General features: G+C 43.9%; 48 protein-coding genes and 3 pseudogenes (2 of these 51 running past the window's edge). 12 read left to right on the top strand and 39 right to left on the bottom strand.

The window, feature by feature from the left end:
* From AC4G47_RS15480 to AC4G47_RS15505, 6 genes are all read right to left on the bottom strand, one after another.
* Nucleotides 1-795, bottom strand: the start of a protein-coding gene (locus AC4G47_RS15480) for a stalk domain-containing protein (RefSeq protein ID WP_491101699.1). 1,446 nt of this gene lie to the left of the window's left edge; 795 of the gene's 2,241 nt are visible here — the first part of the coding sequence; the start codon lies at nt 793-795; the stop codon falls past the left edge of the window.
* 206 nt (nt 796-1,001) lie between these two features.
* Nucleotides 1,002-1,343 (bottom strand): YxeA family protein, encoded by a 342-nt coding sequence (locus AC4G47_RS15485; RefSeq protein ID WP_491101701.1) that lies wholly within the window; start codon nt 1,341-1,343, stop codon nt 1,002-1,004.
* Between the two features lie 23 nt (nt 1,344-1,366).
* Complete coding sequence (locus AC4G47_RS15490) at nt 1,367-3,313, bottom strand: FtsX-like permease family protein (protein WP_491101702.1); 1,947 nt, start codon at nt 3,311-3,313, stop codon at nt 1,367-1,369.
* Entirely contained in the window at nt 3,300-4,085 is a 786-nt protein-coding gene (locus AC4G47_RS15495; RefSeq protein ID WP_491101703.1) for an ABC transporter ATP-binding protein, read from the bottom strand. Before AC4G47_RS15495 ends, AC4G47_RS15490 begins: the two co-directional genes overlap by 14 nt.
* A 141-nt stretch (nt 4,086-4,226) precedes the next feature.
* On the bottom strand, nt 4,227-5,273 hold the full coding sequence (locus AC4G47_RS15500) for a sensor histidine kinase (protein ID WP_491101704.1): 1,047 nt from the start codon (nt 5,271-5,273) through the stop codon (nt 4,227-4,229).
* A 13-nt stretch (nt 5,274-5,286) separates the two neighbouring features.
* Entirely contained in the window at nt 5,287-5,970 is a 684-nt protein-coding gene (locus tag AC4G47_RS15505) for a response regulator transcription factor (RefSeq protein ID WP_491101705.1), read from the bottom strand.
* A 218-nt stretch (nt 5,971-6,188) separates the two neighbouring features.
* On the opposite strand from AC4G47_RS15505, the gene AC4G47_RS15510 reads away from it, so the two are divergent.
* The gene (locus AC4G47_RS15510; RefSeq protein WP_145325494.1) at nt 6,189-6,368 is read left to right on the top strand and encodes an H-type small acid-soluble spore protein; all 180 of its coding nucleotides are present in this window, start codon (nt 6,189-6,191) and stop codon (nt 6,366-6,368) included.
* Nucleotides 6,369-6,423: 55 nt separating this feature from the next.
* Here the strand turns inward: AC4G47_RS15510 and AC4G47_RS15515 are convergent, their stop codons facing one another.
* Complete coding sequence (locus AC4G47_RS15515; RefSeq protein ID WP_491101707.1) at nt 6,424-7,050, bottom strand: spore coat protein; 627 nt, start codon at nt 7,048-7,050, stop codon at nt 6,424-6,426.
* Nucleotides 7,051-7,293: 243 nt separating this feature from the next.
* On the opposite strand from AC4G47_RS15515, the gene AC4G47_RS15520 reads away from it, so the two are divergent.
* The gene (locus AC4G47_RS15520; RefSeq protein WP_491106715.1) at nt 7,294-7,740 is read left to right on the top strand and encodes a spore coat protein; all 447 of its coding nucleotides are present in this window, start codon (nt 7,294-7,296) and stop codon (nt 7,738-7,740) included.
* Nucleotides 7,741-7,847: 107 nt separating this feature from the next.
* Here the strand turns inward: AC4G47_RS15520 and AC4G47_RS15525 are convergent, their stop codons facing one another.
* The 8 genes from AC4G47_RS15525 to AC4G47_RS15560 all read right to left on the bottom strand — a co-directional run bounded on the left by AC4G47_RS15525 (nt 7,848) and on the right by AC4G47_RS15560 (nt 16,574).
* Entirely contained in the window at nt 7,848-9,074 is a 1,227-nt protein-coding gene (locus AC4G47_RS15525) for a multidrug effflux MFS transporter (RefSeq protein WP_491101708.1), read from the bottom strand.
* Nucleotides 9,075-9,330: 256 nt separating this feature from the next.
* Nucleotides 9,331-11,007 carry a glucuronoarabinoxylan endo-1,4-beta-xylanase XynC gene (gene xynC, locus AC4G47_RS15530; RefSeq protein WP_491106716.1) on the bottom strand — a complete coding sequence of 559 codons (1,677 nt, stop codon included), beginning with the start codon at nt 11,005-11,007 and terminating at the stop codon, nt 9,331-9,333.
* Between the two features lie 346 nt (nt 11,008-11,353).
* Nucleotides 11,354-12,562, bottom strand: a complete 1,209-nt coding sequence (locus tag AC4G47_RS15535; RefSeq protein WP_491101709.1) for a macrolide family glycosyltransferase — start codon at nt 12,560-12,562, stop codon at nt 11,354-11,356.
* A gap of 70 nt (nt 12,563-12,632) precedes the next feature.
* On the bottom strand, nt 12,633-13,997 hold the full coding sequence (locus AC4G47_RS15540) for an MFS transporter (RefSeq protein ID WP_491101710.1): 1,365 nt from the start codon (nt 13,995-13,997) through the stop codon (nt 12,633-12,635).
* A gap of 196 nt (nt 13,998-14,193) precedes the next feature.
* Nucleotides 14,194-14,481: a hypothetical protein gene (locus tag AC4G47_RS15545; protein ID WP_491101711.1), complete on the bottom strand. Its 288-nt coding sequence runs from the start codon at nt 14,479-14,481 to the stop codon at nt 14,194-14,196.
* 23 nt (nt 14,482-14,504) lie between these two features.
* Nucleotides 14,505-14,864, bottom strand: a complete 360-nt coding sequence (locus AC4G47_RS15550; protein ID WP_145325500.1) for a HesB/IscA family protein — start codon at nt 14,862-14,864, stop codon at nt 14,505-14,507.
* A gap of 21 nt (nt 14,865-14,885) precedes the next feature.
* A complete protein-coding gene (locus AC4G47_RS15555; protein ID WP_491101713.1) occupies nt 14,886-15,203 on the bottom strand; it encodes a winged helix-turn-helix transcriptional regulator in 318 nt (105 codons plus the stop codon).
* A gap of 12 nt (nt 15,204-15,215) precedes the next feature.
* Complete coding sequence (locus AC4G47_RS15560) at nt 15,216-16,574, bottom strand: MFS transporter (RefSeq protein ID WP_491101714.1); 1,359 nt, start codon at nt 16,572-16,574, stop codon at nt 15,216-15,218.
* Nucleotides 16,575-16,740: 166 nt separating this feature from the next.
* Here AC4G47_RS15560 and AC4G47_RS15565 point away from each other — a divergent pair, with 166 nt between their 5' ends.
* Nucleotides 16,741-17,400: a helix-turn-helix transcriptional regulator gene (locus tag AC4G47_RS15565; RefSeq protein WP_491101715.1), complete on the top strand. Its 660-nt coding sequence runs from the start codon at nt 16,741-16,743 to the stop codon at nt 17,398-17,400.
* A gap of 74 nt (nt 17,401-17,474) precedes the next feature.
* Here AC4G47_RS15565 and AC4G47_RS15570 read toward each other — a convergent pair whose 3' ends face one another.
* The 3 genes and pseudogenes from AC4G47_RS15570 to AC4G47_RS15580 form a co-directional block, all read right to left on the bottom strand.
* A complete protein-coding gene (locus AC4G47_RS15570; protein WP_491101716.1) occupies nt 17,475-18,500 on the bottom strand; it encodes a leucine-rich repeat domain-containing protein in 1,026 nt (341 codons plus the stop codon).
* A gap of 204 nt (nt 18,501-18,704) precedes the next feature.
* Nucleotides 18,705-19,876: pseudogene (locus AC4G47_RS15575) on the bottom strand (MFS transporter).
* Nucleotides 19,866-20,030 carry a hypothetical protein gene (locus tag AC4G47_RS15580; RefSeq protein WP_491101717.1) on the bottom strand — a complete coding sequence of 55 codons (165 nt, stop codon included), beginning with the start codon at nt 20,028-20,030 and terminating at the stop codon, nt 19,866-19,868. The pseudogene AC4G47_RS15575 and the gene AC4G47_RS15580 overlap by 11 nt, the downstream one beginning before the upstream one ends.
* 157 nt (nt 20,031-20,187) lie before the next feature.
* On the opposite strand from AC4G47_RS15580, the pseudogene AC4G47_RS15585 reads away from it, so the two are divergent.
* Nucleotides 20,188-21,076: pseudogene (locus AC4G47_RS15585) on the top strand (LysR family transcriptional regulator).
* Between the two features lie 46 nt (nt 21,077-21,122).
* Here AC4G47_RS15585 and AC4G47_RS15590 read toward each other — a convergent pair.
* Complete coding sequence (locus AC4G47_RS15590; protein ID WP_491101718.1) at nt 21,123-21,806, bottom strand: TetR/AcrR family transcriptional regulator C-terminal domain-containing protein; 684 nt, start codon at nt 21,804-21,806, stop codon at nt 21,123-21,125.
* A gap of 136 nt (nt 21,807-21,942) precedes the next feature.
* Here AC4G47_RS15590 and AC4G47_RS15595 point away from each other — a divergent pair, with 136 nt between their 5' ends.
* Complete coding sequence (locus AC4G47_RS15595; protein WP_491101719.1) at nt 21,943-23,295, top strand: MATE family efflux transporter; 1,353 nt, start codon at nt 21,943-21,945, stop codon at nt 23,293-23,295.
* Between the two features lie 68 nt (nt 23,296-23,363).
* Here the strand turns inward: AC4G47_RS15595 and AC4G47_RS15600 are convergent, their stop codons facing one another.
* The 7 genes from AC4G47_RS15600 to AC4G47_RS15630 all read right to left on the bottom strand — a co-directional run bounded on the left by AC4G47_RS15600 (nt 23,364) and on the right by AC4G47_RS15630 (nt 31,243).
* Nucleotides 23,364-24,341: an alpha/beta hydrolase gene (locus AC4G47_RS15600; protein WP_491101720.1), complete on the bottom strand. Its 978-nt coding sequence runs from the start codon at nt 24,339-24,341 to the stop codon at nt 23,364-23,366.
* A 165-nt stretch (nt 24,342-24,506) separates the two neighbouring features.
* On the bottom strand, nt 24,507-25,805 hold the full coding sequence (locus AC4G47_RS15605; RefSeq protein ID WP_491101721.1) for an NCS2 family permease: 1,299 nt from the start codon (nt 25,803-25,805) through the stop codon (nt 24,507-24,509).
* A gap of 362 nt (nt 25,806-26,167) precedes the next feature.
* Nucleotides 26,168-26,296: a DUF6254 family protein gene (locus AC4G47_RS15610; RefSeq protein WP_219845137.1), complete on the bottom strand. Its 129-nt coding sequence runs from the start codon at nt 26,294-26,296 to the stop codon at nt 26,168-26,170.
* 435 nt (nt 26,297-26,731) lie between these two features.
* A complete protein-coding gene (locus AC4G47_RS15615; RefSeq protein ID WP_491101722.1) occupies nt 26,732-27,436 on the bottom strand; it encodes an ankyrin repeat domain-containing protein in 705 nt (234 codons plus the stop codon).
* A gap of 10 nt (nt 27,437-27,446) precedes the next feature.
* Nucleotides 27,447-28,955: an S-layer homology domain-containing protein gene (locus AC4G47_RS15620; protein ID WP_491101723.1), complete on the bottom strand. Its 1,509-nt coding sequence runs from the start codon at nt 28,953-28,955 to the stop codon at nt 27,447-27,449.
* Between the two features lie 119 nt (nt 28,956-29,074).
* The gene (locus tag AC4G47_RS15625; RefSeq protein WP_145325518.1) at nt 29,075-29,767 is read right to left on the bottom strand and encodes a response regulator transcription factor; all 693 of its coding nucleotides are present in this window, start codon (nt 29,765-29,767) and stop codon (nt 29,075-29,077) included.
* Nucleotides 29,768-29,773: 6 nt separating this feature from the next.
* The gene (locus AC4G47_RS15630) at nt 29,774-31,243 is read right to left on the bottom strand and encodes a sensor histidine kinase (protein WP_491101724.1); all 1,470 of its coding nucleotides are present in this window, start codon (nt 31,241-31,243) and stop codon (nt 29,774-29,776) included.
* A gap of 273 nt (nt 31,244-31,516) precedes the next feature.
* Between AC4G47_RS15630 and AC4G47_RS15635 the strand changes: the two genes are divergently transcribed.
* Nucleotides 31,517-32,344 (top strand): helix-turn-helix transcriptional regulator, encoded by an 828-nt coding sequence (locus AC4G47_RS15635; protein WP_491101725.1) that lies wholly within the window; start codon nt 31,517-31,519, stop codon nt 32,342-32,344.
* A gap of 79 nt (nt 32,345-32,423) precedes the next feature.
* A complete protein-coding gene (locus AC4G47_RS15640) occupies nt 32,424-32,762 on the top strand; it encodes a cupin domain-containing protein (RefSeq protein ID WP_491101726.1) in 339 nt (112 codons plus the stop codon).
* A gap of 136 nt (nt 32,763-32,898) precedes the next feature.
* Here the strand turns inward: AC4G47_RS15640 and AC4G47_RS15645 are convergent, their stop codons facing one another.
* The 8 genes and pseudogenes from AC4G47_RS15645 to pdxS all read right to left on the bottom strand — a co-directional run bounded on the left by AC4G47_RS15645 (nt 32,899) and on the right by pdxS (nt 43,569).
* A complete protein-coding gene (locus AC4G47_RS15645) occupies nt 32,899-34,035 on the bottom strand; it encodes an alpha/beta hydrolase (protein WP_491101727.1) in 1,137 nt (378 codons plus the stop codon).
* The gene (locus AC4G47_RS15650; protein WP_491101728.1) at nt 34,032-34,691 is read right to left on the bottom strand and encodes a TetR/AcrR family transcriptional regulator; all 660 of its coding nucleotides are present in this window, start codon (nt 34,689-34,691) and stop codon (nt 34,032-34,034) included. Before AC4G47_RS15650 ends, AC4G47_RS15645 begins: the two co-directional genes overlap by 4 nt.
* Before the next feature lie 171 nt (nt 34,692-34,862).
* Complete coding sequence (locus tag AC4G47_RS15655) at nt 34,863-35,945, bottom strand: ABC transporter substrate-binding protein (protein WP_491101729.1); 1,083 nt, start codon at nt 35,943-35,945, stop codon at nt 34,863-34,865.
* A gap of 191 nt (nt 35,946-36,136) precedes the next feature.
* Nucleotides 36,137-36,226, bottom strand: a pseudogene (locus tag AC4G47_RS15660) (cupin domain-containing protein); the annotation flags it as partial.
* A 68-nt stretch (nt 36,227-36,294) separates the two neighbouring features.
* Nucleotides 36,295-38,568 (bottom strand): beta-glucosidase family protein, encoded by a 2,274-nt coding sequence (locus AC4G47_RS15665; protein ID WP_336757949.1) that lies wholly within the window; start codon nt 38,566-38,568, stop codon nt 36,295-36,297.
* A 19-nt stretch (nt 38,569-38,587) separates the two neighbouring features.
* Nucleotides 38,588-39,820 carry a PTS sugar transporter subunit IIC gene (locus tag AC4G47_RS15670; protein WP_336757948.1) on the bottom strand — a complete coding sequence of 411 codons (1,233 nt, stop codon included), beginning with the start codon at nt 39,818-39,820 and terminating at the stop codon, nt 38,588-38,590.
* Between the two features lie 202 nt (nt 39,821-40,022).
* Complete coding sequence (locus tag AC4G47_RS15675; protein WP_491101730.1) at nt 40,023-42,536, bottom strand: GH39 family glycosyl hydrolase; 2,514 nt, start codon at nt 42,534-42,536, stop codon at nt 40,023-40,025.
* Nucleotides 42,537-42,687: 151 nt separating this feature from the next.
* Nucleotides 42,688-43,569: a pyridoxal 5'-phosphate synthase lyase subunit PdxS gene (gene pdxS, locus AC4G47_RS15680; protein WP_036671277.1), complete on the bottom strand. Its 882-nt coding sequence runs from the start codon at nt 43,567-43,569 to the stop codon at nt 42,688-42,690.
* A 149-nt stretch (nt 43,570-43,718) separates the two neighbouring features.
* Here pdxS and pdxR point away from each other — a divergent pair, with 149 nt between their 5' ends.
* The 3 genes from pdxR (at nt 43,719) to AC4G47_RS15695 (ending at nt 48,131) form a co-directional block, all read left to right on the top strand.
* Complete coding sequence (pdxR, locus tag AC4G47_RS15685; protein ID WP_491101731.1) at nt 43,719-45,209, top strand: MocR-like pyridoxine biosynthesis transcription factor PdxR; 1,491 nt, start codon at nt 43,719-43,721, stop codon at nt 45,207-45,209.
* Nucleotides 45,210-45,430: 221 nt separating this feature from the next.
* The gene (locus tag AC4G47_RS15690; RefSeq protein WP_491101732.1) at nt 45,431-47,452 is read left to right on the top strand and encodes an ATP-dependent DNA helicase; all 2,022 of its coding nucleotides are present in this window, start codon (nt 45,431-45,433) and stop codon (nt 47,450-47,452) included.
* 151 nt (nt 47,453-47,603) lie between these two features.
* Nucleotides 47,604-48,131, top strand: coding sequence for a DinB family protein (locus tag AC4G47_RS15695; RefSeq protein ID WP_491101733.1), 528 nt, complete (start codon nt 47,604-47,606; stop codon nt 48,129-48,131).
* A 66-nt stretch (nt 48,132-48,197) separates the two neighbouring features.
* On the opposite strand, the gene AC4G47_RS15700 is transcribed toward AC4G47_RS15695, so the two are convergent.
* The 5 genes from AC4G47_RS15700 to AC4G47_RS15720 form a co-directional block, all read right to left on the bottom strand.
* A complete protein-coding gene (locus AC4G47_RS15700) occupies nt 48,198-49,142 on the bottom strand; it encodes a family 43 glycosylhydrolase (RefSeq protein ID WP_491106717.1) in 945 nt (314 codons plus the stop codon).
* The gene (locus AC4G47_RS15705; RefSeq protein WP_491101734.1) at nt 49,132-50,850 is read right to left on the bottom strand and encodes a discoidin domain-containing protein; all 1,719 of its coding nucleotides are present in this window, start codon (nt 50,848-50,850) and stop codon (nt 49,132-49,134) included. Before AC4G47_RS15705 ends, AC4G47_RS15700 begins: the two co-directional genes overlap by 11 nt.
* A gap of 71 nt (nt 50,851-50,921) precedes the next feature.
* Nucleotides 50,922-52,607 carry a type 2 periplasmic-binding domain-containing protein gene (locus tag AC4G47_RS15710; protein ID WP_491101735.1) on the bottom strand — a complete coding sequence of 562 codons (1,686 nt, stop codon included), beginning with the start codon at nt 52,605-52,607 and terminating at the stop codon, nt 50,922-50,924.
* Nucleotides 52,608-52,669: 62 nt separating this feature from the next.
* On the bottom strand, nt 52,670-53,539 hold the full coding sequence (locus AC4G47_RS15715) for a carbohydrate ABC transporter permease (protein WP_491101736.1): 870 nt from the start codon (nt 53,537-53,539) through the stop codon (nt 52,670-52,672).
* Between the two features lie 18 nt (nt 53,540-53,557).
* A complete protein-coding gene (locus tag AC4G47_RS15720; protein WP_491106718.1) occupies nt 53,558-54,442 on the bottom strand; it encodes an ABC transporter permease in 885 nt (294 codons plus the stop codon).
* 316 nt (nt 54,443-54,758) lie between these two features.
* Here AC4G47_RS15720 and AC4G47_RS15725 point away from each other — a divergent pair, with 316 nt between their 5' ends.
* Together AC4G47_RS15725 and AC4G47_RS15730 are read left to right on the top strand one after the other, a co-directional pair.
* Nucleotides 54,759-56,480 (top strand): sensor histidine kinase, encoded by a 1,722-nt coding sequence (locus AC4G47_RS15725; RefSeq protein WP_491101737.1) that lies wholly within the window; start codon nt 54,759-54,761, stop codon nt 56,478-56,480.
* A protein-coding gene (locus AC4G47_RS15730; RefSeq protein WP_491101738.1) for a response regulator transcription factor crosses the window boundary here: on the top strand, nt 56,468-57,671 show its 5' portion. The gene runs 146 nt beyond the window's last position; 1,204 of the gene's 1,350 nt are visible here — the first part of the coding sequence; its start codon is at nt 56,468-56,470; its stop codon lies beyond the right edge, outside the window. Before AC4G47_RS15725 ends, AC4G47_RS15730 begins: the two co-directional genes overlap by 13 nt.

Raw genomic sequence — 57,671 nt, forward strand, 5'->3', positions numbered from 1 at the left:
ATCGCCTGCAAAAATTTCCTTTTGGGAAATGGTAAAGCTTGCAACAGGTTTCGTATTTAGATTCAGCACAACCGTCTTAGCTGGCTGATTCACTTTATAGGTGATGTTCAGAGCTTGAGTAATGGAAGTTAACGGCACCATGAACGTATTTTTTTGCTGATAAGCAGGGCCTTTCATCGTTCTGGTCTCTCCATTTACGGTATAGACTGTGCTGTTGGTTGTGAATCGAAGCTCTTGATCACCACTGATGATGATGGTTTCTTTGGTTTTGTTATCGTATTTGACCCCGTATCCCACACGGTCTACCAATGCACGGATCGCAACATAGGATACGCCGTTTTTTACAGTCATTGGCTGGCCGGCAAGATATGTGTTCCCATCCTGCTCCATTTTGTTGCTATTCATGTACAACGTCAGATTTCCGCCTGATCCTACTGGAGACTTCCCATCAATGGACGGTTGCTCTACTTGAGCAGGCGTAGCTGGTGTTTCAACCTCCTCAGAGGTTCCCTCTTGGACCACAGGTTTTGTACTCGTTTCGTCTGCAGTGGTCTCTTTCCCATCCATCGCAGGTTTCTCGATATCTGTTTTAGGTGTTGCCTCAGTGCTCTCCTTTTTCACTTCACGTTCTGCAATCGGCTGCTCTTCTTTTAGCACCTCAACCGATTCTACGTTAGCCGTGTTTACAGACGCTGTGTCATTTTGCGGTGCTGACTGCGCACTCACGGAACCGACTGCAAATGCTTGAAAAACAGCTAAAGCGGTAAAAATGGATAATTTCTTCTTCATATTCATGCTTTGTCTTTGGCTCCTTCTAATCTCTAGTCATTTTTATCCCCTCAAAAAGTCATATAATTAGACGCTAGATTTAGGAAAAAGTTTCTAGTTGAATTGTAAATTATGGATGGTGCAGCAATTTTGAATGATATAACTAAAGTTACGTACAGTAAAAAGTCGCCAAAGAGGCGACTTCGAATACAACTATTCTAACAAAACCTTATTCAATGAAAGAGATTACTTGGCATCTCTTCCTTTTGTATTAATGTCCATTGTTTCGTATAGGCTCCCTTGGCAAGTACTTTCACATATGTGTCCTGTTCCAATTCTTCACTTGACGAGAAAGTGATCTTTGTTTCCTCCCCTTGTGCTGTGTAACCGGTCAGATTATACCTGTACCGGATCCATTCATCTTTACCTTCCTTCTCGGCTGGTTTATTAATTAAGGCATAAACATATTGCTCCTTATACAATGGGTTGAATTGATCAAACTCACGTTTGAATGCTACATATAGGCCTGAGCAAACTACTACAACAATTAATATAAAAACAACTTTTTTCTTCATACATGCACCTCCTGAAAATAGTCCTACAACATCGCATGTTTAACAATTTTCCGATAGTAACCCAGTGTGAAGAGAGCAAATAGAAAATAGATGGATGCATACGCTCCTATCGAAATAATTGTTGGAACAGTAATATCCGAAATTATGATGATTGAAGCCGCTTTTACTGCGAAGATTGAATGCAGTACACCAATAAATAACGGGAGAAGAAACACAACCATCTGCTTTCGTACGATGCCCTTCATAATCATCTTCTCTTCAAATCCGAGCTGCCTCAGTGTCTTGAAGCTCTGTTTCTCCTGCTCGGCCTCAGTCATTTGTTTGAAATATAGGATGCTTCCGGTAGAGGCCAGAAAGGCGAGCCCGAGAAAGGCAGCGATAAAAATTAATAGTCCGGAAATCTCAAGTGACTGTCTATATCGTGAATAGAAATCGGTCGTAAAATGTTCGTCAGGATTATATTTCTGGTAAATGGAGGAAGCTAAAGCAAGCTCTCCTTTGTCTGGAATACGGTACGTATCTATCTGTACTCGTTCATAACCGGCAGTATTGGACAGGCTATCCTCAATTTCTCTTAACGTTTTTTCAGAAACCAAAATCTGATTTCCAGATATATCGGAATTCACAAGATTCTCCACAACTAGTTCTTTCAACGGATAGCTAACCGTCTGTCCCTTGGATATCAGTTCAATTTTCGTTGGGTATCGCTTTGAAAAATCACTGTCGTCAAATGCAGTCTGTGCAGATACACTATATTCTACAGCTTCACCGTGTGAAGGCACGGACAGCTTTTTATCTGCCCTTTGAAGCTGTTCGGCTGGAAGCCACAACAGGTTTCTCTCCTCGATATGACTGGATTCATCAAGTGGATTAAGAATAACACCCTTAGTCCGGACGGCCTCGATGGGCAGGTAGCTGAAGTTAATTCTTTCCCGCTCAAGCTCGGTTACGAATGATTGTGCATCTGGCTGCCTGTTCTCAAATGAAAAATCATAAGGAATCTCCATTCGGACCGTATTCTCGGTGGAGTAATATACAGAATAAGCCATGGTAACCAGAGTTATGGTTAAAGCCGACAACACTGTAATCAAGGTGAGCGAGTTGGCATTACCTTTCATCCGGTGCATCAGCGGAGCAAGTGACAAGCTATTATACAAGCCAAGATGACCATTTTTTCGTTTGCGAATCCATGAGAACCACCATTTGATCGTCACACGAAACAATATATATGTTCCTGTAATCGTAGATAAAAGCACCAGGAATGCATTTAATATTAATTGTTCATCTACCATCCGACCCGATAATTCATAGCCATAGCCAAGAAGTACAATACCAAGCACGGCATAAATAGCCGTAAGAATAGATGCAAGGATAGTTGGAGGCTGGCTGGATAAGTCAGGCTGCTGATCTGCTTGAAATAAATGTAACAGTGTACTGCGATATATCATGAATATCATTTGTAAGGAAGTAATAACAACGACGAGAACAAAGACTTTTACCGTATCAAAGGCTGCGAGTAATGAAAAGTCAATGGCAGGCATCCCATCCAAACGGAGCAATTTCATTAGAATGAGGACAAATAAACGTGATACCAATGCTCCACAGATAATTCCAGCGATGAGTGCACCTAAGCCGAGTAGTACATTCTCAATGATTAAATAGCGGGCAACCCAGCCCTTGGATAGACCGATGAGCTGATATAATCCGATCTCACGGCTGCGCCGGCGTAGAAAAATTTGGTTAGACGATATAGTAAAGATTACAATAATCCCGATGAGCAGAATTGCTGCAGACTGAAAAGCAATCAGAAATTTGTCGCTTGATTCCAACATGGACTGAACTTGCTGATCGTGTAACAAGGAAGCGAAGACAAAGAACAGACTCATACTGAAAATCAATGCGAAGAAATACAAGTAGTAATGTTTCACATTTTGCCGCATGCTGCGAAGTGCTAATTCAAATACTGTCAATGTGGTCGCCCCCTAAAACAGCCTGCACATCGATGATTTCTTTGAAGAACGACTGTCTGGATTTCTCTCCCCTATACAGTTCGGAATATATCTTTCCGTCTTTTAAGAACACCACACGATTACAGTAACTGGATGCGACTGGATCATGCGTAACCATGATAATCGTGACCTTTCTTTTCCGGTTCACCTCCTCCATTACTGACAACAGTGATGAAGCGGATTTGGAATCGAGTGCACCAGTAGGCTCATCTGCAAAGATGATGGAAGGCTGATGTATAAGGGCCCGTCCAGCAGCAGTGCGTTGTTTTTGACCCCCTGATATTTCGAATGGGTATTTTTGCGAAAGTTCCTGAATCCCTAACACGTCGGCAATCGCTGTGAACTCGTTTTCTGCCTGCTGTTTGCTTTTTTTGCTAAGTGATATAGGTAAGAGGATATTTTCCTTTACCGTCAATGTGTCAAGAAGATTATAGTCCTGGAAGATGAATCCAAGCTTGTTTCGACGAAATGCAGAAAGAGCCGTATTGTTCATGGTAGAGATATCTTCATCTTCGATTAAGATTGTGCCATCTGTTGTCCGGTCAATCGTGGCAAGTACGTTAAGCAATGTTGTCTTCCCCGAACCGGACGGACCCATAATTCCTACAAATTCTTTGCGGAGAACACGTAAATCTATTCCCTTTAATACCTGTTGGGCACCACCCTTTGAACCATATGATTTGTGGACATTTCGAGCGTGTAAAACCGTTTCTTGTTTATTCCATTCATCCATGTTGAACCTCCCAAAATTGATTGTAGCTTAAGTGTACGTTGATCTCCCCTACTTGTCGTACGTTCTGGGTGACGAGTTGATTAGGTAGATGACAAATTTGTCATGTTCACAAAAAAAACAGTCAAGAATAATCTTGGCTGTTTATAGTGGGATATTTTCCTCTTGAGTTCTTCTAACCATTTCGAATGCATTGGGATCCGTAAAGGTGATCCGCATCGTCGTCCCTTGCCTCTGACCAGCTAGGACATGAAGTGCAACACCCATTTTCCCTGCTACAGTTTGGGCAAGATAGAGCCCAAGTCCGGTAGCGGCATTATGAATTCTTCCATTCTCGCCTGTGAATCCTTTGTCAAAGATACGTGGTAGGTCATGCGGTTGTATCCCCGGACCTTCGTCAATTAAATCCAGGATAACATTCTCTTTTTCAGACATCACTGTCATGAATGTAATCGCCTTGCCGGATGGACTGTATTTAATGGCATTGGTTAATAACTGCCTAAGGATGAAGCGGCACCACTTGCGGTCCGTAACGACCATGACATCATCTCCTTCGATGCTGACTGCCAAATTTTTCTCCATACACCATGGAGCCAGTTCCCGGATTTCTTCTGCCGCAAGACGATGTAACGAAACTCGTTCAAGCACAAAGTCCGATTCCAAGGCAGGAAGACGTGTCATATACAACTGACGGTCTATGAGAAGATGGATCCTCAGCCATTCTGATTCAATTCTACTTAGATCCGGATCACTCGGTCGTGCGTCCAAAATCAGTTTCATAGCAGTAAGAGGCGTTTTAACTTCATGAATCCATGAGGCAGTGAAGTCGTTCTCGATCAGTTGGACTTCCTTATCATGAGATAGCTTGCGGTTGAACTGATAAAAGGCCTCTCGTAATACATCGTTCGTTATACTATCGAGTTCATCCTCCGGTTCCGGAAGACTCTCCATCCAATCCGAGGCCATGACTTCTTGCAGCTTGACGAGCGCTGCTGCATATTTGGTTTCTTTCTTGTAACGCCATAGAAAAAATACAAGAAATATAATTATATACAGACCATTCAAATAAAGAAGAGATGTCCATTCAACATGGATTCCCTGTTCAATAAGGATAAGTACATCGGTCAGACCTAGCAAGCTAACAAAAAGCAGAATCCAGCTTTTTCTTGTTCTGATGTAACGGATTAACATGCGGCTATTCCCCCTATAAAGTGACGGCCATATAACCCATCCCTTTCTTTGTGACAATCGCATCCGAAAGTCCAAGGGGTTCTAATTTCTGCCGTAGCCGGGTGATATTAGCTGTAAGGGTATTATCGTTTACGAACTGCTCGTCTTCCCACAGCTTACGGATCAAGTCATGACGGGAGATTATGACATTATTAGCTTTCACGAGCGCAATCAACAAGAAAAATTCATTTTTGGTCAGGTCTGCTTCCTCGTCTGATTTTCGGATAACACCTCGTTTCAGATCAACTAAGGCACCATTCCATTCGAGAATATCTGTCTGGCCTTCTCCATAAGCATATGTTCTGCGAAGAAGCGCCTGGATTTTGGCATATAGCACATTCGTATGAAAGGGTTTTTGAACAAAGTCATCCGCACCCATATTAAGTGCCATGACCATATCCAAGGGGTGATCACGGGAAGATAGAAAAATGATAGGTACCTCGGATACCGAACGGATTTCTCTGCACCAATGAAAACCATCATATTTAGGGAGCGTAATGTCCATGATAATAAGATGTGGTTGTTGTTCCTGAAATGACCGCATGACTTCATGAAAATCATCAGGTCTTGTAACCTGTAAAGCCCACGCCTCCAGTCCTTTTTTCAACGCTTCAAATAATGCATTATCATCTTCAACTACAAATATATTAAACTCCATAGAAGTAAACCTCCTCGTAATCTTTCAATGATGTACATGCTATATTCTTTTCAACAAGAATAATAACATGTACTGTCGGGGAATGCTTACTCCACTAATCTTTCTCTACAAAATTTGCATAAACTTGCACGGTTTGGTGCATTGTAGTGATGCAGAGGTTTAAAAACCTCACCGTCTTGTTGATCAATCAAATGACCATTCGGAATAAGGAGAACATTATGAACAAACAAAGAGCGATCGAAATATCTGAATCGACCATTATGAAAAAGGTAACTTATCAGGATACCCCTATCTTTATCCAGCATGTCAATGAGGATGAAACGGCCCGAATCTATCCGGTCGGAGACTCGGAGCAGGAAATGACAGTTCCTTTGTCCAGTTTGACTGAACATCCTTAGTATAAGGGTAACAAATAAAACGCCGTATCTCATTTCGAGATACGGCGTTTCACTTTTAGTGGGGAAGGTTACCCGGGATTTGCGGCTGAAGCGGTGCAGGAGCATATCCATTTTGCATTTGCTGCATATCTTGTTGAGCAAGCTGTGGTACTTGGTAGAAGCCATTCTTATTTTGATAAATCGAGATCTCATATGCCATTTCAATACAGTTTGGCAAGGAATCCGCAAGCACGCGGCGTACAACAGGATTCGTTGTTTCCAATGCTGCTGTTGTTTTCATTACGGCCCCCGATTTCACTGCATTTAACATACTAAGGGAGATGCTTTCGTCGGATATCTCACCTGCAGTTTGCATTGGCTTTTTCGGTTGGCTTGGTCTCATGCCATAAGTAAAATCGTTACCCTGATTCATTTTATAACTTTGAGTCGGTTTGGAAGGATCCTGTCCGGTTTTAAAACATTCCAAGGTAATGTTATATTCATCCGTCATAAATTGCTTCTGACGTTGTAAAATATCCCGAAGCTCCGGATCTTTTACGTGTTCACTCATCATGGTATACGTATCCATGGTATTGATCGCTCCTGCCAATACTTCATGGACATCAAACATTTCATGCCCGCCATGGTTCAGTTGAGGTGGAACAGTACCTGTTTCAATGTTTTGATGGTTTTGCAGTTGCATTTTGTATTTCCTCCTATTCGTTGTTTCCTGCAAATGGTGGCTCTCTCTATCCGCAGTCTGTGGTTATTATGAATTTCATGGACCCAATATATTCAGAATAATTTTAATTTTTTTCTGAATACATCTCTTTTACAGTACCTTTTATAGGCGCCATGCATAGGCTAACACATAACTTTAGGAGGGATTCATGTGTATACTTACGAACCAAATCGACAAAACCATCATCTCGCTTGGCACGAAACGATGGAGCTTCACGAATTGACTGCCTTTCAGAGCAATCAGTTAACACATTTTAAATTAGTATTGAATGACGTAAAGAACCAGGATCTTCACACACTCTATATGGAAGCCATTAATGGTATTGAACAAAATTTGAAGGAGCTTCTTCAATATTATTCACTGGCGCCGGAAGGAACCAGAAACAGTGGGAATGAAATGGATATGACTGCATTTTACGCTGGACAGCTGCTGGGTTTTGCCAAAACATCGGTTCGCAACTATGCCATTGCGATTACCGAAACTGCAACTCCACAACTACGTGAAACATTACAGAAACAACTGAATGCTGCTATCCAACTACATGGTAAAGTATTTTACTTTATGCTAGAGCGGGGGCTTTACCCCTCTTATGATCTTCCTAAACTCCTCGCCAACGACGTTGCTATGGCGAATAAAGCGATATCTCTGTAATTCAAAAACAACAGGTCTTCGAGTCATCGAAGGCCTGTTGTTTTATTTGAATAGCTCAGAAATTACAAACACACTTCTCTGACAAGAAGCTTGTATGACATCCTATTCTAGAAGTTAGGATCAGTCTGGGCATGCGTTGGTTGATGTAAGGTTTTTTTAACAAGCAGAAAATAAGTAACAATCGCAATGATACTGGTCATTAATAAAGTGAGTCCCAATGGGACGGCAGTATCCTCACCTGCGATACCGACCAGAGGAGCTACCACTGCACCCAGAAGAAATGGAACGACTCCAAGGAGTGCCGCTGCACTTCCTGCCATCTTCGCTTGACTCTCCATGGCAAGTGGGAATGCCGCTGTTGACGTAATACCGATCGAGCAAACAAAGAAGAACAATGGAATGACCAAAGCAAAAAGTGGGCCATGAGCCAGAGTTACGACCAAAGCAGCAACACTTGCTATTAAAGCAAGCCATAGTCCAGATAATAGAAGGGTCTGCTCAGGTATACGTTTTGCCAACCGACCCACGATTTGAGAACCGATGATCAAACTAATTCCGTTTGAAGCAAACAATATGGCAAATACAGTTGGTGTGACTCCATATATATTTTGGTAAATAAAAGGTGTTCCTGCTACATAAGCAAAGACCCCTGCCGTCATAATTCCCTGTGCCAGCATGTAGCCAACAAACTTGCGGTCACGCAGAAGCATTCTGTAATTCCCCAACTGCTGTTTGAAGTCAGGAACCATACGTCTTTCGATTGGGTGAGTTTCTTTTAATCCCCACTTTGTCATGACTAATAAGAAAATTCCCAAAAATGAAAGTGAGACAAATACGCCAATCCATGACGTAAATGAAAGAATTCCACTTCCCGCGATCGGTGCTGCCAAAGGTCCCAAATTCCCCACGAGCAAGAGCAGCGAGAAGAATTTAGTAAGTTCATGTCCACTGTATAGATCTCTAGCTATCGCACGAGAAATGACAATCCCAGCTGATGCTGCGAATCCTTGAGTGAAGCGAAACAAAATCAATAGTCCGATATTCGGAGCAAAGGCACATGCCAAGGAACAAATAATATAGGCTGCCATGCAGATCAACAATGGTTTACGTCTACCATAAGCATCGCTCATAGGACCCATAACGAGTTGACCTACACCAAGTCCTAACAAACAAGCAGTAAGACTAAATTGTACAAGTGATGCAGTTGTATTCAGATTTTTTGCAATCTCAGGAAAAGCCGGTAAATACATATCAATCGTAAATGGACCTAATGTCGAAAATAAACCCAGCAGTATGGCCAATCCAAAGACATTCCAATTCGTGCTCTTCGTCATGTTAAATAAATCTCCAATTCCTTTTATATAATGTCATATCGTAAAATCTTGCTGTATGGAATCAGCACATTCCTTCTCCCTTCTCACCTGTTATGGACATTTACGTAATGGTTCTCATTCTACCTCTATTCTAAGTATAAGAGGTAGAGTTAACTGTAAGTCAAGTCAAAATAAATAACCCCCGTTCCAGATACCGGCTAGCGTATCTGGAACGGGGGGGGGGGGGTTATATGGCTTTATTAGTAGAACAGTGTGCTTATTGTGCTGCAGTAACCGTAATGTTATCTACATTTGGTCCTTCTGTGCCGGTTGTGACCACTTTAATCGTATTGGTTCCTGTGTTCATCGGGACCTGAATGGTCTTTTCACTCCAAGTTGACCAGCTTCCGGTTGCCGGGAAGGGCTCGTTACTGTTGACTTTGCTTCCGTTGACAAATATGTCCAGGCTACGTGTTCCGCTCTCCAGAGCATAACGAAACTTTACGTTTTTGGTACCTGTTGTAGCATTGTTGATGGCATTCCATTGAATGGCCGAACCGGTCATAGCGTTAAAGTTCACGTATCCGGAGCCTGTGTATCCTGGATAGATTGTTTCAATGCCAGCATCGGTAAGTGTGGTACCATTCTCTGCCTCATATGTGGTTGCACTTCCTGGATTTCCACCACTGCTACCGGTTACATTGGCTACAAACGTGGTTACGCTTTGAGCTGGGAGCTGTGCCGTAAATGCTCCACCTGACACGTTAATCGGTGTTCCACTTGCCAGGTTTCGACTACTATCCGTGACCCAGGAAGATACGCTAGAAGCGTTGCCGTTCTGCAGAACGAATCTTTGGCTTGTAGCCGATGTGCCGCGATTAATCGCCACAATAACCACTTTGTTATCCCCTTTGTAGGCCGAAACAAACGTGTTGGTATCCGGATTTTTGGTTGCATCCACTCTGAGATAGCCTGGACGTACAAATTTGGAGAAATGAGCCATGTTATATCCACGTTTACTTATGGTACCATCTTCTCTCATTGGACCGTACTGTCTGCGAATGTACCACCATACATATGCCTGGAAATCACCTTCAACCATAGCGTTGTGCATGTGATAGGACACATCCAGCGCCTCTGGCCAGCGATCCGCTGAGTTGTTATCACTGTTCGGGTAATACACTTCGGTCATCCACAGTTCTTTGCCGGCCCCTTTTTGCTTAAAGAGCGGGTATGCAAAATCTTTGAACTGGGTTCCATACGTATGTGCTCCCAGAATGTCCATGTTGGCGAGTGCCTGAGGATCATTCAGGATCGGGTCAGATATGTTTTTTAAATATTGGAACGATTCAGGTGCCATAACCTTTGTATTCTGAATGGAGCCAGCATTCTCTTTCATGAAGCGAAGGATCTCTTGTGGTGTCCACCAGGTCCAGTCATGGGCATAATCGGGTTCATTTTGTACGGAGATGGCATACAGGTCTACACCATTGTTCTTCATGTAAGTGACGAAATCGTTCAGATGTTGCGCGTACGCGGCATATTTATCGTATTTCAGGCGTTTGGCATTCGTCTGTCCGTTATGATTAAACGTTTCGACCATGTCACTGGGAGGATTCCAGGGTGAAGCGAATACAAGTGCACCTTGCTCAATCGCTCTTTTCGCAGTAGCGACCTCTCTGTACCAGTTGTTTCTATTCTCATCGACATAGATTCTCAGAATGGAAAAGCCCAGCTGATTCTGTCCGTTACCAAAGGCAGTTTCACGCTGAGCTGCCGTCAAGTCACCGATCCAGGCTGGGTGGTTAATGCCCCCAAAACCCTTGATGAGCTGTTTTTCGGAGGATAAATTAATGTTGGCGTCACTAGCTGCCGACACGTGTGTCGGAGTTAACATCAGAGGTAGAGCCGTTAAACATGCCAGTAAAACATGGACTGATTTTTTTAGTGTCATTCTGAATTTCATATCTTCATCCTCCTCAAATGTTCACAATAATTGAAAGCGCATTCAACAATCTCAACTATTTCAACAGTGATTAGAAGTTCACATATCACGTCCTCTCAAAGTGCATTAGATGATAAATAAAGTATTTATTTGTAAATGTTACTATATTATGTTGCGGAATAAAACCTGATATATTATAGGTTATTGTTGATATTTATCTTTTTTTAAGAGATACGGGTACTCAAAAAAAGCCGCATTTAAGCGACTTTGAATGAGACGATGTTCTTGGCTGTTATTCTTTTCTTATTGTTAACGCATTCCTATTGGTAAGCCACATTCGGAAAAGATTATTTCCTCATTTCGCTGGAGCCATGTGACTCATAATTATATCGGCGGCCCGCTTATAACCACCAGCCTGGCGTAAGGATTCACCGATCAAATAAGCATGCCTTTTATAAAGAGAATTGTGTAGTACTTGTATTACCGCCTCTCTCAAATCAGTTGCACTGAGGTCATGTTTATTCAAAGTAATACCCGCACCCAATTCCTGTACCCGATCGGCGACAAGAGGCTGATCCGATGTTAATGGAATCATTACCAGAGGAACGTTATAATAGAGAGCCTCACTCGTGCTGTTCATTCCGGCATGAGTAATAAAAACATCAGTATGTTGTAGCATATCTAACTGTGCAATGTATGGCCTGACGATGAAATTAGAAGGAATTTGATCCGCCAGCGATTCCATATCCGTGTATTTTCCTGACGATAGAACAACGTTTAATGGCAGATCTCCCAGCGCTTCAAAGCACAGCTGGTAGAAATCCAAATTTTTATTCAAGATGGTTCCCATGGCAATGTACACCGTATGCGGATGACGTTCACGAAGCAGCTCGAACGAGCAGGTTGGAGCATCTTGGCGCGGTATGATCGAAGGACCCGTGAAAATAAAACGATCATCCAGCTTGTCTGCCTTTGGCTGAAAATAACGGCTGGTGTACACGAGCTTTAACTGACCTGCATGTGCCGGAATCTCTTCCATGGCTGGAATACTCACTTGAAGCTCCTCGGCTAACTCCGTTGTTATCTTCATCGTAGCCTCATAAAGCTCCGCTGTCTCTGTCTTATTCAGGTCTGATCCAGACCCCAGAGGCTCTACAAAAGCAAAGGAGGCAATCGAACACACCGCAGGAATTCCCAATTTTTCTGCAAGAATAGTCCCTCCCCATCCCATCAGGGAATCAAAGATCATATAATCGAACTTTTGATCCTCAATCACCTGCAGCACATTGGGGATGATCCTCCGAATAATACCGCTTACCATCATATAAATGAACTGATAAGAATGCGTGTACTCCTGAGGTTTCAACACCGGATCATGAGAGAAGGCATCTTGTGGAAACGGATAGGTAAGTATCTGGGCACCGGTTTGTTCAATGCGGGAACGGTACTCCTCCGTGCACACATAGATGACTTCCTCACCATTGTCTATCAACTGAGTAACTAATCCTAACGACGGATTCACATGTCCTTCAGCTGGAGTAATGACTACTAATACACGTGCCATCTTATCCACCTCCCAATGCAATTAGTCCCCCCGTTCTTCGTGATGTATTTAACGACGCGGTCGTCATCCGTTACATGGAGATGTTATCCTTCACCTGGCTGATTGGATGATGTTCTTGATGAACGAGTTTGGTAATTCGTAGTGATGCCAAGAAACTTAACAAGACCCATAGTAATTGCAGTGTTAACACGATCAAAACACCTGTCGATATGCCCCACTGTAAAGTTTCGGACAAGGCAATCAGAGCGCCACCAACTCCAATGCTTACTCCCATATAGAAGGAATCCACAAATTGCAGATTCGCGGACATTTCTCCCTCTTTCCTGGGCAAGGCATGTTGTAAAGCAATGGCTGCCGTTGTAGGGTTGGCCAATCCAACACCAAACCCTGTAATCATTTGTGAGAGAAGGATGAGTATAATCCCGCCGTCCGTCAAAATAAGAGCCAGGATCACAAGTACAGTTCCAACGATCATAATCCCAATGCCTGTCATGACCCTACCCTTTCGAGCACGACCTTGATCTCGTGCATCAAGCTTGGCTTGCAACCACGCTGCGGCGGACCAGCTCAGAGAACCTGCTGCTACAATGAGGCCAGCAAGGTCAGCTGATAACCCCTTCACTTCGGTTAGTGCCAAGATCACAAAACTTTCCGTTGTAAAATAACAAGCAACATATAGCCCTCTCGAAACCAAAGTAGCAGGCAATCCTTTCTTTACCGAAAAAGTCCCCACAGGCAGCAATTTACGCATGGGTGGAATCATGACGACTAATCCACCCAAAGTGAGTACTATGCCTTTCCAATCGGTAATCATACCAAGTCCTGTGAGTAACAGTCCCGTTCCAACGGCAAGCAAAATCGCATACATAATCTTTGAGTCGGTTGCTCGCGCTGGACCTGTCAGATCTTGCTGAAGCTGCAAATTACGAAAAGAACGGAATGTGAGACTCAACGCTATTCCAATCAAGGGTAAAACGATCCAGAAAACATATCGCCACGAGATGTAGGAAGCAATAAGGCCTGCTGCATAAGGTCCGATTAAGGTAGGCAGGACAAATGCCATAGAGAATGCGGCCAGGATTTGAGTACGAAGTGTATCTGGATAATGTAACGTTACACAGGTATAAACGCATGTGATCAGGGCCCCCGCTCCAAAACCTTGAAGGGCTCTTCCTGCAATAAGCATGTGCATATCGAAAGAGATAGCGGAGACCACAGTTCCTAACACAAAAACACTAAAAGATATCAGCATGGATGTAAAAACGCCGCGCTTGTCAATCTGCTGACCCATAACCAAGGTTCCAATAAGCTGAGATAACAAAAATGCGCTGAAGATCCAACCGTATAAATGAATGCCCTCTAAACTTTGTGCCATTTTCGCAGCAATCGTCGTGATAGCCAGTCCTTCGAAAGCTACGGTTGCCAGAACCAGCATAATCCCAATTGTAGGCGCCCTGTACTGAGCATCAAATATTCCAATCTGATTGTTATTTGTCGTCTACACCTCCGTAATTAGATGGTTATTATGGTAAAATAAACCTTTTTACTCCCTGAATATACATGAAGTGTTCTACTTTGTAAAGTTAAATGTTTAAAAAGTAAGATTATGGTCTAGAATATAATTCCCATGTTCAATAGGAGATTTTGCTTGAAAATATGCCATTTTCATTACAATCAATTTGGAGAAGTTCATCCTGCAGGATCCAGGCATCTGTTTTTTCAACAAAGAAATGAAATCCTCCAATGGATTGAACCAATGCGGGATCGACCGGTGCAGCACTCGCATTTATGCCAATTGTAAAAGCATCGGAGCCTCCTCCGACATATTTTGCATAAATCCTTACATATTGGTCCTCTTCCAATTCCCATTCATTCTTAAATGAATCGATTGCTTTATCAGATACTACAAATGAGATCATTGCTCTGCACTCCTTCCTTCAGTTTAATCACATTTTTTCACTTCGCCACGATAATTGGCCATTCTGAAACTGGCCCCGCATCCACACGAAACTTTGGCATTTGGATTATTCATGGTGAATCCGCCTAACATTCCGCTCTCTTCATAGTCAATCTCAAGCCCATCAATATATGGAATACTATTTGTGTGAACCAATATCCTAAATTGCTTTTTATTTAACACAATGTCTTCTTCTGCCTGCTGTTCATCCACGATAAGGGTATAAGATAAACCACTGCATCCCCCTTCATCAACGCCTACTCTAAGGAAGGCATTTTGGATATCCGCACTTGATAAGATCTCAACGATTTTGTCCGATGCTGTATCACTGACCTCGATGATCATCTTCATTCCTCCTTAACGGTATCATTTTGAGAAGCTGGTATCCCAGTCCATTAGACAGGGTATGAATGTAGCAAGAGCAACTCCTTTTGGCGTAAGTTCATAAATGATTTGTGTAGGGCGTCTCAGTATTGTTCTTTTGACCAAATGATCATGTTGTAGATCCTTTAGACGTCTTGAGAGAATCATTTCCGAGATGGAAGGAATGCTATCGGAAATTTCGCCGAATTTCTTCGGACCTTGAGAAAGAATGCATAATATATGGATCGTCCATTTCGTGCCGATGATGCGATAAGCTGTAAATAGTTTATTCGGATCTTCAGGGAACAATGGTCTGTACACCCACTTTCTTATTCATCCGCGTGGTGAGATCCGAGTGCTGGCAATGATACTCGTGACGATTAACAAGAGATGGAAACCCATGGCTACAATTAAGCCGGATTGAAGTGACATACCGCCAGCCTGACACACTACAAGAATGGAACCACCAATGCCGATCACTACGCCCGGTGTAAAAGAATCTGCAAATTGCAGATTTGCCGAGGTTTGACCCACGCCTTCCTCCCCCGTTTGGGAAAATGCGACAACACCGCTAATCGGATGCGCCAATCCAATACCAACTCCTGCAATGATCTGACCAATAACTGCAATGGTAACGGTCACAACAGGTACCCAAAATACGATGGCAATCCCTATCGCAAGCAGCAATACCCCAAGAATGATTCTCATATGACGTCCACTGCCCTGATCTGCCGCATCCCACCGTCCTTGCAGATACGCAATGATACACCAACTTAATGCAGCACTCGCGACAATTAATCCGGCCTGAGAAGGTGTAATTCCTTTCACATCAATCAGAGCCAATACCAAGAAATTCTGTGTGCTGGTATAGGCAGCGAAGAACAACCCACGTGTTGCCAAAATAGCTGGCATTCCTCTGCGCAGCGTAAGTGTTCCCTTCGGTAGCAATTTACGGAGCGGAAATAACATCAATACGAAGCCAATGATGACTAAAACAAATCCCATAATGCTCGGAAGCATACTTAGACCAACCAGGAAAATCCCTGTACCTAACGTTAAGAGTAACGCCATCCAAGTGGATGAAGATCCGTTATCCCCTCCCGTCTTCTGCACTTTCAATTTCCTAAAGGCTGGTAAACTAAGCAATGCTGAAACCACCAGCACAGGTAAGATCCCCCAGAAAACAAAGCGCCAGGACCACTGATCTGCGATAAGACCGGCTACATATGGACCGAGCATGGACGGAAGAACATAGGCTGTACCAAATGCTCCAAGTATTTTGGCGCGTAACTCATCCGGGTAACTTAAGGATATAGCCGTATACACACAAGTCATCATAGCTCCGGCACCCAAACCCTGCAGGGCCCGTGATCCTATCATGGTATACATATCGCCTGCGGTTGCGGCAGCGATCAGCCCTACGATAAACAACAGAAGTGCAAACGTGAACGGTGCTGCAGGTCCTCTTTTATCAATGATTCGACCGACGACCAGTGTTCCGATAATCTGCGCAAGCAGGTATGTACTGAATATCCATCCGAACAGGCTAAGGCCGTTCAAGTCTCCAGCAATCGAAGGAGCAATGGTGGTTACGGATAGACCTTCGAATCCAACGGCCATCACTGATAAAATAATCCCTATGGATAGTGCAAAATAACGCGGGCTGAAAATACTTTGATGATTAGACGACATGAAATGTGACCTCCAAGAAAAATGGTATGTATACATCGTATCCGGATACTTAGTAAACATTTTTGTTTATAATGTCTAAGCTACAGTTCGACTTTGACTTTGTCAACATTTTTGTTTAAAATGTAGAGAGTGATGTAGATTCAGTTGTTTCAAAAGGAGGTGCACCATGAGCGGAAATCAAACTAAAAAGGATGTCTCGACCCGTACCCGGAGAGCGATTATTGATCTGTTAAAAGAGCGCGGGGGAATGGATGTTGTCGCACTCTCCTCTCAGTTTTCGTTATCCGGAATGGCTATTCGTCAACATCTGAATGCGCTAAAAGAAGAAGGATTGGTTACGAATGTGGAAGAGGCCCGTCCTATGGGTCGACCCACCAAGCTATGGATATTAACTCCCGCGGCTAATCGTTTTTTTCCAAGTGGATATTCGGATTTATCTGTCAGCCTTATCCATTCGATGAAAGAAGCTTTTGGTAATGAAGGGCTGGACAAGCTGCTGGATGTTCGAAATAAAAATATGCAAGAACAATATCTTCAGCATCTCGGCGATGCATCAGGAGTCAGAGAGAGATTGGAGAAATTGGCCGAGATTCGTACCAATGAAGGTTATATGGCTGAGGTTAAGGAGCAGGATGATGGCAGTCTCCTATTCATTGAGAAGCATTGTCCAATCTGTGAAGCGGCGGCTGTATGTACCGGGTTATGCAAGAATGAGTTACATTTATTCAAAACGGTTCTAGGCGATAATGTTCATATTGAACGTGGAGAATACCTTCTAGCAGGCGGAAGAAACTGCGTATACACCGTTAGGCAAAATAAGCCATGACCAAAAGAGCAACCTCATTGGAGATTGCTCTTTTGTTTTTTTTCACAACTATACTTCATGTAGTAATGTCATGCTTACATTAGAATTTTGGACAGATGCACAAGTCCCGTGGACTGTATTCGTTCTCCCTCAGCGATATTCTCATAGAGAAGATGGCCTTTTCCTGCATCCATCATGAGTTTACGCATGGCAGCTATACGACCTTTGCTGTGATCGATATAACGGAAATCCACCTGGCGCAATTTTGGCATTTCGAGTAAACCCTCAAAAGCTTCCGCCTTGATCCCCTTTTGTATCTCTTTTAAGACCAGTACCTCTAATTGATCCGCAGTCCACAGATTATTAATCTCCTGTAATGATTTCATGAAATCCAATTCTAGTTGAAGGAGATTGTTCATACCTGAAAAGTCGCACAATCGCTCAATCTTAGGTAATGATAGATGTAGATAGACTAGGTTATGTAGCGCCCCTACTGCATCAATATCGGTCAGATTACGGACAGAGGATAATCTCAGCATGCTTATATTCGATTCAGCCAGGACCTCAAGCGAACCGCTCAATGTACACTGATCGATAGCCAAATATTCGATTAACGGCAGGTCCACAACAAAATCAAGTCGATCAATAGTGCAGTTTAAAACCAGGGTACGCAGTCGGATACAGTCCTCAATTGGTGAGAGATCAGAGAATTTCCCGCTAAGTGCGAGATAATCTAAATATTTAAAGTTACGTATGAAATCCAAATTTTGAATTTTGGGTGAGCGAATGTTGAGAAACGCCATCCTTTGCATCGCACCCAGTCTATTCAGATCTTGTGGCTGCTTGAGATCCAACTGCACAGCGGTAACATGTTTTAGTGCAGCGAGAATCTCCAAAAACTCTTCGGTATATCGCCCTTTCACATCAGTGTTTGAGATGGATAGAATCAGATCCGGGCGTTTGGCAAACACATGTTCATCCAGTTGACGTAGATCATGCGCCTCGTCCAGCCCAACTACAAAACTTATCGTAGCGCGGTTTCGCAATTGAGTGACGGCGTTACTCATTTTGTCATGATTCCAGGGAGCACCACTCATTGAAGCAGTCCAAGGTTCGCTCATTAACCATCACCTTCTTTTCAAATTATCCCTAACTTGGGTAAGTGAAGTAAGCATTATGGTTATTATATAGAGAACACTCTGAGGGTTCAAACCCTGGTAGAAGTAGAGTATAGTAAACATTGAAATCCACTACCTTTTTCAATGAGATTGGATTCCATGCGAAGAATGTTGGTAAGCAACGGTAATATAAAACGCATGTCGCTTTTATCCTTCGACATTTGAACTCTTTATTCGACCAGTCACGGAGATTCTGAAGTAATTCATTACAATACTAAATATAAGAAATACGATTCCTCCAACTACGATATATTGTGTACTTATTCCATTTAAGATTAGTCCACATACACTTGCGCCAAATGTTGTTCCCAGGTTGGAAGAGGTTAGAAAGATCCCATTCGACAATTCGGGTGCCTCTGGGGCTGCAGACACCACCCAATATTGAGTAATGTTGCCACCTATGCCTCCTAAGATCCCCCAAATGAAAATAAAGAAGGCTGTTGGCACACTGAATTGTCCGAAGGTGAACAGCAAGATGTAAACGGCTATTAATGCAAATGGATACATCTTGACCGTTCTTAACGGGTGATTAGCGAGCAGTTTCCCCGCTATCATGTTCCCAACCATATTGGCCAAGCCATATAGAAATAACATCACACTGACGGTGTTCCAGCCATATCTTGTCACGGTTTTCAGGAACTCGGCAAGGTAACTATATACCCCAAATACAGCTCCGTTCATGAAGATCACACCAGCAATGGATAGCCACATCACGGATCTTCTCAATACATACAGATGAGTACCCATAGAGAGTTTTTTCGTAACTGGTATGGAGGGCACGAACAGAAGTATTGCTACGAATGCGACGATCGTTACGGCGGCAAAGAACAACATCGCATAGAACAACGATGTGCGGGTAGCAATCAAGCTCGAAAGGGGTACTCCGAGTACCATGCCTGCCGACACGCCTACAAATACTTTAGCCACTGCCTTCGGCGCCTCTTCCTTGGGGACTGACGCCGCTGCGACCGTAAATGCCAATGAGCAGGATGGGAAAAAGCCGGAACGACACGTGCAATGACCAATACCGTAAAGTTTGATGTGATGGCGGAGACCAGGCTGCCCACAATAAAAATGCCAAGCACGAACAACATGACATACTTGCGGTTCATGCCTGAAAATAATAAGGGCAAAATGGGGCCAGATACAGCAACCGCAAGCGCAAAAAGACTCACAATCAAACCAGCGGTTGAGATACTGACCTGGTAATGGTCTGCAATCAAAGGCAAGATTCCGATTACACCCATCTCCGTATTTAATATACCGAACACACCAAAGGTCAGTATGAATACAAGCAGGTGATTTCGTTTAGTTGTCATATGCCATGGATCTAGAGAGATCCCGGTAAGCATTGATCTCTGTCTGAAGTTTGGCAATTTTCTGCTCTGCACCAGCAGTTAAAGCAACCTTCGCAATAGTAGTGCCCATACCTCGACCAGCGCCAGTGATAAACCATACCTTTGTCTTATTCATATCATTCATTCCCTTCAGTTTCTTCTCCAGTTGCCTCGCTCTTTAGTTTAGCGTTTATACACCATATAGCAAATACTCATATCTTATATCAAGTTATGCTTGAAAGGCATTTCTGAAGGATTTATTGTAGAATATGAAGGATAAAGGAGGAGTTAAGATGGAGATTAGAGTATTGCGTTATTTTCTTACGGTCGCCAGAGAAGGAAGCATTACACGTGCTGCTGATTTCTTGCATGTTACGCAGCCAACCTTGTCCAGACAATTGAAAGACCTTGAACAAGAGTTGGGAAAGAAATTATTTATCCGCAGTAGTTACCGAATTATTCTCACAGATGAAGGTATGCTTTTAAGAAATAGAGCTGAAGAAATTGTGGGTATGGTCGATAAATTAGAGGCAGAATTTCAATCCATGGAAGAAACCATAAGTGGTGATATTTATATTGGCGGTGGAGAAACAGAAGCCATGAAACAGATTGCAAGAGTGGCAAAAGACGTGCAGAACAAATATCCCAATATACGATATCACCTATACAGCGGTAACGAAGATGATGTTACTGAGCGGCTCGACAAGGGACTCCTTGACTTCGGTGTTCTAATCCAGCCAGCGGATGTTTCAAAATATAACTATATTAATTTCTCCGACAAGGATGTTTGGGGAGTGGTTATGAGAAAAGAAAGTCCACTCGCCTCCAAAGAAAACGATTCGATCCACAGACTTATTACATGTTCCACTGATCTGTTCACGACAGTCAATGAAGCAGACATTTTCGAAAAATGAGTTTGCGGATTGGTTTGGTGAAGATTTTGACAAATTAAACGTCGTTACTACATACAATCTTGCATATAATGCTGCCATTATGGTTGAAGAAGGCATTGGTTATGCATTAACACTTGATAAAATAGTGAATACGTCCAGTGAAAGCGATCTTTGTTTCAGACCCCTGGAGCCAAGACTCGAATCTGGTTTAAATATCGTTTGGAAAAAACATCAGGTCTTTTCGACTGCTGCGGATTTGTTTTTAAAAGAAATTCAGGCTAAATTTTAGAGTGATAAAGGGATTAACGTGAGTATAAGAAGAAACCCACCGGAGTTTATTCCTCGGTGGGTTTCTTTATCACTTGTTCGATCCCGAGCAAAATAAGCTTCAAGCCGAACTCGAAAGCTCCGTCGGTTCCCATCACCTCAAACATACCGTTCTTATACATCCTGCTGAACAGACCCGCTTCCTTCTCACTCATAGAATCCAGAAGGCTAACCATCTCTTCACCCTCAAGTGCTTCCTGGTCCTTAAGAACAGCAGATATATTGCGCTGATGCTGATAATCGTCCAGTACGAAATAGAATACATAGTTGACCAGTGTAAGAACGGCCTGTAATTTCTGCTCTTGCTCTAGTGGCGTTGATTCCATGCAGAGCAACATGCGGTTGGTAAAGCGGATCATGTCCGGCTCGTGGGGCAGCGTCATCATCATGAGCTGTGTGGAGCACGGGTATCTGCTGAGCACACTCCGCACCGTCACCGCAAGCCCCTCCATCTGCTCCTTCCAGTCCCCTTCAGTGTGAAACTCGTCCAGAATAATTTTCGATATTTGATTGGCCAGACGCTGGTAGAGCATCTGCTTGCTCTTAAAGTACCAGTATAGAGATGGAGCCTGAATCCCCAGCTTGTCTGCCAAGCGTCTCATGCTGAATTTATCGATGCCCTCTTCTCCGAGAAGCTCCCACGAAATTTCCAAAATCTTTTCTTCCGAAATCTGAGGTTGTTGTTTTTTCATCGGTATCCGCCCTTTTATCTAACAGTGTAAGTTTATGCTTTACAGGTTCATACGTTCATGATAACATCTAACACTGTAAGGTTCAATCTAACGGTGTTAGATTAAATCAATATTAACGAAGAAAGTAGTGACCCACATGGATGCAGAAAACCTCCATTACTTTGAAAAAGCACCGATCGCCAAAGCCGTAGCTCACTTTGCTGTCCCAATGATGCTAGGCACGTCAATGAGTGTTATTTACTCCATCTTGAATGCCTATTTCCTTGGCACACTGGGTAATACAGCAATGTTAACCGCACTCGCATTAACTTTACCTTTATTCGCGGTCATCATGGCCCTTGGTAATTTAATTGGTATAGGCAGCGGTACATTCATCTCCCGTTTGCTGGGAGAGAAAAAAGTCGATGATTTGAAGCATGTATCTTCATTCGCCTTTTACAGTAGTTTAGTTCTCGGAATTATTGTGATGGCCGTTGGCCTCCCGCTGATCGAACCAATCGTTCATGGGCTGGGGGCAACGCCAGAGTCCTTCGGATTTACGAAAGAGTATGTCACGATTATGCTTATTGGTTCACCCTTCGTCATCTTATTCTTCACGCTGGAGAATATCGTGCGCTCGGAGGGTTCAGCAATCACCTCAATGACCGGTATGATTCTCAGTGTTGTTATAAATATTATCCTCGATGCGCTATTCATTTTTGTCTTCCATTGGGGCGTGATTGGCGTTGCATCTGCTACCGTCATCTCCAACTTGGTTGCGAGTGCATTTTACGCTTACCATATAAGTTATAAGAGTCAGTTCTTAACCGTCTCCCTGAAATGGTTCAAGGTGACCAAGGACATCCTGAGCAATGTATTGAAAATTGGAGTTCCCGTCTTTGTTATGAGTGTCTTCTTGGGTGCAATGTCGCTTGTTCTTAACCTTTTTCTTGTCGAATATGGGGATCGGGCCATTGCGGGGTATGGGATTTCATCACGTTTATTGCAATTTCCTGAGTTTATTCTGATGGGCTTGTGCGAGGGAGTTGTGCCGTTGATTGCCTTCTCATTTACAGCGAATAAATTACGCATGAAACAAACTATTGGATTCACGATCAAAGCTATTTTGGGCTTAGCCGTCCTGTTTGGGGTTATCGTCTATCTGATCTCTGACCATTTGATTGGTTTATTTACGACTGATCCGCAATTAATTGAGATGGGTAGCTACATTCTCCATGTGACATTCTTATCCTTGTTTATTACAGGAATGACTTCTTTGTTTATGGGGATCTTTCAAGCAACAGCCCAAGGAACTGCCGCGTTTGTCATGTCCATAATTCAAGGAATTACGCTGATTCCTGTATTGTATATCGCTAATCATATGAACGGCTTTCATGGAGTGATCTGGTCGCTCGTTATTGCGGATGCCGTGGCGTTCCTTGTTGGGGCCGTGATGCTATATGTTTTGCGGACCCAATTGCAACCGGATTTGGAACATTTGGTACAGTAGTTTCGCTAATGGTAATTAGAAAAACCACGGCACCAAGTTTCGGCACCGCAGTTTAATAATCAATTATGCTATTGGATTTGTTTCATGTAAGATTTGAATTCCTCGGCGATTTCTTTGTATTTCGTATGATGCAGGTAATGTGAACCTTCCATCGGGATCATTTTTCCTTGTGCGGATTGTGTCACTTGCTCCTCATGTAACGGAATCCACTGTGGGTTTTTCTCGTTATTGGAAAGAACAAAGAGAAGTACTGGCAGATCACGAGGATACGTGAGTTTTTCTCCATTTTTGAAATTGGAACCCAGGTGTTTAAGCTCATCTACTAATGTCGGATTCGTCGAGACTTGATTCGAAATCAATTTCATCTGTTCTTTGGTATGTTCATCGTATGCAAGTGATGCATATGAATCACCGCTCACTGCTTGAAGGACTCTCATTAGGCCCGATTTTTGAAGGAATTTCATTAGGTTCAAGGGTAATTTAACATCCATGCCAGGTTGATTCGGAACACTGCTATCGATCCCGACAAAAGCAGAGACTTCATCCGGATACGTGTTCACATAAGTCGCCGCGTACAGTCCCGTGATGGAATGCCCCATCAGAATATAACGATCTATACCGAGCTGCTGTACAGCTTCATGAATTTCACTAACGATATTCTCGGTGGTTCTCTCCGTTTCGGTCTGGTCGCTTAATCCATAACCAAAAGGCTCAATCGCCACAACTTTGTAATCAGGGGTTAATTCATCGATTAACAATTTGAAATCCAGTACTGGCGACGGAGTTCCTTGTCCAGGAAGAAGCACAATGGTTTGTTCGCCGCTGCCTTGAATGGACACATTCATATTTTTCCCGTCGACATTGACATATTGGCCGTACGATTCGATTTTCTTTTTCTCGGCCCCATTACTTATTGTATGAACGACAAACGTGATGCCCATGAACAGCACCAGCGCGCCGACAATACCGCCTATTATTTTTAACCATAAGTTCTGTTTTTTACGGCCCTTAGTCCCCGTTGTTGTTACTTCCACTGTTTTTTCCAAATCAATCTTCTCCTGTCCTTTATATCTGTAGAGCCGCTCTTGCGACATAGGTATAGTGTAACCGTGGAAGATGTCCTCTTCGTGACGGGAATATGAACGGAGTATGAACTGCACAAAAAAAAGAGAGCTGCTTGTTAGAGCAGTTCTCTTTTTGATTAGACAGTTTTAGTGGTCCAGGAATACAAGCTGAATGAAGAACAATACCGCAAAAATGTAGAATATCGGATGAACATCTTTACCTTTTCCACGAAGCAGCTTGAGTACCGGATAGAAGATGAAGCCTACGCCGATACCTGTCGCAATACTGTGCGTCAACGGAGTAAGGATGATAATCAGGAAGGCAGGAAATGCTTCTTCGAGATCATCCCATTTGATTTTGCTAATGACGTTAATCATAAAGTACCCAACAATAATCAGTGCCGGAGAAGTGATCGCCGGAATACCAGATATCACGCTTACGATCGGTGTGAAGAACAACGTCAGCGCAAGCAGTACACTTACCGTTACCGCTGTTAGTCCCGTTCTCCCTCCTGCAGCCACCCCTGTGCTGGACTCGATATAAGCCGATGTTGGGCTTGTTCCGAGCAAAGCGCCTGAGGTTGTTCCTACGGCATCTGCCAATAGTGCACCGCGCGAACGCGGGAATTTCCCATCCTTCAGTAGTCCTGCTTGTTCAGCAACGCCGAGCATCGTGCCCGTCGTATCAAACAGTGTGATCAACAAGAAGGTAAATATGATCGTATACAAGCCATTCGAGAATACACCTGCCAGATCCAGTTGCAGAGCCGTTGACGAGAGGCCTTGAGGCATGGATACAATCGATTCCGGCATTTGGAATAGTCCCATGATCCAGGCAAGTATCGCTGTAACCACCATTCCGATGAACAGATAACCTTTCACATTATAAGCCATCAGCACAACGGTAATAATCAATCCGATAATGGTCAGATAAGTCATTGGCTCAGCCAAGTTCCCGATCGTAATCAAATTCGATTCTGAATCGGCAATAATTCCGGCGTTTTGCAAACCTACCGTTGTAATAAACAACCCGATCCCTGCTGTTATGGCATGTTTTAAGCTTGCAGGAATTGCATCTAGCAACATGTAACGGAATGAAGTAAGCGATAAAATAATAAACAAAATTCCTGCTATAAATACGGCTCCCAGTGCAATCTGCCAAGACACGCCATACCCGGCAACTACGCTATAGGCAAAGAATGCATTCAGGCCCATACCCGGTGCGATGACGATCGGATAATTGGACCATATCCCCATAATCAGAGTTCCCACAATACTTGCCAGTACCGTTGCTATGAATACTCCGTTAAAGTCCATCCCCGTACTGCTGAGTATTCCTGGGTTTACGATAACTATGTATACCATTGTGAAGAATGTTGTAACCCCTGCGATAATTTCTGTGGGAATGCTCGTGCCTCGTTCTTTAAGTTTGAACCATTTGTCCATGGTAAAGCCAGCCTCCAACTTTCAAATTATACTCCAAAGCTAAAAACAAAAAATCCTAATCTTCATATAGGATTGTAATATTGTCGCTCCTATATTCGTTGTTAGGATTTAAAGATTCAACAGCTAAGCTCTAAACTAAACATAAAGATACTCATATCTGTTTTAACCTGAAGTCCATTTCGTATTCTAATTAAAATGACATGCAATGTCAATGAATTAACGATTTGTTCACAGTTATTTACGAACTATATAGACATTATTGCTTCTATTCATTCGTTTTTAGAATAGAGTATGTACTTATTGCTCAATGTCTGCAACATATGAAGAAAGACTGCCAGCAATGTTCACTGACAGTCTTTTGCTTAATTCGTAGTAGGTTTCTCTTCATATTCGCTGGATAATTCTTTAAGCGATTTGATTTTGCCATGGGGATGCTGTTCTTGCTTTCGTGACTTCCAGGCAGCTTCTTTTCTTTTCTTCTGGTCAGCCATAAAAGATATCCTCCTCTGGAAACTGAGATGTATACTACTTCTTTATGATGTCATTCTTGGACAACTTTATTCTGGATGCATAGGTGAGAAGAGAATTAGGCAAACATATAAGACAAATTGGATATCGGTTATTAGAGCAGGAATGTTATAGACATGCCACAACTGGAGGTGATTATATGCAAAAAGAAAAACGATCCTGAAATGGTGAAATGGATCAGTACTCGCAAACTAGATATTTAATCAGGACCTATCCCTCTAGTCGGATAAAATACAAGCTCTTATCCTGCTCTTGCTCGTGATGAAAGCTTGGTTCCCCTATACCATAAAAAACCGCTATAATAGCGGCTTTTGTATGTGGTACTTTGTTCGAGTCCGGCACCATTTTCTACCGAATCCTTACATTCTATCTTGTATCTCTTTTACCCTAAATCATTTCTATTCCGCTCCAGCCCGTACCAACATTTCTTCAATTTCTTTAAAGCCTTTATTCTTCGCATGACTGAGCGGGGACACCCCATCACGATCCGATATGTTTACGTCGGCTCCGTGGTCAATGAGTAATTGTATCGTCTCCTGCTGCCGAGCATTGCCATCGTTAAGAATGATCGCTTCGAGCAGTGCTGTCCATCCCAATTGATTCACATGGTCCACATTCACCGAAGTTTGAGTCAGAAGTTCCTGTACTACATCCACATATCCATGCTCCGAAGCCGGAATAAGTGCTGTCCCTCCATATCGATTCGTTATCGCCGGGTCCGCGCCAGCATCAATCGTTAACTTCAAGATATCCAAGAATCCTTCAGCGCCAGCATACAGAAACGGGTTATTCTTCATATCGTCCTGTATGTTCACATCTGCACCCGCTTCAATTAACACTTTAGCCGATGTTAGATCATTACTGTAGGTTGCAATCATTGTAGCCGTTCGTCCACTCTGATCTTGAGCATTGATATTGGCGCCTGCTTGAATCCATTGTTCGATGCGATTAATATCGCTGTCCTCTACTGCCTTGAACAGCTGTTCATCTGCTGAAGTCATGGCCTTTTCCTCCACGTTGGAGTCGTTTTTCATTTCAGGCACGCAGCCTTGGACGATCAACATACTGCTTATCAGGACAACGATGATCAGCGATTTACTCATACTGCCTCCTTTACTCCAGTGTCAAGGTAACCGAAGAAGCGACACTCCAATCCCCAACTGGGTTTATTGTATACGTAGTACCTGAAGTCAACTTTCCATCATTCGTTATGTCGAATACACCCGTGGCACCTTTTCGGCTTGAATATTTATAAGTGGCCGTCACAACATCCCCGCTAGGTGAAGTTAACGTTACACTTCGACCAGAGAACAGTTCATCCTCAGGATCTTGGACAAGCCTAACTTCAATGGCGGTTTCGCTCACTGCTTGAGCACTTGCAACCACTAGTGCATCAAACGATTTCGCCGTAAATGAAGCATTTTCTAGGTTTGCCCAATCCGAAGTAACCGTATATGTGACACCTGATTTCAGCGTTTTTCCTTCAGGCAAACGGAACTTCGGTTCTTGTTTGCCATCTGTAGATTGCGTGAACGGAACATATCTGGCAACGATTGGCTCGCCACCTTCTGGCGTAATTACAACTTGTCTTGCCTGCATGGAGGAGATAACTTGATACGTTTTGCCTCCTGCTTGCTCTTGATCATTCAGGACGAACGCATTAGCTCCTCGACCCCCGCTGTATGCCGAAATAATGTAACCGTAATCCACTACACCGTTCACTTGCAGTGCTTCAATCTCGAATGTATCATTCGTTACTTGACTAACCGTTGTTATGTTTATTTTCGTACCACTGCCTTCAAAGGAACTAGCGTCTTGGCCTTTGTAAGTCAGGTTATACACTTCATCTGTATCTTGTACGGACGTTGGAACGATGTAAGTTGCAATTGACCCTGTTTTCAGACGGGGCATATTGGTTAACGTCAGCCCACCACTAAACGCAAAGTCCGTTTGTGCCTTGGCAAAAGCCTCATCCGCCGCTGTCAGCGGTTTGTCGAATGTGACGATTAACGTAATAGCATTCAGTGATCTAACGCTCTTGATTTGAGCTTGCTCCGAAGGAATAGCTTGGTGAGCAGTTTGCAACAACACTGCTGCTTCGCCGCGGGTTGCTGAACCGTTCTCGGAGTAGAACTCGCTCATCCAATGGTGAACGGACTTTACATCACGTTGCATCGCTTTGGATACGACCTGTTCGAGTTCAGCATCCGACACTTGAGTCTGCGGATTGAATTGTCCATCGTTAGCCTGCATGATGCCAAGTTCAACGAGCTTTGATGCATAAGGTGCATACCACGCGTTCGGATTCACGTCCGTTAGTTCTACGGTTTCTCCCGTCTTGCTCTCCAAATTAAACGTTTTGAAAACCAATGAAGCTAGTTCAGCACGGGTAATCGCTCTATGTTCTCCCATGGATTGATCTGCATATCCGTTCATGATCCCCAAGCTATTCAGATCCTTGATAGCAGCTTCAATCTGTTGTTGGGTAAGCTGTGTGGTTGTTGCCGCAATGTTAGTAACGTATGTAGCTGCATGTACTTGATTCGCAGTTAACGGGAACACTGCTGTACCTAATGCAGTTATGGTTAGAAATGTAGCGATTTTGCGGGTTGTAGAATTCATGGTTGAATTCCTCCTCTATAGGTTGTAGTTGCCTGTATCTATAGAATAGAGGACAAAAAGAAACTCCCAAGGACAAAGTTATTAACAAAATATAAACTGGGTCTAAATTTTCACGAAACTTATGCAGTAAACCGGTAACCCGCTCCCCAGACGGTTTCGATATACTCCGGATTTTTGGGGTCTGTCTCCAGCTTCCCACGCAGTTTGCGAATATGGACGGTTACCGTTGCAATGTCTCCGGTGGAATCCATGCCCCAGATGCGCTCGAACAGATCGGATTTGCTGAACACACGATTGGGATGACTCGCAAGAAATACAAGTAACTCGAATTCCTTGGTTGTAATCGCCACCTCTTCTCCATTAACGAAAACGCGGCGTGATCCTTTGTCAATGTGAAGCCCACGAATGTGGATTTCATCCTGCTGGGCCGGTTTGTTTTTGCCAAGTAGTCTCTCGTATCGGGTCAAATGAGCCTTTGCTCGCGCAACCAATTCACTTGGGCTGAACGGTTTTGTAATAAAGTCATCGACTCCCAGATTGAATGTCCTGATCTTATCGATTTCTTCCTTTTTCGCGGAAACGACAAGGATGGGCACCTCTTTCACCTCGCGGATACGTCTGCAACATTCGAAGCCGTCGAGTCCCGGAAGCATCAGATCAACAATGATCAGATTATAGTCCCCCTCCAGTGCCTGCTTCAGGCCTTCATCTCCAGTATGGCAGAGATCCACGGAAAATCCGTTGAGCTCAAAATAATCACGTTCCAGTTCCGCAATCGTTGTTTCATCTTCAATGATCAAAATGTTTGCCATTACTCCTTAGTCCCTCTCTTCATTCAGCCGTTTCAGCTTGATATATATGCTCGTGCCATCATTAGGCTGGCTTTCAGCCCAGATGAAGCCCCCATGTCCATCAATGATTTGGCGGGCAATTGCCAGTCCAAGTCCACTTCCGCCCGTTGAGGAATTGCGGGATTGTTCTGCACGATAGAAGCGTTCAAATATATAAGGCAGTGCCTCTTCGGGTATTCCCCTGCCATTATCTTTAAACGCCATCGTAATCCATGTCTCATCCGCTTGAAGTGTAATCTCAAATCGTTTTTGTTCATTCTCCATGTATTTGAGTGCATTATCCACCACATTGACAACGGTACGTTTTAGCTTCTCCGGATCCACAGCAGCCATGGCGGGACCATACACCTGGTTATTCCAATCCAGGGCAACACCTTTATCCTCTAGATCGTATCTCAGCTCTTCAATGCTATCTTCAAGGAAATCAGCGAGATCAACTGTCTTGAACAGGAAAGGCTCTTGGTTCAAGTCGAGCTTCGAATACAAAAACAGTTCATCCACCAGCTTATCCATGCTAACTGCTTTGGAGTGAATGATATTAACGTAACTCTCCATTTTCTCGGGCGTATTAGCCACTCCGTCACGAATGCCCTCAATATAACCTTTGATATTGGTAATCGGCGTACGGAGATCATGCGAAATGTTGGAGATGAGCTCTTTGCGGTTCGCTTCGTCTTGCTGACGTAACGCATAAGAGCGCTGTAATTGATTCCGCATGCTCTCAAACGCTTCGCTGAGTTGACCAACCTCGTCATTAGAGTTTAGCTGAAGCTTAAAGGAAAGATTGCCATCTTTAATATGTTCAGCGGAGCTTCTTAGTTGATTCAAGGGCTTAATGAAGCTGCGCGTGATCCAGCGGAACAAGAGCAGATTCGCAATGATGAGGACGCCGATAAGCAGGATTGACATCATAGGTAGCAGCTTGCGAGTAAGCTCCGCAAAGGGGCTTCTCTCACGAATGACGAAGATACTCCCCCGTTCCCCGTCTGAATATTGAAAATCAAATTTCGCATATGCGTAAAATCGCTCACCAATATTGAAGGTGCTCCGAATCTGATAATTGTTAAGATCATAGGCAGGCAGTGCTTGCTTCAGTTCTGGCTGGTTGAAAGTCAGCGATTCGAAGATCTGGTTATTCTCCCGTCTGACATAGAGCCCTGACTTCTCAGCTCGAAGCTTCATGTCATATTCACGAAGCAAAACCTTGTTCTGCAGGTCGTCCGGGTCATTTTTGGCCAGAAACTTCATCTCTTGAAAGATCGATTCTCCCTGTTCAGTCAGGGGGTTGATCTGATAATGCACCTTGTATATATCGCGGAAACTCTGTAGATCCCCTGTGGCCGCAATCGTATACAGACTTGCCGTAAGCAGGATGAACAGCAGACTTATGACGAGCATGCCCGTGAAAGACAGGAGCATTTTTATTCGTATTGACATGGGTTCCCTTTCTCAATCAAGCAATTGGTTTAGTTAGTGCACATGTTAACACAAGATGGATTCTATTGCCCATATGTAAAAAAAGAGGTTTGGCATTCGCAAATTGTAGCGTTATCCTTTATGAGATCCTCAAACGCTGGTTTTTATTTAGCTGAAAGTAACCATTTGATTATATATGTTGACAGTGATAATCGTTATCAATAATGTTGGAGTGAGATGCACAACGATTTATCTTGAATGACCGGCAAACACTTTTGAAATGAGGTACGTAATGTGAAAGTAGACGTTAATCAGTTAGCAGCGCATTTTGCACATATTCCTTTTCAAGTCGAAGGAATATATCGATATGCTAGAAATCCAGGGGTCCCCCATGCTGACTATACCGATTCTTTTCCTGGATTTGTGTTCCCACTTACAGGAGAAACGCAATTTCAATTTGATGGCACGCCTTATATCTTTTCGCCAGGAAAAGTAGTACATGGGGGTGCAAAAATGAAACTGGATCAAACCGTGTCTAATAACTCGGAATGGGAATACATCCTCGTTTTATACCGAATATGTCGTTCAGACATGGAAGAGTCAAGTTTTTCTCATCAGCATTTTGAATTATCAACGGGCCATTCCCCTCGTCTGATCGAATTAATTATGCGTCTGTGGCATGTGTATAACCAGCGTGGAGGTATTTCAAAATTTCAGACCGAGATGCTGTTTCGCGATGTACTGAATGAAACCTTATTGTGTGTTGATCATAGGCAGAATAGTTGTGAATCAGATGCTTTGTTTGAACGAATCTCTGCTTATATCCAAGAATACTATGATCAAAGTCTGACTGTCGCATCGCTTGCAGAACAAAATAACGTTAATCGAAATCGACTTTCCTACGTGTTTAGAAGACATGCAGGTATGGGTCCAGCAGAATATATATTGAAATATCGTATAAACATGGCACAACAAATGCTATTGGCAAGTGATACGTCTGTACAACAGATTGCTGAAACCGTCGGCATTGCTGACCCCTTTTATTTTAGTAGAGTGTTTAAGAAACAATGTGGTATTTCTCCTACGGAGTATCGTCTGAAGTTCATCAATAATCCATCCTGATTTCAATAGGCATCCATGTTATACAAAAGCTTAGATCAGTATACTGAACATAAAGGATTAATACACAGGAGGAATGACGATGCACTATCAAGCTATTCAATTAAATGAGGAATTTTCGAAATTAAACGATCTTTGGTCGCCCAAACTCATTGGTGAAATGAATGACTATCAATTTAAGATCGTTAAGATTAATGGAGATTTCGAGTGGCATGTTCATGAGGAGACCGATAAGTTATTTTTTGTGCTCGAAGGGGAAATGATAATTGATTTTCGTGATGGGCAAGTGAAGATTTCCAAGGGCGAGATGTATATTGTCCCCAAGGGAGTCGAGATCAAGCCTTCCGCCGAAAAGGAATGTCATATCATGTTGATGGAGCCTGCAAGCGAAGTAAACATTGGCGGGACTAAGGCCGAATAAGCATCAGTTATTGGAACCAGTGTTAATTTCTAATATCAGAGTCAGAGAGCCGATAACCGCGTAATAGACGGTTATCGGCTCTGCGTCTGTACGGCCAGCTCTTGGACATGCATTAATCAGCAATCTCTCGGTTATGTCACTTGTTGCTGGTCTTCTTGATCAAGTCCACACCATCGTATGCCAGACTTTCCACACTTGCTGCCTTCTGCAGTATGTAATGATCAAAAAAGTTCTTCGCATAGTCTGTAACAAGATTTCGCATCTCCATAGCATCCCGTTCGCCTCTGAGTTCCTCATTAACACTGGTAAACACGATGTCACAGTAATCTAAATGTGCAACACGATCAACTGAGAAATAATAGGTTTCCATGCTATTGTTAGCGCCAATAATCGCATTCATATTATAGTTAGGTTCACAAAACAGTAGCAAGAAGGGTTTCTTAAGATCGCTGTAAAGAAGGCCGAACGCACCGCTATCCAAGCCAATCCCGCAGGCGAACCGGTCGTCATCCCGGCAAACAATCGCCGTCGTAGGCCCTCCATAAGAATGTCCGACTATGCCCATGCCGATGTCAAGCAACAATCTGCCCTTAAAGATGGAATTCAGCTCTCCAGAGTCCAGTTTGTAAAGATAATCGGCTACATATCTTACATCTTCTGCCTGTAATTCACTATACTCTGTTAACTTGGCAAGTATCGGTAGTGTAAGCACGTTACGGCACATCTCAATGGCAGTTTCATCGTCAGGCCGCATCTCCATCTTACCAGCCAACGCCAGCATCTCCGGATCTTCACCAAACGCTGTAATGACATCCGAAAAATCCTTGGATACATTAAACAGTCGCCCATCTTTACGCTTATACATCGTGCTATTCTGATGGCCGATGCTTACCACAACATATCCCATGCTTGCCAAGTCTGTACAGATCACTGTACCCCATTCTGGAGAACCGCCCCCGCCGCAAACATAGAATAACACCGGATAGCGCTTTTCCTTCCCGGAGAGAGCAAGGTCGTCGTAGCACTGGGTCTTGATATCTATAGAGAAAACATCCTTCAACGCAGTGACAAGTGGCTGCTCATTAAACATCTCGTAGACCTCAGGAAACATGTACGTTGAAGTAGTCTTACCTTCGCTACTGTCGGACGGATAGTACACAAACGCGGTCAGTTCTCTTTTTGAGTCATCTGATGCCGTGTACTCAAAATCCATCTGGGTTCGACCGACAGTATAGCCGCCAATTGGTTCTGGAAATGCGTCATAAGTTTTCATTTTCTTTCCCCCTTGAGATCGCTAACAATTTCAGAATATTTATGATCTTCAACCAGCCCATGACCCATAAAGTCAGTAAAGTACTTGCTAATCTTATGTTGCAGCTTAGAGTCCTTAATATCGAATTCCCTAAAAAACATGATTAAATTAAACTGCATTGACTCAAACATAAAAGAAATCAGGTCATCGTCAATATCAGGTCGGAGATATCCATCAACCCTCATTCGGCGTAAAATGTCCTTGATTAAGGGGGATGACTCTCCCTTTAGCACATTCAGATATACTTTAAGCAAAATGTTCTCAGGAATGTATAAAAGTGTTTCAGTGAGTTTGATTTCCAACTCATTCAGTGGCTCGGTCACCATGCCATTAACGTTACCAAATAAGCCAGTAAGGAAAAACTGGAAAAGGGAATCTTCATTACTGTTATTAAAATACGCAGCTCTTTTCTGGGTCACATTACGTATTAAGAGACAATAAAGGTCATCTTTGTCTTCGAAATACCGATAAAATGTTCCGGGGTGCATGGACAAACTATCCAAAACCATCTTCATTGTTATATCCTCGTAAAGATTATCAACAAAAAGATGCATAGCGCTATTAGATATTTCCTCGCGCCTTGTTTCATCTAAACGAAAGAAAGTGTTTTTTGGCATAAATACTCCTTAATGCGAAGTGTGAATTGATTCACACTATATCGATAATCAATTCACATGTCAAGTAGTCTTGAAATAGAGTGTTCAGAAACTCATTGAGACAGGAACTTGGTTCATGATAACAAAAAAAGCCGCTAAAATAGCGACTTTCAGAGGTCAACCACACTGCCATTACAACCCGAGATCATCAGCGAGTCCTTCAACACCTGTGAAGATGGAATCCCCGTAACCCCAGAAGTTGTTGAAATCAATAATGTAGATTTTCTTGTTTTTAACTGCGTTAATGTTTTGCACCTGCTTGTTGGCTAGTAGCTTTTCAATCGTCTGTTCAGGATCAATACCACCTGCATACCTCGAAATAATCATCGCATCCGGATTAATCTCGATTAGCTTCTCCAGACTGAGTGTGCCGGTTTCATTAATCAGCATATTATGCATATTGATTAATGACATTGCACTTTCAATAAACGTATCACCATTTCCGTTGTAAATGCCAATCGTTCCATCACCATTATCCGAAAAAGATGCATAGTTGATGGTTTCAGCGCTAGCTCGGGCCGACAAGGCATTCTCGCGTGCTTTAAGCGTCTCAATATATGCCGCTGCATTGGCTTGCACGTTGAATATATCACCTAATTCAGTAATATCCTGATACAGACTATCTAACGATGCATCAGGAACACTGGTGCTTTGTACGTACGTTTTAATCCCCATATCATTCAAGCTGCTTACTGTACCAACACCCCAATCCGCATCCTCAAACAATCCACCACGCCCTACAACCAAGTCAGGCGAAGCGCCTATTGTCACTTCCTTACCTACATAGCCTTCAGCCAGCACAGGGATTTTTTTGAATTCATCAGCAATATCGTCAGGTACACTACCAAACAACGCAGCTACACCTACAAGCTTGTCTGTCAAACCAAGGCGAATCATCAGCTCGGCTGCACCTTGGGTATTGGCAACTACTCGTTCAGGTGCCTTGTCAAACGTTTGATCCTTCTTCACCCATGTGCCGTTCTCTGTTGTATAATTTGAAACGGTTACCGGGTAAGTGGTTTCAGCAGATGCCGATGCGTCTGCGTCGGTTTGTTCCCCATTTGTAGCTGCATTCGTGGCACTGCTCTCCGCAGCTTGCTGTGAGCTGCCATTTGCATCTTCGCTGCCACCATTGTTACTTGAACACGCTGCGAGCACCAGAATCATTGCAGTAATCAAACAAAGAAACATCCCTTTTTTAACGGATACCAACATGTAAATAATCTCTCCCTTTTGAATTCTCTCTTGTCTTCTTGACCCATATGTAAAATAACTATTGTCAGTATACAGTAAATGTCGAAGTGTGTAAATGAGAACAATAATCAATATCATTCATTTGATAAATAAAAAGAAATCCCATATGGGTGCCTCTTTGCTTTGGCCATAAATTTTAGTTCATGGAATCTGGTGACTAACATTAGCTGAAATCCGTTACGGTGAATATGCCAGTTGTTGCGGCACTCTGGTTCGAAGGTTACGTTTCCTAACGATATATTCCGAAACGTTAGAAAAACCAAGTTCATCTCCTCTGTACGGGATTGAACTTGGTTTCTCTTTTACTTAACTATTCATTTCGTGCCTGATTAACCTTGGCGATAAGTTCATTAATAATTTCATCAGGTGAACGCTCGTTCATCCATTGTTGACCGAACATTTGGAATACTTTGATCATCGGGAAATCTGCCCAGAATCCCACAAACTCCTCGTTAAGATATACCTTGTCCGTAACGTGCTCGTTCATTTCATTCAGGCAATGCTCCAATTCCTTTTTCGCTGCAGGATCACTCATCCACTCACTGAGCAGACTGAATTTGTGGAACGTGATTTCTTCTTTACCAAAGTCACAATGCAGACGTTCCGTAATTCGAAGATCTTTGGACGAGCTGCCAAGTGAAATTTGGAAAAACCCGGTCTCTGCCACCCAACGGTTATACTTGGTGTTGTAATATGAGAAATCTCTCTCTTCCAGTTCAAAAGTAACCTTGCGTTTTTCACCCGGCTCCAGTTCAACTTTGGCAAAAGCTTTCAATTCTTTCTCTGGACGGGTCCATGTGCACTCTTCATCGTGAACATACAATTGAACAACTTCTTTCCCCTTGCGCTTTCCGGTATTTTTCAATTGGAAGGACACCGTAACACCGGTATGGGTCTGAGCCACTTTCAGATCCGTATACGAAAATGATGTGTAAGACAATCCGTGTCCAAACGGGAATTGAGGTGCCAGTTCTTTCCGGTCATAATATCGATAACCCACGAACAGGCCTTCGCGATAATACAGCTTGCCGTTCTCTCCGCGAATTCGCATATGTGAAGGGTTGTCCGACAGTTTAACGGGGAATGTCTCAGACAGCTTGCCCGATGGATTCGTTTGTCCGAATAATACATCTGCAATCACTTTACCCATGCCTTGACCCGATAACCAAGAATGAATTACACCAGGTACATGCTGTACCCATGGACGCATCGCCAGTGCGGAACCGCTGCTCGTCACGACAATGCACTTGGGCTGAACCGCGGCTACCGCGAGAATCAATTTCACTTGATGCTCGGGAAGGTCAATCCCATTCAAATCATGCATCTCCGATTCCGCATATTCCGGTTGGCCTACAAACAGTACAGCAACATCGGAATTCATGGCTAATGAGACGCTTTCCTTAATAAGCTCATCATTGATGGAGTCATCCTCCGGGTACCCTTCTGCATAATTCATGGTCATGGCATCGCCAGCCAGATTCTTAATCTCGTTCCATGGAATATCGACTCTTGTAGGCGTTACCTTCGCACTGCCTGCACCCTGAATTCTAGGCTTCTTGGCAAACCGTCCAATCACGGCAATGGACGCCACCGATTCCTGCTTCAGGGGAAGAATCGCGTTCTCATTTTTCAGAAGAACAATACTTTCGGCAGCCGCTTTACGAGCAAGTGCATGGTGATCCGCATCTTCAGAAGAACCCGCATCTTTCTTGCCCGTTACCCGCTCAACCAGCTTCAAAATACGACCCACGCTTTGATCCAACTGTTCTTCGGAGAGGCTTCCGCTCTGAACCGCTTCAATGATCGCTTTGGTATTGTAATTGGCGGGACCCGGCATCTCCAGATCAAGCCCGGCCTTCAGTCCGCGTATCCGATCATTGACAGCTGTCCAGTCGGATAGAACTACACCTTCATAGCCCCACTCTTCTCTCAAAATGTCATGCAGCAAATGTTCGTTCTCACTCGTATATGTTCCATTCAATAAATTATAGGAACACATGACCGTCCATGGGTCGGATTTCTTAATAATCCGTTCAAAGGCGCTCAGGTAAATTTCGCGAAGCGTCCGCTCGTCGATTTCCGAACTGGTCACCATTTTCTCGAACTCCTGGTTGTTGCCTGCAAAGTGTTTGACAGAAGCGCCCACGCCTTCGCTTTGGATCCCGTTTATAAACGCCGCACCAAGTTCCCCCGTCAAGTATGGGTCTTCCGAATAGTATTCGAAGTTTCTTCCGCCGAGCGGCGTTCTTTTCATATTGACACCGGGTCCAAGCAGCAGCTCGACGTCCATGGTTTTCGATTCCTGTCCCAGTGCCACACCAACCTCATGCAACAATTCCGTATTCCACGAAGAACCGATGGCTGAGCCCGTAGGGTAACAGGTGGCGGGTACATTTTCCGTTGTGATGCCCATTTCTTCGTCACTGTTCGTTTTACGAATGCCATTAGTCCCGTCGTACATATGAACTGGCGGAATGTTTAACCGCTCAATTCCTTTCGTCATCCACATGTTTAATCCCGCGCAGAGTGAAGCTTTCTCGGCCAGAGTCAATGCCGACAACAATTCATTGATTGATTTATCCATAGTACTCACCCTTCTGATATCAATTTTGTTCCTGTTCTTTCTTCAGTTCCTGTGCATCATATAGTTTGAAAAACGGAAACCAAACAATAAATACAATCACCAGGACGACCGCCAGCAAGATAAGCCCATTGAATCCGGACATAATGTAGGTGGACAAGCCGATCGGTGTATACCATAGCTGGAAGATCTGGCTCGGGATCCGTACCCAACCCCAGTCGAGAGCCAAGTACACAATCACCGGCGTGATAAGTGCGTTAATCCACATCGGCACCATGAGTAATGGATTAAAGGCAATCGGTGCTCCGTACACGACAGGTTCATTAATGTTGAACAAGGACGGGATAATAGTCGCCTTGCCGACAGATTTCAGTTTTTTCGAACGTGCCATCAGGAACCAAACAACTAACGGCAAGGTCGCTCCCATTCCTCCAATACCCAACCATCCGGAGAAAAAGGTTTCAAACGTGTTGATATTGACGGGATCTTGTCCCGCTGCCACAAGAGCTGCATTTTCTTCGATTGCAGGTATCCAGATCGCGTACCAGATCGGTGTCATGACCCACGGGCTTACGCCGAAAGAATACAGTACAACACCAATGAAATTGAACAATAAAAATCCGGTTAAACTTTGCCCTACGGCATTGATCGGCTCAAATACGTTCACGATCAGTCCAAAAATATCAAAATGAAGCTGGTATACAAGCAACCATCCTGTTGTTAATACCAGGGCGATCGGGACGAGAAAATCGAACCAGTCCATGATGAATTCGGGAAGTGAAGACCCCTTTTTGAAGAACGAAAATTTGTTGCACATGATCATTACAAGAGCGACAAATACACCTACCAGGAGTGCTGTAATCATCCCCGAGGGTCCAAATCGTTCAAGGATGAACTGGATGGTACCGTCTTCGTTTACCGTCGGGTTAAGCAGCATCACGAACAGAGATATCCCTGTCATTCCAGCCAGCAGCTTGATTTTATGTCGTTCTCTTTTTTCCATCACCACATAAGGCGTCAGAAAAGCAATAAACAACCCCAGCAAACCGAAACTGAATGTCGTGATGGGTGTCAGGTCAGGCATCCCCGGGATGAAATCCTGCAAAATCGAAATCAATGTAATAATCGAACCGATGAAAATCATCGGAATGGCGACCATGATGGCTTCTTGTATCGAAGCAACCCAAATATTGTTCGTAAACGCCTCCAATCTTGGCGCAAACGAATCTGTCATCCATTTCATGAAACGCTTCATCCAAAACTCCCCCTGTCTTCCTCTAAGTTGCCACAACCATAGTATATCGATTTGTGTTAACGCTTTCTTGTTAAAACTTGCCGCATCATGGTTCGTTTTTTGCCCAATCCATCGCTACAGTTCTAGCTTGCCTGCCTGAACAAGAAATAAACAACAAAAAACATCCCTTCAATACTGAAAGGATGTCTTAAGAGCACTTTTTTTAATATTGTCTATCCAAAATGAGCAGCATTACCCCATGCGGTGGAAGCAAAATCTCTCTGCGCCAACTTTCATCTCTTACCATCTCTGTCCCCATCACGGGTCCACTCCTGCCGTTTAGATAGGCGATTTCTTCTTCCGTCAAGGAGTATGGCGATCCCATGCGGGTCCACTCATCAAATACCGATCCATGCTCCCGATCCAGTTGATAACTGGTGCATTTATAAGGTCCCTCGAGATTGCTCAGGGTAAGTTCATAAGCTTTGCTGCCTTTTTCCTCAAATACGTCATAGCGGGTTGAGCTGGATAATTCCGACCAATCGCCACTTGCAAACAGCTGGTCTACGTGAACATAGTGATAGAACAAAAATTGCATGCTTCCATCCCTTTTTCGGGTTCCGACATAACCGTCTCCCTTGACCAGCAGCTCATCCCCAAGCTTTTGCATAAGCTCAAATGCATAATAGCTGGGTTTCTTCAGCCCATCGCGGTTAATCAGGCCAAAACCTCCGTAGAAAGGAGAAGCGGGAACGATACTTTCTTCGAATACATCGGTAAAGGACCAGAAAGCCATCGCTTTCACGTCACCGAGTGTGTTCATGGTGTGGTAAATGACAAACGGAGCCATGAACATGGTATCGTGCAGCAAATTCCGATCATACAGCGAAAAGTTCCACTCGGTGACATGAAGTTCAACATGACCGTACGATGACGTATTCATTTTTTGCCGCATAAGCTCAATACTTTCTTTATAAAAAGCAGGGGGCATGATCTGCGTTAAACGATCAACTTCAACTTTTAGCTTGGGATACTCCGAATAGATGTGAAACGAGAAAAAGTCGAGAGCCACTTCCCGCTTGCGGCAATAGGACAAAAATTCCTCAGCCCAGGTATCGTTCCAGAGAGAACCGTAACCCATAGCTGGCCCCCCCACCTTCAGTTCCGGCAAAATCGATTTGATGGCATGAACGGTCGATTCGTAAAACGCAAAGTATTCTTCCTTGCTTCCTGCCCAACAAACACCAGCCAGGTCAGGCTCGTTCCATACTTCGAAATACCACCGTCTCACTTCTTCCGCCCCATAACGATTCAAACAATGGCGAACGAATTCGCCAACAAGCGCCTGCCACTTGGCAGGGTCGGATGGCGGGCTAATATTCCCCCTCCACCAAAACAGCGTTTCTTTGGATCTCGCCAGCTGGCTCGGCATAAAGCTTAATTCCACAAATGGCCGAACGCCCTGATCCAGCAGGAAATCATACAACTTGTCCACATAAGACCAGTTATAGAGGGGAATGCCCTGTTCGTTCTCGCTGTACACCATCATCTCGTCATTGAAGATACCGTGAAATCGAATATGTTCAAAAGGTACTTTTCCCTTCAGCGCGGAGAACTGCTTCCGCCAATCTTCACGCAAACCTTCAATGGCTCTCCCTGCCGTCATGGTCATATTCCAGTGCTTTTCATAGACAGACGACGTCTGATCTGCACGAATTTCAATATAAGTTTGATCTGACAGAGGTGCAGACGGTACAGAGAGCGTGTCCTGATCGGCGTCAACCTTAGCATCCAGATATCGATACAATGAGCCAATCGCATTCAATGTTTCCATCTCGTAATAATCTCCGCTTGAAGATTCCTCATACGTTTTGGGCTTGCGGTTCACATTCAACTGATGGAGTTCCGGTGTACGAGAAGCTTCCCGATAGGAACCGGGCGTGCAGCCGTACTTTTCCTTGAAGTATTTGTTAAACAGCTTCACATTGGCAAATCCGCAATCCAGCGCGATCTCCGAAATATTTTTATCGTTTGCTGCCAGCTGAGCCTGAGCCTTCTCCAAGCGAATGAGCGTCAAATACTTTTGGAAAGGTATCCCGATTTTGTCGGTGAAGAAGTGGGAAAAATAATGCAAACTTAAATGTTCGGAATGCGCCATATCCTGCAGTGTAATCTTCTCATTGTAGTGTAAATCAATATATGTGAGGACCCTGTTCAGTCTTTTATAGTCATAATCCCTGCTACCGTCTTCCAATGCGGAATTTGTTCCACTGGAAAAATACCTCTGCAGGCAGCCGCATAACATCTGTAATCTGCCCATTGTGAAATTTTGATAACCCGGCGTTTTTTTGTTGATCTCCCATACCATCTGCGCAAGATATTGTTTAATGCTATGCAGCCGGGGAGCGTCCTGCTCCACATTCAAGGCAGAGTTACAGGAGATAAACGCATTATTGTTCATCAACTCGGGACCGAATTGCAATGTTAATAGCACATTGTCCTGATTGGTTCGTTCAATCTTGTGGACGGACATGCTGTTAACCACAATCAAATCATCTTCGTGCAATGTATATTGCTGCTGGTCCAGATACATGATGATTGAACCATGAAGAACATATACAACTTCCACTTCCTTATGCCAATGGAAATCAATATGTTTTACCGAGTTCACGAAGAGTTTCATAGGCAGATCGTCCTGATGTTGAATAAACTCATATAGATAGCGAATTTTCTGCACCTTCCTTCATACCGATTATTATAGGCACAGCATTTTGAAGATATCAACAAGCTAGACAGTAATAACAAAAAAGCCGATCAACTAAGGTTCAATTGATCGGCTCTTCTATATAAATATTCAAACTACCTATTCAACTTGATGCACTGCTATCTTACCAACCGCGGTTGGACATGCGCTCTTCTGGAGCTAATTTGGAAATTTCGATCCCTTTCATCGGGGCGCCCAAGTTTTTGGATACTTCGGCAATCAGTTTGTAATCCGTGTAATGTGTTGTAGCTTCAACGATTGCACGAGCAAATTTCTCAGGGCTATCGGATTTGAAAATACCTGATCCTACAAACACACCGTCTGCTCCCAGGTGCATCATTAATGCTGCGTCCGCCGGAGTAGCTACACCGCCTGCTGCAAAGTTAACAACAGGAAGTTTTCCATTTTCATGAACTTCGCGCAGCAGCTCATAAGCTACACCCAGATTTTTTGCTTCAGCGTACAGCTCGTCTTTGGACATGTTTTGCACTTTGCGGAGCTGGCTGTTAATTAGACGCATATGACGAACTGCCTCAACAATGTTGCCCGTTCCAGGCTCACCTTTTGTACGAATCATCGATGCACCCTCGCCAATACGGCGAAGAGCCTCTCCCAAATCTTTGGCTCCACATACAAATGGTACAGTAAACTCATGTTTATCGATATGGAACACTTCGTCTGCAGGTGTAAGAACTTCACTTTCATCGAGATAGTCCACACCTAGGGATTCAAGCACTTTGGCTTCTATGTAATGACCGATACGTGCTTTGGCCATAACCGGGATAGATACAACCTTCATAACCTCTTCAACGATAGTTGGATCTGCCATGCGAGCTACACCGCCGGCTGCGCGAATATCGGAGGGTACCCGCTCAAGAGCCATAACAGCTGTTGCCCCTGCCGCCTCAGCAATTTTAGCTTGCTCTGCATTCATAACGTCCATGATGACGCCACCTTTTTGCATCTCAGCCATTCCTCTTTTTACACGATCTGTACCTGTTTGCATGATTGTATTCCTCCTATTAACTTTTGGGTGGTTTTCAATAAAGGCATCGCTCTAATCTATGATTTAGTATAGAATGAGAATGGTCATATAAAAAGATCCAATAATTTTGATTTTTATTGTACCACTTCAATTATAACTCTGGAGGGCATATGCAATTTCATGTAGCTTACAGTTCATATTTGAACCGAAAATATACCAAGATGAAAGCTCTCTATCATGCCATTCGTGATGCAATTCATGAAGGTAATCTTATGCATGGCGAGAAGTTACCCTCGACTAGAGAGTTAGCTGCGACGTATCACATTTCCAGAGGAACCGTGAATCAGGTCTATGATACGTTGACTGCTCAAGGTTACATTCATTCAGAGCATGGAAGAGGAACCTTTGTTGCTTATCAATTGGATTTGAACAATAATGCGTCCACCGAGAAAGCTTGTACGCATCACTTATCAGCCTGGGGAAATCGTATTCAGCAGTTTGAACAGCAGACGATTCAAAGAAATGCACAAACCAACGCTCCAATAGATGATTCCAGAATGGATAGCGACCAAGTGATCGACTTTAGCAAATACCAACCTGATTTCTCCAAGTTTCCTTACGATGAATGGAATAATCGATTGTATGCAGAGATAAGGAATCGTGAGCATCACTTGGAAACAACCTCTGCTATGGTTAGTTCAACCGGGGAGCCGAAATTGAGAGAAGCCATTGCTGCCTATCTTAGGAGGATGCGGGGCATTCAAGTCGATCCGGATCATATTGCAGTGACTGCAGGCTCCATGCAAGCTATAGCTCTACTCACTCAATTACTTGCAGATCCTGGGGATCATGTCGTGACGGAAAGTCCTTGTTATGTCGGGATTTCTCAAGCCATTTTGGCTGCGGGGGCAAGGTTGATTGAAGCCAATCTCGATGGTCAGGGAGTTGTGCCCCAAGACTGGGAAGCACGAATGATGTTTGTCACGCCGTCACGACAATTTCCTACCGGGGAAATGCTCAGCCTTGAACGCAGACAAACCTTGCTGGACTGGGCACAACGGCATGATGCCATGATTGTCGAAGATGATTATGATAGTGAATTCCGATATCGCGGAATGCATGTTGAACCTCTGAAAACACTTGATAAAGCAGGACGTGTAATCTATCTGGGCAGCTTCACAAAAACCTTGCCTTTAGAAGTACGACTTGGTTATGTGGTTCTTCCCCCTACCTTGGCAGACACCTTTAGAAAGGCACAGGCATTATACGAGCCAAGACCCGTCAACCTGATCGAACAACGGGCATTAGCGGCATTTATGACAAGCGGTCAATATGAGCGTCATCTGCGCAGGATGAATCGTCTATACAGTCGTAAATTTCATCTGTTACTCAAACTTTTGAACAAGCAACTCTCTTCATGGTTTGATTGGGTGGAGAATGAAGCGGGTCTTCACGTGTTTGGCTGGTGGCGAGGTAATGCGTCCACTTATGAGGTCTTTCGAGCATCGGCTAGGTCAGAAGGTGTGGTATACTCAGAAGTCAGCAGTTCAACATCTGACGGTACGAAGTATGGTATATATTTATCCTTTGCACATTTGTCAGATATTCAATTACAAGAAGGCGTATCCAGATTAAAAAATGCCGTCACAGCTTCATTGTGAGGTAACGCGTCTCCAAAATTTAGGGCGTGTCTGAAAACTCCGAAGGAAGCAGATTTTGCCGAATTTTCGTTCCAAGCAGGAAGTTTTCCGCAGGCGTGCCGGGGCACGTCAAGGGAAAGTGACGCAGCAGGGGGCGAAAAGACGGTGAAAGATGCACTTCAGCGAGTTTTGAGACACGACCTAGTACAAGAAGGTCATCATTCGGAAGAGGGGCGATCGTTATGAATTGGTTAAATGAACTCTATAAAATAAATAAAAGGGAACCGAAAAAGGAAATCGAACGTTCTTTGGTTAACGCCATCTTCCGAATCTACGACCGGTTCCCCCGAATCGGCCTTAGAGAGCGGATCGGACAGCAAGAAATGTCTCTCGATATAGCGGATGCTTATATCCATGGACATAACGCCATAATTGAAGCTGGTGTCGGAATCGGCAAGTCTTTTGGGTACCTGATTCCGAGCCTGCTCACAAATCAAATGTCTCAAAAACCAGTCATAATAGCGACATCCTCCATTCAGCTTTCGGAACAGATACATAAAGATTTGAGGATCATTGGTAGCCGGTTGGGGTTTTCAACGGTTCGCTCCGTTGTTGGGAAAGGCATGGGTCAGTATGCCTGCCGAAGCAGGGCAGCGGAACTCATCAGACCTGATGATGCGAACTCCTTCGTATCTACCCTTGCCCAGCGCATTTTAGATTATGAAATTGATGAAAGAGCCGATATTAAAGCTGGAATTAGTGATGCCGAATGGTCCAACGTTTCCGTGAATGATTGCAAATTTGAACGTTGTCATCATAAAAATGCATGTTTGTTTTACGATATGAGAGCGAAATTGAATGCAAAAGCTCACGAGATTGATTTTATTATCGTGAACCAGGATCTGCTCATACGGGATTTGATGAAGAAAAAAGAAGAAACCAAAAGCATCATCTCGGAACAGCCTGCTCTAATCGTCATTGATGAAGCGCATAATCTGGAAGCAAAAGTTCGGGATGCCAGAACGCTTGAGTTCACTTATCGGGGAATCTGCCGCAATGTGGATACCACTGTGCAGCTTCTCACGAAGCAGTCCGGGGATAAGGGGCTTTTTTCACAATCCAATTTCATAAAAAAATGTGCCCAGCGTATATTCCAACAGGTAAATGCGGATCTGCTCCACCATGCCAAGCAGGATAACGACCGAATCAAAGTGTCGGAAATCCAAGGAATACCGTTAAACCAAGTCTTAAACGATTTAAAAGATCTCAGTCTGCGCCTTTCCATTTTGACCTCCCGCCACGAACGGGAAATAGATGACGCTTTTGAAGCCATAAATGGGCTTATTACCCTCAGCAATGTCTTGGCTAAAATAAAGGATAACTACCTCCTATGGGCGAGCAATCCCCAAGGAGTAGCCACGGTCAGCATCTGTCCCAAAGATATAAGCCAATTCCTGAAATACACTTTGTTTAATGGCAAGGTACCTGTAATCCTAACATCAGCAACGTTGTGCCAAGGCGGGGATACGCTGGAGGAACAATATTCTTATATGACGCACTCCCTCGGTTATAAGGGAAATTTCCTGGAGCGCCAACCCTCCCCTTTTGACTACACCAACCATGCCATGATGTACATTTCGAACAAAGTTCCCTATTACGAACATGACCAGCGCGAAAACTATCTTGAAGCAGCTTATAACGAAGTAGTTCAACTCTGTAATCTAACTCAGGGAAGAACAATCGTCCTTTTTTCAGCAAAGGAGGATATGAAGTACATTCATAAGAAGTTGAGTTCAAGGGCTAATGAATATACATGGGCACTCCATGTTCAAAAAGAAGGATCTTCCCAGGACAGTGTTATCGCCGAATTCAGGAAAAGCAAAGGTGTACTCTTGGGTACCGGTGTATTCTGGGAAGGCGTGAATATCGAGGGTTCTGACCTGTCACAAGTTATTATTTTCCGTCTACCCTTCCCTGTTCCTTCGGATCCTGTTTATGAATATAAGGCATCTGTAACGGAGAATTCGTTTATGGAGGTGTTTGTACCGGATATGCTTCTGCGGTTACGCCAAGGAACTGGACGCTTGATCCGCAGTGAAACGGACCTTGGCATACTCAGCATACTTGACTCCCGTCTTAGCGCTGCTGCAAAGAAGAGTTACCGGGAACAGGTGCTGGAAACGTTGCCGTTCAAAAAAGTGACGGAGGATTTTTCGGTTGTGGAGAAATTTGTGCAAAATAAGGGAATACGACGTACGGATTAGAAGTAGTACAACCAGATCATGTAACTGCTCAAATCAAATCTCATGATAAAAGCCCTTCCGCTAATCAAGCGGAAGGGCCAATTTCAATGTTGGAAGTAAGATATATGCTACAATATATTCCAGAGCTACGAATCCCAAAGGAGGCATTTACATGCTTGAAAGACCAACTACAGAGGAATATGCAGTCTATTATGAAAGGTACATCCAGCTTGTTCCTGAAGGGAACATCATCGACCGCTTAGAGCTGCAAGCCAACATCGTACAAACTTTGATCTCTTCATTGACAGAGGAGCAAGCAAATTACCGTCACGCCGAAGGCAAATGGAGCGTGAAAGAGGTCATCGGCCACCTTTTGGATAACGAACGCATCATGAGCAGCCGATTGCTTCGCATCGCCCGAGGTGACAAAGCGAATCATCCCGGCTACGATCAGGACGTGCTTATGCAGACCCACCCTTTTAATACGTATACCCTCGCCGATTTGAGCGAAGAATATGCCGTCACACGCCGCTCAACCATTCTTATGCTCCGTCGCCTCACGCCGGAAGCTTGGCTCTGTAGAGGGATCGTCAGTGAGAATCCTGCTTCAGCTCGATCGATTGCATTTGTTATGGCTGGACATGAGCTCCACCATTTATCAGTACTTCGCGATCACTATTCGCTGGATGTGCAATTATAAAATTCATTCAAAAAGACTTTGAACCTTCATTTTCTGTAGGATCAAAGTCTTTTCTCATCAGCCCATTTATCGATCAAAATGAATCAGAAGTGCATCCTCTCTCAAAGACAACGTAGAATAATGATTCAGAATCGGAATGTCCCCACTGAACTCAATGGGCAGTACCACATAGCTGGACTGAAAATAATCCGATCCGTTCCAGCGATCTGAAAAGTATAGGTACTCCTCTTCTGATCGCTTCAGCACAAATGCTGGTTGCGTTCGGTACGTCGTTTCATCGCCAAAATCGCTGAGCATCCCCCATGGTCCATCCATCGTATCCGCCATCGCGTACTTTCCTTGATTGGGTTCCCAACCTGTGCAAAAGGAGCTTATCATATAATACTTCCCTTTTCGTTTAAAGACGGCTGGCGCCTCTCGATATTCCCCCTGCCACAACTTCCCAACAAGACTTTCGACATTAAGGTAATCTTCTTGAAGGCGATAGATGTGAAGATCCGCATTGTCTCGGGCAGCTGAAATAAAATATGCCGTACCGTCATCATCCTGAAAGAGTGTGCAATCACGTGACATATACCCATACGGATTAAAGCTGCCATGATAAACGAAATGGCTATCTGGAAAATCAGAGGTGGCTATGGCGCACGCGGCATCATTGTAATTGTCACCATTCTCATAGTGGACCCAGAGGACGAACTTTTTTGTCACTGCGTTGAAAAGTACTTTAGGTCGTTCGAGATTTACCTTTCCGCCTTTGTCACTCATTAATCTCAGATTCGTCCGAACTCGAATGGGTGCAGCTGGCGTAGAGGTCATCAGGATATGGTTCCGAAACTCCCAGTTGAATAGATCCTTGGAACGGTAACAACTAACATAAATATCGTCTCTCCGATCTTCACCATACCAGTAATAATAATCGTCATGGAATAACATATGTCCACCATGGGCATGAATCGGTTGACCACTGAGATCCTTCCAGATGGTACCATTGATGAATGGATTATTCTGCACTTGTTCCAAATATCTTCACCTCCCATAGTCTTGGCGTGTACCAATTGTTGGGGTTGTTATGAAGTGCTGCATTTTGCATATTAATTCGTACATACCTGGCAGCAGTGCTCGATAGCGTATCAGAGGTGAAACCGTAAGATGTATTATTGGTTCGATCCAATGCCACGGTCCAGTTCACATTATCCGTACTGGTCTCGATTTTGTATTTGTAAAAACCTTCGGAGCCTTTTTGCATCCACCAGGAGATTTGCACATTATTCAATTGTTGAACGGAGCCGAGGTCTACCTTCCACCAATGTGGCCAGGAACTGCCTGTGCCGATCCATTCGGTTTGATAGTTACCATCATTAGCATAACTTGCCGGGTTCGTTCCGGTAGCCGTTTGCGCTGTTGCAGGTTTACCTTGCGACAGCAGTTTTCCATTCTGAACGGGAACGACAACATCATCACTTGTGTTGTACAGGACTTGATCAAAATAATCATAAAATGCGTAACCATCGGAGAACCAAACGGGAAGCAGTCGTTCCTCCGTTGTTCCATTTTGCGTACCTGCCCAGCCGAACATCCAGCGATATGCAACCATAACCACGTTGTTGCCCGTGTTTGGCTTCACACGCATGACGGAACCCGACTGCGCCGAGAAGGTTGACGTGTTGCCAATCGTCCGTAATTCAGACCAATCGCCGTCTATGCTTGTTGCTGAAGAATACAAGGGTATGCTCGGATACCAACCTGCCGCTTGGGAAGAGAACAAGTAATAAATGCCATCTTTTTTGATCATTTTGGGCAGTTCCCTGTGTTGATTTTGGTAAATAACTGAAACTTGATGATCCACATCCAGCCAATCGGAGGTCAATTTATACAAAGTCGTGTCCGAATTATTATTGGCCGTAGAGATCAGATACGCCGAATCATCGTCATCTTTGAAAATGGAGATATCTCTGGACTCGTTTCCTTCCGGTCGAAAGCTTTTGTGAAATGTAAAGTCTTCTCCAGGCGTGGCTGAAGCCACGGATACTCTGGCAAGTGTATAGTCTGTACTGTTTTCATAGTGAGCCCAAAAAACGAATTTGTTCGTGGGCGCATGGTATAGGATATTAATCCCCTCAAATTTAGAATTCGCCAGATCGGGATGATCCGTGTAGGAAAGAACCACTTTGTCGTTACCGTAGGTGATATCATCCGTTGATGTCTGTTGAATCATTTCACCAAAACCGCCTGATGATTTTTGTACGAAATTGAATCTGTAGTAGGTATCCCCCACTTTTAGTTCATTCGGAAGCATGAGCGTTGATTGCGTTGTATTATCAAAAGTTGTGAGGTTTTCTGGAAGAGTGTAAGGGGTATATTCTGATGAGACAGCGGAGGCGATTAAGGAAGTTCCCCCATATGCTTTCACTTGGTATTTGTACGTGCTACCTATGTTGAGGTCATAATCGTCCGTCGTTATACCGGTTAAGGTCTGTAATAAAGTATAGGGCGCATTGTTCTCGGATCTGTACAACTCGTATGCTGTGGCTCCCGTTACAGGTGCCCAATGGATTTTGGCATTGGATACTTCGGATTCGTTCTTCAATACAAACAGTGTTGCAGCAATGTGGGTCTCTTCGCCAGCGGCAGCGTGAACGGTCTGAGCTGAGGACGTTAATTGGAGTGTTAACAACATCAATGCAATGGCGATAGCCATCCACGATTTACCTTTGATCATGTCTCATCATCTCCTTTTTTAGAAGACCAACCTTCCTGTTGCCGGAAGGCTGGTTCAGGTGAAACTAGACTTTATTTCAAATTCATCAGTGTCATTACATCCGTCTCGCTGGCTTGGTTGTACCATTCGTTAACTTCTTCGATCACGGTGTCTCCGCCTTTTTCATGCCACTGTTTGACAAAGGTATCAAATGCCTCAAGCGGCTCATTGCCATATATGATTTTGGTGAAAGTCTCTTGTTCCATGGTGGTCAACTGTTCCCACACATTTTGCATGGTCGGCGTTGGTGGACCGTTAAACTCATTTGGCAGCAAAACATCCCTGTTTTCATACGAAATCCGATATCCGTCCTGGGTCGTTTGATCTTTTGAAGCGCTCTGAATGAGGACGCCTGTGTCAGCTTCGACACCGTTCGCCAGATCGAAGTACGATTTGCCGGGACCATCAACACTCGGTGTATTTTTGGTAAATGCCATTTTCCCAACACCTTGCACAGCCTCTAATGGCGTATTGAATTTCGTTGGATCGAAAGTGACTTTCTCATTGACGATATCGTAATCGTATCCCTGAGCGTAGCCGTATTTGAAATCTCCCGTGCTGAACGCTGCGTCGTACATTTTATCGTAGTACAGGAAGAATGCTTCCATGTTCTGAAAGTCCTTGTTAAACATGAACACCCCATCGTTCAACTGTGCGGACTGATAGGTCTTATCGCCGTTCACCCCTTGAATGGTCGGATAAGCACTAATTTTCGCACCATCCACATTTTTCTCTACGTCTTTCACACTGTCATAAAGCCAAGGACGACCAATGATGATGCCTGCTTTCCCCTCTGTAAAATCGGACAGTGCGTCCCAGGCCCCTTGGGTAGCCAATTCTTTGTTCAAATACCCTTTTGCATACCAATCGCGCAACTTGGCCAGTGCCTCTTTGTTGCCATCAGCCACAGATCCATAGCTGAGTTTGCCGTTGTCGTTATGCCATTGTCTTGGAAGGTGCTTGCCTGTGTATGCGCTGAAAATCATGACCGGATCACTAACCCAGCCCGTATTGTAGGAATCTTTACCCGAAAATGTAAAACCATATGTGTCTTTCTTGCCGTTCCCATCCGGGTCCTCATTGGTGAACGCCGCGATGACTTGCTCAAACTCTTCAATCGTTGTTGGCGCTTTCATATTTAATTTGTCCAACCAGTCCTGGCGGATCAGCATGACTTCGCCTTCCGTCAGATTGGGTGCGATTGCCATCCCGTAAACCTTGCCTTCTCTAACGACTGGATTGAAGGTCGTCGGGTATTGTTTGTATACATCTTTAATCCGGTCAGGCATGTAGGTTGAGATGTCTTCTGTAATCTCCTTGACCTGTCCTGAATCGATCAGATCGTTGACCAGCATGGTGTCATAGACGGGCAGAACGTCTGGTAGTTTCTCTGAACCCGTCAGTGCCAGCCGCAGCTTGGTATTATATTGTGAAGCATCACCTCCCAGCAGGGTGGTTTGGATTTTGATACCCAGGTTTTGTTCGCCCCAACGGGTCAACACATTGTCATTCAGCGACTCACCATTGATGTATTTTCCAGCATTCTCATCCTGTTGTTTGGCGATCGTGATCGTAAACGGCGGATCATATTTCCCATCCTTGAGCACCGATGCTGGTGCGGTCTCGGAAGCACTCTCCCCTTTGCTGCAGCCAGCCACAAGAACAGCCGATATCATAACCATACTTACCATTTTCCATAAATCAGTTCTTTTCTTCATGGAACATGCCCCCTTCACTCAAGCTCAATTTGTTTTCTAGCGATCCAATTTCGTCATCCTAACTATTCTTTGACGGCTCCTAATACAATCCCCTTCACGAAATATCGTTGTAAAAAAGGATAGACCAAAATGATCGGCAGCGTACTGACAAAAATTTGAGCTGCTTTGATGCTCTGTTCCGACATTGCCGCCACCTCGGACTGGCTCATCGCCATATTTTGCATATTGCTCTGCACGACAACGGTCTGTAGGAACGAAGCCAGCGGATACTTACTCGCATCCGACATGTACAAAATTCCGTCAAACCAGGAATTCCAGTGACCCACCATAATGAACAAAGATACGGTCGCTATGCCAGGCAGAGATAACGGCAAATATATTTTGCTGAGGATTACGAAAAAGGACGCCCCGTCAATGAATGCTGCTTCTTCCAAGGCTTTTGGAATGGTTTTGAAGAAATTAACGAGAAGAATCAGATTATACGCACCGAAAGCTCCCGGAAGCACAAGTGCCCAGATGGTGTCCTTCAATCCAAGGGCTGTTATCAAGATGTAAGAAGGGATCAATCCTCCAGAGAAGAGCATGGTAAAGATAAAAAACCACATGAGCACGTTCCGGCCCCGGAATTCCTTGGACAGGGCATAACCTGCACAGATCAGGATGAACATGCTGATGCAAGTACCCAGAACCGTTCGAATGATGGATGTCAGCATGGCACCGTTGAAGTTGGAATTGTTGAACGTTTTGATATAGGCATCCACATTGAACCCGACCGGCCAAAATGACACCATATTCCCGCTTATGGCGGCTTTACTGCTTAGCGATTGTGCCAATAGATGAAGTAGTGGAAGAAAACACGCCAGACCAGCCAGTATCATGAACGCGTAATTAAAATATGAGAATACTCTATAGCCTGTCGTCTTATGGTACATGATTCATCTCCCTCCTTGTTAGAATATTTTGTAATTGGCGTATTTGTAGGCCAGCCTGTAAGAGACGACGATCAAGATCAAACTGATCCCCGATTTAAATAGTCCTACAGCGGTCCCGAATCCGTATTGTCCGTTTAACAAGGATGAACGGTAGACATAGGTGTCAATGATATCTCCCGTACTGTAGACTAGCGGATTGTACAGATTGAAGACTTGATCAAAACCCGCGTCCAGAATATTCCCCAGACTCAATGTAGAAATGACGATGATCATGGGCAACATGCTAGGCAAGGTGACGTATCGAATTTGCTGCCGGCGTGTGGCACCATCGATCTCAGCCGCTTCGTAATAGGAAGGATTAATTCCCGCGATGGTCGCTAGATAGACAATCATGCCGAAGCCGAAGCTCTTCCACACATCGCTGACCACAACCGTGAATCGAAACAGATCAGGATCACCCAAGAAGTAAATGGGATCGTTGCCGAAAACCCTTGTTAAGATGTGGTTGATTCCCCCGTCTAATCCGAGAATGTCGATCATTAACCCCGCGACCGTGACCCAGGACAAGAAATGCGGCAGATACACCAGGGTCTGTACACTTTTCTTAATGCCCATATTTCGGACTTCACTCAGCAGAATAGCCATGACGATCGGAACGATAATACCGACGATAATTTTGGAAATGGCAATGATCAGTGTGTTGATTATGGCTTGCGTTGCTTCTTTGTACTGGAAAATTCGTTCGAAATTATCTAACCCGATCCACCTTGAGCCTGCGATGCCAAGCCATGGTTTGTAGTCTTGAAATGCCATGAGCAAACCTACCATCGGGCCATAAGAAAAGATGCAGACAAACACAAAAGCGGGAATACACAGTACATACAAAGGCCAGCTTTTCTTGATTTCCTTTTTGAATGAAGTTCGCCGGGGAAGCTTTGTTTGTGTTTTTTTTGCAGATCCGACGGGCACAGTCTCGTTAATGTTGCATACCTCCTCTATGTTCGCTCTTCGAAAGTAATCCTTGCAGTTAAGCTTAGCAAAAGCGCTTTCAATCCAAAATGCCAAAATTTCAAGATCATCACCTCATCCTGAATCAATTTTAAACCGCTTTCATTTATAGCGGATGCTCCCCTTCCGCTTTCCGAAGGTTTGGCTTATATTAAAGTTAATCCGATAGGGAATTTAAAGTCTACGTCTTGCGATATGAAAGGAAACGCATATGATCCGAAAAATGTATATGAAGCGATTCTTCTATTTCTTTGTTTTTTTTCTGCTGCTGACGTTGAGTTTGTTTTTCGTGATGAACCGATTGAGCTCCAAGACACTTGAGGAGAATCTGATCGGTGCTTCCAAAAATCAGCTTGATTATGTGAAAGGTATTCTGGACGGAATTATCTACGAGGCAAATATGTACGGGGTTCAGTATGCGGCTGACAGTGATGTCCGGTTTTATCAGAGGCACGTTATTGAACTAAGCAATTACGATTCCCAAATGAAGAAAAATGATATCGTGGATCGCTTGCGACAAACACTTCTTTCCAGTCGATCCATTGAATCCATCGGCATTTACTGGAAGTCCGAAGAAACTTTTCTATCCACCAACAATACACCGGAAGCGAGACTTCCGTTCAAGGATGTTCATCAACGGGGATGGCAAATCGTCGGTAACAGTTTGTATTACTTCGCCCTCTATCCTTACATCCAAAAATCTGGGGAAAATGAACCGACGCAGTACGTCGTTGGTGTAAAGCTGAATACGGATTATTTGAAAAGTCTGCTTAAAAAGGCCGTGAACAACGACAGCTCAAATGCTTTTTTTCTGTTTAATCCTCAGCAGTTATGGAGTGAGAAAGAAGTCGAAAACGATCTTTTGAAAGCGGTTACCGGGATGATTTCACCCCAGCCAGAAGTAACTTCAAAATATGATTATCATACCAATTCGGACGATTACTATGTTCTTTCCCGATATATTGAATCGATTGACGCCTACCTGATTACATATACACGGACGAATGATTTTCTGCAACCGCTTGACCGCAATCGTAAAGTTTTCTTTGCCAGCATTCTAGCCGTTTTCACGCTTGGTCTGGTTGTGATCTTTACGTTTTACCGGAACTATTACCGTAATATCCGTTTGCTCGAGAGAAAGTTCTCACAGGTTGAGCAAGGCAATCACAACACGCGTATTACCGAAAATACCGGGAAAGAGTTTTACAGCTTATTCAGAAGTTTTAACCATATGGTTACCGAAATCCAGGATCTGTTCATGTCATTGAAGACTGAAACGGAACTCAGACGAAGTGCGGAACTTCAACAACTCCAAGCTCAGATTAATCCTCATTTTTTGTACAACAGTTTGTTTTTCATCATGTCGGTGGCCCTGTTTTCACCTGATTCTGTCATGCGCATGAGTAAGCATCTAGCTGAATATTATCGTTATTTAACCAAATTGGACCGGCATGAAGTCACGCTGGAAGGCGAACTCCAATTTGCGGAACATTTCCTGATTATTATGGCTCTCAGTAAAAAAATGGAGTACAGTATTGACCTGCCTTCAGAACTGGCCTCCCTTCCCCTCATGCCGCTGATGATCCAGCCAGTGGTTGAGAATGCCATCCAACATGGAATTGAAGGACAACAAGGTGCACATCAGGTGTCAATTGATGTACAACAGGCAGATTCTGCGATAACGATCAAGGTATCCGATGACGGAAAAGGTCTTTCGCTGGACGATATCCGTAGCCTGGAGGCTCGGATCGAGAGCGATATCCCGCCCGAAGGAACAAGCGGCGTAGGGCTCTGGAATGTGAATCAACGTCTGAAAAACACGTATGGTGAACGTAGTGGTTTACATTTTTCTACCAATGATTGGGGTGGCTTATCTGTCTTGCTGCTCATCTACATTCCTGAAGAGAGAGGAGAAAACGAATGCGATTATTAATCGTGGATGACGGACATTACGTTGTTGAGTATATGAAGCACTTGCTTGATTGGAAAACCTACGGTATCGATCAGATTGAGACAACAACCAATTCGCTTGAAGCCAGAGACATATTGAATCAACACCACATCGATATTCTAATTACGGACATTCGAATGCCTGAGGTCTCGGGCATTGATCTGCTTCAACATATTCACCAACATAGCTTGCCAACCAAAGTCATCATCCTTTCCGGCTATTCCGAATTCGAATATGCGCAGCAAGGAATCCGTTTAGGTGCACTCGACTATCTGCTCAAACCTGTAGACAAAGATGATGTGGAGAAAGCCATGTCTAAAGCCATCAAAAATATTATAAAGACACGCCCTGTTCAACCCGTCGAATGGGAGAACTTCGATGGTTTGGCGTATCTGCTTTCGCTTCTTGGAGAAAACGAAACCTTAAAGAAGGAGTATGATGCTTATACTGAATTTTTAGGAGGCCGTCGTTTGTGCTGCTTCAAAATGGACGGTTTCACAGAAGAGCATGAGGAAGATATAAAACGTGCTGTCGGAGACAAATTGGATCGTCTCGTATGGACAGCGGGCACCCGACTAATCGCTTTTGTTCCAGAAGAGATTGCTGGGAAACTAACAACCTCACTGGTGCACTCTATCGTATCCTCTCCCTTTTCGTTGACCGATCGAAACATGACCCGACACATGTTCTATGGGTTCTTTCTCCGTGAGGACGTACACTCTGACGACTTCATGGGTACGATTCCAAACTTTTCTTCATGCAGTGATTGGGAGTCAGCCGGAAACATTATTAAAACCTATGATCGAATCCATCTTCGAAAGCAAAAGATTATCTTTCTTATGGAGACCATCTCTTATGTATATCTAGCAGATAAGAATCGGAATGCATCTGAAACCGCAGAATGGATATTTAATCGGTTACAAGATCCTGATGAACTATGGTCAACCCTTCTCGATCGGGTCAACCAGATCAGAAACAATAAACAGATGTCCATTCAAACCATCGTCGACAAAGTGCAAACGTACATTGAAGATCATCTTTCACACGTCCTTAGTCTGGATGAATTGGGAAAAGTTGCACATCTTCATCCTGTCTACCTCTCCAAACTGTTTAAACAGGAGACAGGAGAAAATGTGTCAAACTACATTTCAAGGAAAAGGTTGGAGAAAGCAT

It is taken from the genome of Paenibacillus sp. Negev47, assembly GCF_058313655.1.

Excerpts from the sequence above, each read along its gene's own strand:
- AC4G47_RS15615 (WP_491101722.1), bottom strand. The coding sequence starts at position 27,436 with ATGAGTAAATCGCTGATCATCGTTGTCCTGATAAGCAGTATGTTGATC.
- AC4G47_RS15645 (WP_491101727.1), bottom strand. The coding sequence starts at position 34,035 with ATGAAAACTTATGACGCATTTCCAGAACCAATTGGCGGCTATACTGTC.
- AC4G47_RS15485 (WP_491101701.1), bottom strand. The coding sequence starts at position 1,343 with ATGAAGAAAAAAGTTGTTTTTATATTAATTGTTGTAGTAGTTTGCTCA.
- AC4G47_RS15525 (WP_491101708.1), bottom strand. The coding sequence starts at position 9,074 with ATGACGAAGAGCACGAATTGGAATGTCTTTGGATTGGCCATACTGCTG.
- AC4G47_RS15510 (WP_145325494.1), top strand. The coding sequence starts at position 6,189 with ATGAACAAACAAAGAGCGATCGAAATATCTGAATCGACCATTATGAAA.
- AC4G47_RS15515 (WP_491101707.1), bottom strand. The coding sequence starts at position 7,050 with ATGCAACTGCAAAACCATCAAAACATTGAAACAGGTACTGTTCCACCT.
- AC4G47_RS15580 (WP_491101717.1), bottom strand. The coding sequence starts at position 20,030 with ATGAATAAGACAAAGGTATGGTTTATCACTGGCGCTGGTCGAGGTATG.
- AC4G47_RS15495 (WP_491101703.1), bottom strand. The coding sequence starts at position 4,085 with ATGGATGAATGGAATAAACAAGAAACGGTTTTACACGCTCGAAATGTC.
- AC4G47_RS15545 (WP_491101711.1), bottom strand. The coding sequence starts at position 14,481 with ATGATCTCATTTGTAGTATCTGATAAAGCAATCGATTCATTTAAGAAT.
- AC4G47_RS15625 (WP_145325518.1), bottom strand. The coding sequence starts at position 29,767 with ATGGCAAACATTTTGATCATTGAAGATGAAACAACGATTGCGGAACTG.
- AC4G47_RS15725 (WP_491101737.1), top strand. The coding sequence starts at position 54,759 with ATGATCCGAAAAATGTATATGAAGCGATTCTTCTATTTCTTTGTTTTT.
- AC4G47_RS15665 (WP_336757949.1), bottom strand. The coding sequence starts at position 38,568 with ATGGATAAATCAATCAATGAATTGTTGTCGGCATTGACTCTGGCCGAG.
- AC4G47_RS15565 (WP_491101715.1), top strand. The coding sequence starts at position 16,741 with ATGAGCGGAAATCAAACTAAAAAGGATGTCTCGACCCGTACCCGGAGA.
- AC4G47_RS15500 (WP_491101704.1), bottom strand. The coding sequence starts at position 5,273 with ATGTTAATCCGTTACATCAGAACAAGAAAAAGCTGGATTCTGCTTTTT.
- xynC (WP_491106716.1), bottom strand. The coding sequence starts at position 11,007 with ATGACACTAAAAAAATCAGTCCATGTTTTACTGGCATGTTTAACGGCT.
- AC4G47_RS15705 (WP_491101734.1), bottom strand. The coding sequence starts at position 50,850 with ATGATCAAAGGTAAATCGTGGATGGCTATCGCCATTGCATTGATGTTG.
- AC4G47_RS15505 (WP_491101705.1), bottom strand. The coding sequence starts at position 5,970 with ATGGAGTTTAATATATTTGTAGTTGAAGATGATAATGCATTATTTGAA.
- AC4G47_RS15610 (WP_219845137.1), bottom strand. The coding sequence starts at position 26,296 with ATGGCTGACCAGAAGAAAAGAAAAGAAGCTGCCTGGAAGTCACGAAAG.
- AC4G47_RS15550 (WP_145325500.1), bottom strand. The coding sequence starts at position 14,864 with ATGATCATCGAGGTCAGTGATACAGCATCGGACAAAATCGTTGAGATC.
- AC4G47_RS15710 (WP_491101735.1), bottom strand. The coding sequence starts at position 52,607 with ATGAAGAAAAGAACTGATTTATGGAAAATGGTAAGTATGGTTATGATA.
- AC4G47_RS15595 (WP_491101719.1), top strand. The coding sequence starts at position 21,943 with ATGGATGCAGAAAACCTCCATTACTTTGAAAAAGCACCGATCGCCAAA.
- AC4G47_RS15520 (WP_491106715.1), top strand. The coding sequence starts at position 7,294 with ATGGAGCTTCACGAATTGACTGCCTTTCAGAGCAATCAGTTAACACAT.
- AC4G47_RS15690 (WP_491101732.1), top strand. The coding sequence starts at position 45,431 with ATGAATTGGTTAAATGAACTCTATAAAATAAATAAAAGGGAACCGAAA.
- AC4G47_RS15620 (WP_491101723.1), bottom strand. The coding sequence starts at position 28,955 with ATGAATTCTACAACCCGCAAAATCGCTACATTTCTAACCATAACTGCA.
- AC4G47_RS15650 (WP_491101728.1), bottom strand. The coding sequence starts at position 34,691 with ATGCCAAAAAACACTTTCTTTCGTTTAGATGAAACAAGGCGCGAGGAA.
- pdxS (WP_036671277.1), bottom strand. The coding sequence starts at position 43,569 with ATGCAAACAGGTACAGATCGTGTAAAAAGAGGAATGGCTGAGATGCAA.
- AC4G47_RS15630 (WP_491101724.1), bottom strand. The coding sequence starts at position 31,243 with ATGTCAATACGAATAAAAATGCTCCTGTCTTTCACGGGCATGCTCGTC.
- AC4G47_RS15670 (WP_336757948.1), bottom strand. The coding sequence starts at position 39,820 with ATGAAGCGTTTCATGAAATGGATGACAGATTCGTTTGCGCCAAGATTG.
- AC4G47_RS15605 (WP_491101721.1), bottom strand. The coding sequence starts at position 25,805 with ATGGACAAATGGTTCAAACTTAAAGAACGAGGCACGAGCATTCCCACA.
- AC4G47_RS15640 (WP_491101726.1), top strand. The coding sequence starts at position 32,424 with ATGCACTATCAAGCTATTCAATTAAATGAGGAATTTTCGAAATTAAAC.
- pdxR (WP_491101731.1), top strand. The coding sequence starts at position 43,719 with ATGCAATTTCATGTAGCTTACAGTTCATATTTGAACCGAAAATATACC.
- AC4G47_RS15540 (WP_491101710.1), bottom strand. The coding sequence starts at position 13,997 with ATGCTGGTTCTGGCAACCGTAGCTTTCGAAGGACTGGCTATCACGACG.
- AC4G47_RS15535 (WP_491101709.1), bottom strand. The coding sequence starts at position 12,562 with ATGGCACGTGTATTAGTAGTCATTACTCCAGCTGAAGGACATGTGAAT.
- AC4G47_RS15560 (WP_491101714.1), bottom strand. The coding sequence starts at position 16,574 with ATGTCGTCTAATCATCAAAGTATTTTCAGCCCGCGTTATTTTGCACTA.
- AC4G47_RS15695 (WP_491101733.1), top strand. The coding sequence starts at position 47,604 with ATGCTTGAAAGACCAACTACAGAGGAATATGCAGTCTATTATGAAAGG.
- AC4G47_RS15715 (WP_491101736.1), bottom strand. The coding sequence starts at position 53,539 with ATGTACCATAAGACGACAGGCTATAGAGTATTCTCATATTTTAATTAC.
- AC4G47_RS15655 (WP_491101729.1), bottom strand. The coding sequence starts at position 35,945 with ATGTTGGTATCCGTTAAAAAAGGGATGTTTCTTTGTTTGATTACTGCA.
- AC4G47_RS15570 (WP_491101716.1), bottom strand. The coding sequence starts at position 18,500 with ATGAGCGAACCTTGGACTGCTTCAATGAGTGGTGCTCCCTGGAATCAT.
- AC4G47_RS15590 (WP_491101718.1), bottom strand. The coding sequence starts at position 21,806 with ATGAAAAAACAACAACCTCAGATTTCGGAAGAAAAGATTTTGGAAATT.